This window comes from Ohtaekwangia sp. (assembly GCF_036786105.1).
In the GTDB taxonomy this organism is placed as follows: domain Bacteria; phylum Bacteroidota; class Bacteroidia; order Cytophagales; family Cyclobacteriaceae; genus Ohtaekwangia.
Map to the genome: position 1 here is coordinate 51465 of NZ_DAIQRQ010000012.1, position 54373 is coordinate 105837.

Sequence of the window (54373 nt, forward strand, 5' to 3'; positions counted from 1 at the left end):
TGAAAGACTTTTATCACTATCATTTGCTGGAGATCATCACGCTTAGACAGCAATGATTTACCGTATTCATGTGCACCGCTATAATGGTTGCTACAGAGATTGCTTCACAAACCTAACCTGTAAAGCGAAATTCAAAGGTGTTTATTTTCCTTCAAGCTATACGCTCACAATATGATTGTTCTCACATGAACACGAATAATCCCCAGATGATTGCAGACACTGCAACACCGATGAGGATGCTTACATTTTTTAAATTCCGGTGTATCATAACCTATCATTATCGTGTTGAACATAACGGGTAAGAAAGGTTTGAAAGATATAAGGTAAAGATCGTGCCTGTATAATTTTATTTTCCAGCACAATGTCTGAACGGTTACTTGTACCAGCCATCCACAGAAATGGGTAGAATGCATTTATGGGTGGAAAAATGGCATCGTTCTGTCCGGTAAAATTGGTTCAACGTTTTCAAGTTCAAAGTTTAGGACGAAGATTTACATTTTCCTGCGAACCTTAAACTTTAAACCTTAAACTTTAAACTTTGAAGCCGTTCTATTTCAATTTTAGCTTTATTTACAGCCTGATAATTCCCACCGTATGGCAGAGAAGAAAAACGCAGCGCTTGGTTTCATTTTCGTTACACTTTTAATCGATGTTATTGGTTTTGGTATCATCATTCCGGTTATGCCGCGTTTGATCAGTGAAATGCTCCATGTGGATATTCCGGAAGCATCGGAATATGGAGGATGGCTCCTTGCTGCATTTGCCATCATGCAATTTGCGTTTTCGCCTCTGATGGGAAACCTTAGCGACTGCTTTGGCAGAAGACCCATACTACTTGCATCGCTTTTTGGTTTTGGAGTTGATTATATATTTCTGGTATTTGCTCCCACCATTCAGTGGCTTTTTGTAGGCCGCATCATTGCCGGTATTATGGGAGCAAGCTTCACAACGGCAGCCGCTTATATTGCCGACATCAGCGAACCTGAAAAACGTGCGCAGAACTTTGGAATGATCGGTGCTGCATTCGGTTTAGGATTCATCATCGGCCCGGCATTGGGAGGTATACTTGCCAAATATGGTTTGCGTGTTCCATTTATTGGGGCAGCCGTTCTTACGTTGCTCAATTGGTTGTATGGATTCTTTATTTTGCCAGAGTCACTGAAGCCTGAAAACAGACGTCCATTCGAATGGGCAAGAGCCAACCCTGTAGGGTCATTGATTTTCTTTTTACGCTATAAAGTTATACTGGGACTCGTTGCGTCCATTGTACTCGTTTACATTGCAGGACATGCGGTGCAAAGTACATGGTCTTATTATACCATGGAGAAATTCAATTGGGATGAGGCAGGGGTGGGATATTCGCTTGCCTTTGTCGGACTGTTGGTAGCTATTGTGCAGGGATGGTTGATCCGGTTTATTATTCCGAAGTTGGGGCAGGAGCGAAGCATTTATATAGGATTAGGATTATATGCGATTGGATTTTTTCTGTTCGGTATAGCTACTGAAGGATGGATGATGTATGCCTTTTTGATTCCTTATTGCCTGGGTGGTATAACCGGTCCTTCGCTGCAAGGTGTTATGTCGGCGCAAGTGCCAGCGAATGAACAAGGAGAATTACAAGGGGCGCTTACAAGCCTGATGAGCCTTACTTCTATTTTCGGCCCGGTAATGATGACGGCGATCTTTCATCACTACTCTTCAAAATCAACAGGTGCTACTTATTTTCCGGGAGCCGCTATGATGGCAGGTGCATTCCTCACACTCATCAGCGCATTCCTCGCGCGATTGAGTTTGAAGAAGCACGCGGTTTAAGGACATATAGTAAAGGTTATTGCTTTTTTTGCGTTGAATAATCTTCTGAAGCTCTTCAATATCGGCTTTGTCTTTGGCTCTGTTGCTTAGTTCTACTTTGTCAGGTTTAATCTTGTTCATACCCTGGAACTTGTTACCTTATTCTTTGCGCTTCATGTAGTTTGGTCAAACCCGCGGCAATTTCAACTTACTTTTATAGCAAAAGTGCAGGAGCGAAAGAAAAAACTGAAACCTGTTGTGCCGCTGGCAACACAACAGGTTTCAGTTTTTTAAATCTTTTTTCCGAAGGTTTCGCCAGCGAAACCTTCGGAAAAAAGATTATCTGGGTGCGCCTACTATTTTGTAAAAGGCGTAAGACTCAACTTCGCACCGGCGAGCACAATTATGCAAACAACCACTGTTCAGAAATGAAAGAATCTCCTGTCGTTATAAATCGGGCGGGCCGGAGTTGACAAAGTAGGATTAGTAGTTATTCGCATGCGCGTTAATGAAAATATTCATGCATGATCAAAGTATATTCTGGTTCCTGTCTTTGGAAGAGACTTATAACATCATCACTATATATTTTCGATGCAGTTCCAACACTAGTTCAATCTTTGTTCAGGTGTCAGGCTGAGCCAGTATGCATACATGTGTTGTTCCTGTTCTTCCGGTGAACTCACAACCAATCTTTTTGCAGGCCATGTCCTATAAATACCGGCTGCCTCTTCGGCTTTAGTTGGCTTATCTGTATTCTGCTGGTCTTCCATAATCGTTGAACGGACTTATTACAAGAATTGACCGCACTATAAATGTACTTATAATCCCAATACACTTTTCAGTTTTGTATACCCGCTCTTGCTTAATGGCACGCGCACATTACTTTTAAGCAAGGCTACATGTGTATCTTTTTCCAATGGCTCAATGCGGGTGAGCTGATTTAACTGGATGATATAGGAGCGATGCACGCGTACAAACTGGTTGGCATCGAGCGATTGTTCGTAGAAGCTCATCGTTTTCTTTTTCAGGAACATTTCCTTTTGTGTGTAGATCTTCACGTAATCGTCATACGCTTCTATATACTGGATCTCGTGCACCGGTATAATGCGAATGTTACCGCCTTCTTTTACTACAATGCGATTGCGTTCCTCCGGCTGGCGGATCTCTTCCTGCAGTAATACTTGCGTGCTCTTTTCAGCGGTAGCGCTGCCGCGTTGTTGCAACCATTTTTGAATCGCTTTGTCAAAACGGTCTTTGCTGAAAGGCTTCAGCAGGTAATCGATGGCATGTGCTTCAAAAGCTTTCATGGCATATTCATCGAAGGCGGTAGTAAATATTACGGCCGGTGGCTGCTCCAGCAATTCCAGCATTTCAAAACCGTTGATCTTCGGCATCTGTATGTCGAGGAAAATCAGGTCGGGTTTATGTGTGGTGATAGCCTTTACGCCTTCAAAGCCATCGTTGCATTCCTGCGCAATTTCTATATCGGTATAGGGCTGCAGATATTCGCGGGTAATGCTGCGGGCCAACGGTTCGTCATCGATGAGTATAACTTTAATCATGCCGTTTGAGGGATATGTACTTCGGTTATAAATATAGGTTGTTGTTGCTCTGGCTGCCGGGTAATGAGCAGATCGTTGCGTGCATACAGCAAATAGAGTCTCCGTTGTACGGCCGACAGCCCGAAGCCTGTGCCTTGCCTCGGTTGTGCCGTGGCCGGATCGAAGGGATTCTCCACCGTTAATATCAGTTGATGATCTTTTACAGCGGAGTTGATGCGAATGGTAATTTCACCGGTCGTATCATATAATCCGAATTTGATCGCGTTCTCTACAATAGGCTGCAGTAACAGTGATGGAAGTTTCATGGCCAGCGAAGCTTCTTCTTTGATCACTTCTGTTTTGAGCCGGTGGCCGAAGCGTACCTTTTCAATTTCAAGGTATAGTTGTAAATGTTTCAGCTCTTCTTCCAGTGTTACCAGTTGCTGGTCATCGCGTCTGATTGTTCCACGAAGGAAGTCAGACAGTTGCTGGATCATCATACGAGCCTGTTCCGGTTTCGATCCTGCCAGTGCACTGATAGAGTTAAGACTGTTGAATAAAAAGTGTGGTTGCAGTTGCTGTCGTAACGTAGCGAGCTCGGCTTCGCGCGCTAATCGTGCAGCATCTTCCTCACGCTTCTCGTATGCCTGTTGATCCTGTATTACAAACCACACCCAGCTTAACACCGCCATGAGAGCAATCATGAGCCAGGCTATAACTCCGCGTATCAGGTGCGAACCTTCCAGGTAGCTCATGTATTGCGTGTCGTCCGGAAAAAGGTAGGTAGCCATTAACCAGCGATGCAACACTACACTTAGTACTGCCAATGTTATACTCCATACCAGCAGGTAAAACGCGTTCTTCGGACCCGGCTGATAGAAGCGCAGGGAATTGAACATAAAGTATCCCGCAGTTGCCAGCAGTAAATTCATGTTCAATGCATCGGCCAGCGCCACCATCAGGCGAAGACCGAAAGTTTCTTCAATCGCGTATGTTTCAAGTAGTACCAGTAAAAGCCACCAGGTAATATACGCGATGGTAATTTTACGGTTTGATATGCGGGGTATATTCAAGCGTTAATCAGTTAAGATCAGAACAATGGCATAGCGTTAAGGCGTAATGCCATAGCCTTTTGGTGTATAAAGTTAACGTATGATTTCGCTTCTTCCATCTCGTGAATGCGGGAGTATACTTCTACACCATCTTCCAGCTTCTTGATCGGTACAAGTTCTGATACATTGATGAATTCCCATTTCACCAGGTTGTTCTTGTCGTTTAGAAAAGAATCCTCTTCGCTCAGTCCGATCATGCGCGATTTCAAAAAAGCTTCTTCCTGTGTCTCCGCTTCAATAAGCCGCAGTTGTTCGTCAAATTGTTTGGTGTCTTTGTTCTCAGCCGTGATGCCAAAGACAATTTTTGCGATGTACCAGTTCATAAGTAATGCTTGAAGGGTTATGAGAATGAAATACATATTGTTTTAAGGATAGATTACCAGTGGTCAGCTAGTAGCTCTTGATGTCGATGCCACCGAATACACACGTACCTCTCAGCACGAGTATCTTGTCGGGATCGGGCGTTGTGATATTCTTGCGTTTATCATCAAGCCCGCCAAATACGCTTACCAGTTCTTCAGTTTGTATTTTCCAGTTGGAAGGAACCACGAGTTTTGTTCCGCCAAATACCTGCACCAATTCGAGTTCTGCTTTGCCGTTGATGTCGGCCTGCATCAGGTTGATCTCAACACCACCAAAGAAGGTTGTTGCTTCACCGCCTTTAAAGTCTTTGGAGATTATTACTTTTTTGGCACCGCCAAATACGGTTACGGCATCTATATAGTCTTCTTCTGTGTTTTGTGTATTGACGTCTGTGAACCGATCGTTGTTGAACCGATCACCGCCAAACCGGCGATGACGTCTTTCTTCCCAGCGTCTCCAGGCATGTTCGCGGTTGCGCTTGGGTCTGAAGATCATGGCCAGACCAATTACAATAATGAATAAGGGCCAGAAGTATTGAGCAATTGAAATGTCTACAAATTGTTCACTCAAAAAGATAAAGCCAATGGCTACCGGTATAAGCCAGCCCCAGTGACGAAATCTGTGTTTGGCACCGGCGAAAATACCGAACACGATCGGTATCATAGGCCAGGTAAACAGCCAGGAAGGAAGGTCTGCACCTGCCCGTTTTGCCAGCAACACGCCACCTACCACTACAATCACCAGCCCGGCCCAGGCACGACCTGACGGATTGTTGTGGTAATCGTTGTAAGATTGGTTTGGGTTAGCGGGTGTTGCCGATGTATTTTCTTGCGTATCCATTTTTTCTGTTTTTTATTTCAAATGTACGGGCATCTGCAGCCCACAGCCATCGTGTTTAGGCCGGCAAAGGTGGCCAGTAGGTGAAAAGGGGAAACCAGTAGGTGAAAATGTAAGAAGCGGAAACAAATCCAAGGCAAATGGCTAGCTAAAATCATTCTTTGGAATTTCAGGAGAAAATGACAATTTTGATTTGCAATTCGCGAATCGCGAATTGAGAATTAAAAGATCTTTTTATGAAAAAACACACAGGCATGCGGCCGCAGGATATCCCCATCCTTTTAAAGATCATTTCTTATCAGCGAAGAAAAGAGAAATGGCAGATGAAAACTATTGCTCAACACTTGGGCATAAGTGCATCGGAAGTCAGTGAATCTTTGAACCGGTCTATGGAAGCCGGGTTGATAGATGAGTCCAAAGAAAACATCAACAAGCTGGCTTTGATTGAGTTTCTACTGCATGGAATCAAATATGTATTTCCTCAAAAGCCGGGTGTTATTACCCGTGGATTGAAAACTGCCCACAGTGCGCCTCCGCTTAACAAGATGATTTCATCGGCAGAGTCTGTCTATGTATGGCCTGATGCGAATGGCAGCGATAAAGGTCAAGCTGTTCCACCGCTCTACCCAACGTTGGTTCAGCCTTGCAGAGACGACAATGATCTTTATCAATTACTGGCCCTGGTGGATGTAATAAGAGTTGGAAAAGCCCGTGAGCAGGAATTGGCCAGGCAAGAACTCGAACGTTTAATATCAGAAGATGGAAAATAAGACAATCAATATTGAAGTAGTTAAAAAAATAGCGATTGCTCTGAAACATTTAAGACAGAAGGTTGCTTTTGTGGGTGGCGCGATGATTAGCGTATACGCCGATGATCCTGCTGCAGATGAAGTGCGTCCTACCATGGACATTGATTTAAGTCTGACGTTGGAAGGCTATGCTGCTTGGGCAAAGCTGCAGGACGAGCTCACAACACTGGGTTTCTCACCAGACCAAAGCTCACATGTAATTTGCCGGTTTAAATATGAAGATGTAACAGTTGACATCATGCCTGACGATGAAAATGTGATTGGATTTTCAAACCCGTGGTATAAGCCTGGTTTGCAAAAAATACAACCTCATGCAATCGCTAATGACTTGGATGTTAATATACTTCCGCTGGCGTATTTCTTAGCTACAAAGTTCTCGGCCTTTAACGGAAGAGGAAAGGGAAATTATATTACCAGCCACGATTTTGAAGATATAGTATATCTCACCGATAATGCTATCTCTCTTGTGAAACAGATCAGCGAATCGGAAGCAGATGTAAGAGAATACCTGAAGAAGGAATATCAAACAATATGGAAAAATAGTAACCGCAGAGAGATCATCTCATGTCATCTGCAGCCACTCATTCGATCTGCCAGGCTAAAAGTCATCGAAGAGAAAATCAAACAGATAATCGAATTGTAATCAGTATAGGCATTGTCTTTATCTAGAAAAGAAAGGCCTCACCCCTTACAGGCAAGGCCCCACGCCAATATTATACTTTCCGGCCAGCAGCTTGTAGCCAGCAACTATTTTCTTCTATGTCTCGGACGAAATATCATGTTCAGTCCGATAGCGATTACAAGGATCGGCCACATTACATGGCCCAGTGAGAAGCTGTCATCGAAGCGATCGATCAGGAAGAGTGTGCCCACGGCTACCGGTATCAGCCATCCGAAGTGACGGAAGCTGTGGCGCGCTCCGAAGAATATACCGGCTGTGATCACGATCATCTGCCAGGTAAATATCCACTCCGGAAACACAACGCCCATTTTGCTGGCCAGCAATACGGCACCTACAGCAATGATTACAATACCGCCTAACGCACGGCCTGTTCTGTCGGGTACTTCATGGTTTCTGCATGTTTTATTTTCCATATACTGAGTTGTGTTCATGTGGTATGATGTTTTAGTTAGACGAATATACGGCCCGGGTATAGCGGATGGCCAGGATGGATAGGCGTGTTGTGGAGCAGGGTAGGTGAACATAGGAATGCAGTAGGTAAATAAGGTAAGTGGAAACGGCCGGCAAGCCATGTTATGGAATCGAACTTTTGTTATATCTTGTATAAGTATAATTAACTAAAAGATCCCCCTATGAACAAGACCAAAACCGTTCTGGCCATGGCGTTGTGTGCCCTGGTATTTTTTTCCGGCTGTAGCGATGATGATGTACCTGCCATTGAATACGTTGAGCAGGGATTCGTGAAAGGCACCATCAAAGGAACCGCTTCAGATGACAAGACTGCTATCGATGAGCAATTCAGCTACAACCGCTATCTTCCCAGTTCTTATTACGGACCATACTCTTCGCTGTATTCTGTTAACAGTGATGAAAGTATTAATATTCAGATCATCCGTCAGGATATGCAAACCGGAGGTATCATGTCTTTTCAGCTTACGCTTGCCAATGCACAGGATACTTCTCCATCGTATAGTATAAGCCTGACTTATATCAAAGAGACTGACAAGATATTATACTTCTCTATGTCTACCGGCTCAACCAATGTAGCGCAGATAAGTAACTTTTCATTCAACGCCTCTACGGGACAAGTGAAGGGCGATTACTCTTTATCGGGCGATAAGAACAGTACCGATAACACTGCTACGGTAACAGGGTCTTTTGATGTTGTAGTGAAAAAAGTAATACAATGATGATGCGCCTGAACAAGATAAGCATTGCGTGCCTGCTGGCCGCTGTTGTATTGCTGGCAGGTTGCAAAGATGATGATGTGCCCGCGTTGGAATATCAGCAGCAAGGTCATATAAAAGGAACACTGGTGGGTATAGCTTCCGATAAAAAGACAGCAATCAACCAGTCGTTTGAATATACCCAGTATGCACCGGGTTATTATCCCGAAGGAAGTGCCTATTCATACTATCGTGTAGAATCGGGCGGAGCTGTAGATATACGGATTATGCGACAGAATCTTTCTACGGGAAGTTACTTGTCGATAAATTTCTCATTGTCCAGTGAAACCGACACCTCGCCGGATGGTATCAATTATAGTTTTCAATATATAACCACCAACGATCCGGTGATCCACTTTAGCATGGAGTCAGGCATTAACAACGATGTTACGGTTACTGGTTTTTCATTTGATCGATCTTCCGGTCATGTAAAGGGAAATTTTACATTGAGTGGTGCGGATAACAGCACGGGTAATAATGCTATTATTACCGGTGACATTGATGTGGTGGTGAAGGAAGTGATACAGTAGCCGCTTTATCGTTACAGATAATTCTATTTATCAATTCCTGCCAAGATGATTTACCGGTATATCACCTTCTGGTCAGTTGTTGCTAGCCGGTGCGAAGTTGAGATTTACACTTTCTGCAAAATTGCAGGCGCACCTTGAGAGTCTTTTCCCCGAGGTTTCGCTTGCGAAACCTCGGGGAAAGATTTAACAAGCTCCTGTTGCGCCGCCAGCGGCCCAACAGGTTTTCGGCTTTCTAATTTTTTTATGAAGTTTTCGCCAGCGAAAACTTCATAAAAAAAAATATCAAGGTGCGTCTACAATTTTGCAAGAAAGCATAAACTCAATTTCGCACCGGCTTGCAGAATCGTGAAAAATCATCCGTGATAACCGGACGTCTAACACTACCCGTTGTCAATCCAAGTCAATCATCTTACTGTAAGTTAGCTGCTCTTATGTTTTATGATATATAGTTTCTATCAATGCCAGCTATATTCAAAATGATATACTCCCGAGCCGAGCTTCATCTTCAGGTCTTCACCTTGTTTTTCAGGGGTGATCTTGGCTGCCGAAAGTTCTGCTTTGTGTTCAGTAACATGTTGATCGGCTGCATGGGGCAATATTATGGTTGCCGTTGTGTTGGGCGGCACCTGTGCATCAAGTATAAATATACCATTCTCTATTTTCCATGTGGAACTGAGCAAGCCGTATAAAGTTTGCAGTTCAGCAGTAGCGGTTGTTAATCTTCCCTTCGAAGGTTCAGGAGCAATAAGGCTTTGCTTGTAACCGGGAGCGGCTTCTTGCAGACCCGCCACTGTGCGATACATCCAGTCGCCTATAGCACCGTAAGCATAATGGTTAAATGAGTTCATACCGGGTGTTTGAAAAGTGCTGTCGGGCTTCATACCGTCCCAACGTTCCCATATAGTAGTAGCTCCCATCTTTACGGGGTATAGCCATGACGGATATGTTTCCTGCAGCAGCAAATCGTAAGCAACATCGGTATAGCCGAAGCGTGTCAGCACATGGCAGAGGTATGGGGTGCCGAGAAAACCCGTAGTGAGGTGGTTGTCGTAATCTTTTACGTTCAGTGCTAGGCGCTCTGCTGTTTGTGCACGTTGTGATTCCGGCAGCATGTCGAAATTCAGTGCAAGCACGTATGCTGTCTGGGTTCCTGACACTAACCTGCCGGAGGGTGTTGTATATTCTCTTATGAAAGCGTCTTTGATCTTTTTAAGTTGCGCGCTGTAATGCTGCACATCTTCGGTTTTACCCAATGTCTGCGCAGCATTCAGTAGTAATTGTGTCGAGTGCGCCCAGAAGCATTGTGCTATCAGGTACTTATCGGTTACGGCCGAGCGACCATCGTTATCATCAAAAGGTCGGTAGAAGAGCCAGTCACCAAAGTGGAAGCCGGTGTTCCAGAGATCATTCTTACTATTCTTCTCCATATAGTTTACCCAGGCTTTCATACTCTCATATTGATTCTCGAGAATGCGTTTGTCGCCAAAAGCCTGGTATAGATTCCAGGGTATAATAACGGCCGCATCAGCCCAGCCGGTGGAGGCCACATCCTGATCGCCCAGTACGTTCGGTATAACAAACGGCACAGCACCATCGCTACGCTGATCGGCAGCTACATCTTTCAACCACTTGTGAAAGAACGATGCCACGTTCATGTTATAGGCAGCTGTGCGACTGAACACCTGCGCATCACCTGTCCAGCCGAGGCGCTCATTACGCTGCGGACAATCGGTAGGTACATCTATAAAATTACCTTTCTGACCCCACTGTATATTATGCTGCAATTGGTTGATGAGAGCGTTCGAGCAACTGAAATTGCCCGTTGGCGCCATGTCGGAATAGAGTGCAGTAGCTGAAATGTTATCCGCTGTTAAGGTGCCCGGAAATCCTTCTACCCATGCATATCGGAAACCAAAGAAGCTGAAGTGCGGCTCATACACTTCTTCCTCGCCACCTTTCAAGGTATATACTACTTCAGCTTTAGCTTCTCGCAGGTTATCGAGGTATACGTTTTTATTTTTGTCCAGCACCTCTGCGTGGCGTATCGTGATTTTGTTGCCAGCGTTACCTTTTGCTTTGAGCGTTATCCACCCGACTAAATTTTGACCGAAGTCAACAACAGTTTCGCCCTTTGGGGTTTTAAATATTTTTACCGGTTTGAACGTTTCGTGTTTCCGAACAGGTGGTCCGTAAGAAGCCAGTATATTTTCTTTTCCACCGTTGATTACGCGCACAGCTTGCCAATCGGTATCATTAAAGCCAGGTGCTGCCCATCCTTTCTTTTCCAGGCGTGCATCGTACGCCTCGCCATAATATATACCGGCTTTGCGAATAGCGCTGGCGGATGCTTTCCATTTGTCGTCCGAAGTAATGACATCTTTGGAGCCATCGGTATAATTTATTTCAAGTTGATAGAGCAGCCCGAGCGTTTTGCCATATACATTCTTCAGCCCGCCCCATGCCAGGTATCCGCGATACCATCCATCGCCTAATAATACGCCGGTAGCGTTGTTGCCGCTCTGCACGAGCGCAGTAACATCGTAAGTCTGGTATTGCAGTCTTTTGTTATAGCTAGTCCAGCCGGGTGTGAGGTATTGATCGCCCACACGCTTACCGTTGATGTGCGCTTCGTATAGTCCGTGTGCTGTAATGTATAGTCTTGCAGAAGCAATGGCCTTCTTTGCTTCGAATGTTCTTCGCAGCATGGGTGCCGGTTGTCCGGTGCTATCGCCCGGTAAGGCAGGTTCGATCCAGCTTGCCTGCCAGTCGTCCGGTTTCAATAATCCCATTTCAAAAAACTGCGCTTCACTAAAGGCCGAGGCATTGCCTTTGTTATCCCAGGCACGCACTTGCCAGCGATACCGTTGTTTAGCTTTGAGCGGAGCACCCTGATAAGGAATGAATACCGATTGATCGGATGTTACTTTCCCGCTCTGCCACACCAGCGTTTTGGCTTTATCGTCCTGACTTACGCGAACTTCGTATGCAGTTTGAAGAACATCGCGCAGCGAAGAGCGAAGTTTCCAGCTAAAGCGTGGCGAGGTAACATCTATACCCAGCGGATTGTGTTGATATTCTGTCGTTAGCTCAACGAGCTGAAGTTTCTGCGCATACCCAATGAGTGTGCAGAGAATTAAGAGCAGTGTAGTGACAAAGCGTGGCATAATAAAGTATAATTATGCCTTAAAATAGAAAGTCGGTGCGGATTAACTACCCTGCTCTTTGCTGCTTCAGGAATTAAATAAGTCGTGAAGTTTGGCGTATTGCAGCAGCATAATGGTTTTGGCATCGCGTATCTCACCCGCGGCAATCATGCCGTATGCCTTTTCAAAGTCGTATTCCAGTACTTCAATGTCTTCATCTTCATCCACACCTCCACCTTCGTTTACTTTTTGGTCGTGCGAATATTCGCCGATAAAGAAATACAGTATCTCCGTTACCGATCCGGGTGACATATATACATCGAATATCTTCTTGACATGCGATATGCGATAGCCCGTCTCTTCTTCGGTTTCCCTGCGAATGCAATCCTCCGGATTATCCAGATCGAGTAAACCGGCACAGGCTTCGATGAGCATACCGCTGTCGTTACCGTTCACAAAAGTGGGTAGGCGAAACTGTCGCGTCAGGATTACCGTGCGTTGCTGCTTGTTGTATAGCAGTATGGTGGCACCATTGCCGCGATCGTATGCTTCGCGACTTAGGGTTACTTCTGCACCGTGCTTGTCAGTGATAGAGAATGTGTACTTGTAAAGTTTGTACCAGTTGGCGGAAAGAATTTCTTTCTGCAGGATTTTAACGGATGGGGTCATTTTAATATGCTGGATAGAGTGGAGTGATTGTTGATTTGTGTAGCCCAGGCGTTGTTTGTATGGGCTGCTGGCTTCTGCTGCTAGCGGCTGGAAGTTGGGGAAGTGAGATTGGTGTGTAGCCGATTTGCATTAAATAGGAAAATATGTTTTAACCAGACTTGATGAGGTGCCGGTAAATACAACAAGGTTGAACTTGCTTTGTAAGGTCAAGGTTACAGCACGTGTAATGGCTGTAAATTATTCGGCTGCGATCAGCTTTTTGTAGATCTCGAGGCATACCCAGGCATCGGTGGCAGCATATTCCAGTTGCTTTTCGGTGAGGGTAGGGGCTTCCCAGTTAGAAGTCTGTGCGCTCTTGGATATGCGGAAACCGAGTAGCAATCCCGTCAGTTTTTTTACACTCTCTACTTGCAATCCTTTATCCTTGGAGAGATTGGCGAGCTCTACGAATGACTGCGGATGAAAGCGCTTGAGCTTTTGCAATGCCTTGATGTCGTCACGAATGGCAACGCCTGCCTTGATGATGTTGGTGTTTTCAAAAATTGAAGCCAGTTCATCGGTAACGCCTGTATGATGCAGGCGGATGAGAAATACCTTTTGCGGCAATGCCAGTTGAAGCAATGCCACGCTATAGGATTGTCCTTTTTTAAAGCTGGGCCGTGTCTCGGTATCGAAGCCAACCACCGGATGTTTTTCGATCTCCTTTACAGCTTTTGAGAGCTTTTCAGCATCGGTAATAACACTCACCTTGCCACTGAAAGCCTTCAGAGGCAGAAGGTTAAGTTCTTCCGCAGTGATGTTCGTCTTCGGTACTACGCCCTGATCTGCCGCGTTGTCCGGGTGTTCTTTCGGAGGAGTCATTAAAAAATCCAAATTGACAGCGTTTAAAAAATTCCTTCCACGAGGCCATTAAGTTAAATTAAAAAATCAACTCATCTTTTAATCACCGGAAATTTTAGTGGTTATTCTAAAAACAAACTGTCCGTGCCGGCCCCCGGAGCACCCAACCTGTTTAATTTTTATTTATTTTGAGCCCTCCTTAAACCTGAACTGAATGTCTAACTCCCTATTCCGAAAGAAATCAATCCCGGCAATCCTTAAAGATGTTGAAGATGGAAACGATGATCATGGTTCCGCAAGTCTTAAAAAAGTACTGGGGGTACGCGACCTGACTTCGTTGGGTATAGCAGCCGTAATCGGGGCGGGTATCTTTTCTACCATTGGGCAAGCCGCTTATGATGGCGGCCCGGGGGTAATATTTCTCTTCATCATTACCGCGATTACCTGTGGTTTCACCGCGTTATGTTATGCTGAATTTGCTTCGCGTGTTCCCGTGGCGGGCAGTGCCTACACATACTCGTATGTTACGTTCGGTGAAGTGGCCGCATGGGTTATCGGGTGGGCACTTATTCTGGAATATGGTATCGGCAACGTGGTGGTTTCCATATCGTGGAGCAGTTATTTCGCCAACCTGCTGGAAGGTATAGGTATACATTTGCCGGCGTGGCTCACAACCGATCCGACTACAGCCAGAACTTCGTATGACGCTGCTATAGCGGCCGGAGCTTCTACCGAAGGCATGGCCTGGACAACCGCTCCGCTTCTGGGCAGCTTCAGATTTATATGCAACCTGCCGGCGGCACTGATCATTGCTATTATTACTGTGCTGGCGTATATAGGTATAAAAGAAAGTCGCAGCAGTGCCAACTTCATGGTGGGATTAAAACTGGTTGTGCTCGCCATTATCGTAGCGGTGGGCGTATTCTATATTGATACCAATAACTGGACTCCTTTTCTTCCCAATAATTTTACCGGTGTGCTGAAAGGTGTGTCGGCTGTGTTTTTTGCGTATATAGGATTCGATGCGATATCCACCACAGCAGAAGAATGCGCCAATCCGCAACGAGACCTGCCGCGTGGTATGATGTACTCGCTCATCATTTGTACAATCATCTATGTAGTGGTAACACTGGTAATTACCGGTATGGTAAATTATTCAGAGTTCAACAATGTGTCTGATCCGCTCGCGTATGTATTTGAAAAGATCAACCTCGGCAAAGTCGGGTTTTTTATCTCGGTGAGTGCTGTGCTTGCCGCCACCAGTGTGTTGCTCGTGTTTCAGATCGGGCAGCCGCGCATCTGGATGAGTATGAGCCGTGATGGTTTGCTGCCAAAGAAATTCTCCACTATACATCCCAGGTTTCAGACGCCATCGTTCTCTACGATTGTAACCGGTTTTATTGTTGCTATACCTTCGTTGTTTGTAGAGAGTGCCTTGATGACAGACCTTACCAGTATAGGAACCTTGTTTGCGTTTGTGCTGGTGTGTGGAGGTGTTCTATTGTTGCCCGAAGTGGAGGATAAAGACGCAAAGAAATTTAATCTTCCCAGGATCAATGGGCAATGGATTGTGCCGGTGCTCTTTGCTATATTTCTCTATGGATTTCGAGAGCGCATTGTATCATCGGTGAGCAACATTGGTAATGAATCGCATCAGGAAATATTGTTTATTGTATTCATAGTACTCGCAGCCGCCATTACGATCGCTTCTTTTATGAAGAAGCTTTCGCTTATACCGGTGCTGGGAATGTTGTGCTGTTTATACCTGATGATTGAAATACCAGCCCGCAGTTGGGCCGTATTCTTCGGCTGGATGCTCTTTGGCCTGGTGATCTACTTCAGCTACGGTTACTGGAAAAGTAAACTTTCGGCTGCAAAAAGTAAGGCGTAAAAAATATACTATATCGATATCGCATGTACTCCGTTGAAAAAGTAAGTTATACAGACGCGCTTAGCTTGTTGGATCAGGTAGTGCAGGAAGCTTCGAAGGTCCGGAAACATGTGGCGGTTGCTGTTGCCGGCCCGGAAGGCGAACTCATCGCTTTTCTGCGCATGGATGAAGCGAGTCCTGCAGCATCGGTTATAGCCCAGAATAAAGCATATACTTCGGCCCGCGATCGTAAATCAACGAAGCAGATGGGTGAATTTATGCTGGGCAGTGACAGGCCACCGGCATTCTGGGGCGATAAAGGTATAACCGGCTTTGGCGGTGGTTTACCAATCGTTCAACAGGGAAAAGTTGTGGGTGGCATTGGTATCAGCGGACTGTCGGAAGAAGAGGATGAACGCATCGCCCGTGCCGCTATAGCGGCAGTGTATAAATATTGATTCCGATTGTCCGGAGAAAAAGAGGGGTATATCTATGCCGCTCCGTTTCTAAGGTATATAGTATATATGGTGAACGTTATTTCGATCAGAGGTGAATCGAAATGATAATGCCGTAAAGCAATGCGGCAATGGTAGGAGTCATTAACAACAAGTCGATCAGTTTGAATTTATTCGTTTTCATTTTCGTAAGGGGATAATCCCGATAACATTGTTGATGGGGGAAGTCCTAAAATCATGCCAATCGACTAAAGCGGTAATAACGGTCGCTTTTCAATCCGGGAAATTCCACTAACTTCCCTCGAATTGTTGAAAATTATGCTGGATTCAAATACTGTGATGCAAAAGGCCAAGACATCGGCTTTTTACCGGATGCTTCTCAACTGGTCTTTAAACCGGATGATTCCCTTTAATCGGCCACATGGTTTCCGAATACTGGAAATTGGTGACTATCACCTGAAAACGCTGGTGCCTTACCGTAAAAGAAACTTCAATCACATCCGCGGCATTCATGCCTGTGCACTGGCTACGATCTCCGAATTTACCACCGGCTTTCTCCTGATCGGCAAACTCGATTCAAGAAAATACAGGCTTATTATGCAACGCCTGGAAATGGATTATCACTACCAGGCCAAGATGGATGCAACGGCTACGTTCACGATCTCGGAAGAGTGGATACAGCGTGCTGTTTATGAGCCCTTGAAAACACAGGAAGCTGTGGTGATCATTTGCGAGGTAAAGATCCACGATGCGAACGGAAATCATCTTACCACCGGCAAAATACACTGGCAGATAAAAGACTGGCAGAAAGTAAAAACGAAAGTAGCTGCCTGAGTGCAGCGTTTGAAGATTGAACGGAATGAAGTAAATTTCTTACCCAAAACGAAAGGGCGTATGCGCAGAATAGACCAACTGTTGTCGGAGTATGGCGAAAGCCATCAGAACCATACCAATAAATCCATTCACTGGATCTGTGTGCCGCTGATCTTCTTCAGCATTGTAGGGCTCATTGCATCTATACCTTCGCAACCGGTGCAATCGGTATTGGGCCAGGGAAATGTATATGCAAATTGGGCTACGGTAGTGCTGGTGCTGGTAACGATCTATTATGTTTCCCTATCTATACCGCTTAGCATTGGCATGATGTTGTTTGGCGTTGCCTGCCTGGCGGTAGCCAATGTTATTACGCGCCTCAATATAGCGCCACTCTGGGTGGTATGCATTGCTATATTTGTGCTCGCCTGGATCGGCCAGTTCTACGGGCACAAAGTAGAAGGCAAGAAACCATCGTTTTTGAAAGATGTTCAGTTTCTGCTGATCGGCCCCGCGTGGCTCATGCACTTTGTTTATAAAAAACTAGGAATCCCGTATTGATTGGAAGAGTATAGTTTTCATGAAGGCGTTCTGCCGATCGCATATTCTACAGACCTGGCGATTTCTTTATTCAATAAGTATGAACATATATACCTGCAGTCACCTGAAGGCTGGTATACCTTTTATGCATTGCATGATAAGTATAAATGCGTTGACTGCCTGATGCATGTTCACGTTGATGGTAAAGAGGCTAACAGTCCCCTGCGTGCACCTTTTGGTGGCCTTGAGTGTGCAGACGATGTAGCACCCGCAGTGCTTTACGCCTTTCTCGAATTTGTAACGAATCGTATCCGCGAGAAAGGCGCATCTGTTTTTACCATCAAACATGCTCCGCAAAATTATTGTTACCGGCAAAATGCGCTGACAGAAACGTTTCTGCTAAATATAGGCTTCCAGGTGGTAGATGCGGAAGTAGGAACGATTATAGAAGTGAAGCCTGATTTTATAGCCCATGCCGATACCTGGGAAAAACGAAAGCTGCGACAGGCCCAGGAAGCGCAGCTCTTTTTCCGTACAATAGATAATGAATCGCTGGACGATGTATATCTTTTTATTCTCGCATGTCGCAAACAGAAAGGATATAGCTTGTCGATGACGCTGGCCGATCTGCGCAAAACGGTTCATGAATTTCCGGAGCAGTATTATTTGTTTGGTATATACCATGACGGTAAACTGGTAGCCGCTTCTATCGCTGTTCGCGTGCGTGAAAATATACTTTATAATTTTTACTCCGATCACGACAAAGAATACGATGCCTATAGCCCTGTAGTAATGCTCCTGGAAGGCATGCATCGGTTTTGTGTTGATAATGATATAGCTATGCTTGACCTCGGTACCTCGGCAACAGACGGCAAACCAAATTTTGGTTTACTGGATTTTAAACTTCGCCTGGGTGGCAAGCCGACACCCAAGTTAACGTTTCGTAAAACATGGTAATGCAAGGTCCGCTTGTTTCAGTAATATGCCTGTGTTATAATCATGCGCAGTTCGTGGAGGAGGCGTTGCAATCGGTAATCGATCAGACTTATAAAAACATTCAGATCATTATTGTGGATGATGCCAGTAAAGACAATAGCGCATCGGTAATCAGGAACTTTATAGAACGATCCGGGCGAAGCGATATACACTTTTTACCACTGCAAGCCAACGTTGGTAACTGCAAAGCATTCAACAAAGGTTTTGCATTGGCTACAGGAGACTATATCATCGATTTTGCTACGGACGATATTATGGTGCCCGAGCGGGTGGAAAAGCAGGTTGAGTTTTTCGGAAAGCTGAATCATTCAGTAGGTGTTATATTCTCGGATGCCATTTATGTTACCAGCGATCGTAAATTTCTATACAATCATTTTGACAATCTGATCCGCAGGAAGCTGATACGATCCATACCGGAAGGCGATGTGTTTAAAGATGTACTCACTACTTATTTTATATCATCGCCCACAATGATGATCCGGAAAGAAGTGTTGGATGAGCTTGGTGGATACGATGAGAATCTTGCCTATGAAGATTTTGATTTCTGGGTGCGCTCTGCTCGCAAGTACCGGTATAATTATACCATCGAGAAACTTACCATTGTGCGCAAGACTCCTGAATCTATGTCTACCGGGTGGTATAAAATTGGCGATCGTCAGTTAGATTCTACTTACAGGGTGTGCCGCAAAGCACAAAAGCTCGTTAGAAACGAGTCAGAAGAAAAGGCTTTGATTCAACGCGTGCGTTATGAGTTGAAGCAATCCGCGTTTTCGGAGAACTTCAAAGAAGGCGAATCATTTTATACCTTGTTGAAGGAGCTAACCTCACCAGCATGGGAGGATACTTTTTATTATGCCATTATACAGTTGAAGTTGCCGCTGGCATTCCTGCGCAATGTATATAACAAAATCAAGTTCAATTAATACGATCGTTTCCACAGACGAATCTCAATAGAGATGCGGGTATCATCTTTTGATGAGTTGATGGAACCTCCATGAATCAGATAAGGAGAAAACACCAACACTTCGTTAAGGTTCGGCGATGGCCGCAGCATCGTAAAATTTCCTTTAATAGCGGTAACTGCAGGGACGTTGTATTTGATACCATTGATATCAGCTCCCTTTACGGTTCGTTCAATTTTTGACTCCGGCCATGTATGACTTCCCGGAATCATCATGAGCGATGTAAGTTCGTTGCTGCCGGCAATGGGTATATAGAGATTAATGCAATTGTCGTAATCTTCAAGCCAGATATCACGATGCAGTGGATTATTATCGGTCTTGCTGGGGCGTATTACCCGAAAATGAAATACACGTTGTTGGTCAAATGGATTTTTAGTGATCAGGGAAGTCTTGCAGATTTCGGAAATACGTTCTTCCAACAGATGTACAGCAACCGGAAACTCGCTTATGTTGAGTAGTTTTGTTTTGTCAACGGCTTTGAGGTGTGTTGCGAAATCTTCGGCTACCGTATGATAACGTGAAAGCGTAAAATTATAGTCTACCGGTAATCCTGCTTGTTGCCAGCGACTGATCAACAGACTATATACATTCTTGGCGAACTGAGCGTAAAGAGCATCATCGAAGAGCTTCTCTATCGTAAATCCGGTAGCGTGCCACGGTGTACCGGCTGTAAGATCAATGCTCTCATCCAGCAGTACTTTCTCTTCTCCCCATGTTTTTTCTCCCCGGGAATGGTATGAGAAATGATATTTACCTACAGAATACTCCATAGCCTTACTTTCTGTTATCCTCTCCCAGCACCATGCTAATATAGTTTTGATACCGGCTTCGTGCAATGGTGCCGTTTTGTACGGCTTCGATAATGGCACACTTCGGTTCGTTTATGTGGATACAGCGCGAACCGAACTTGCAGGAGAGCCGCAGGTCGCGCATCTCCGGAAAGTAATCGGAAATTTCCTGTTCGGTCATTTCTACCAATCCCCATTCTTTTACACCGGGTGTATCGATCACAAATGTTTTCTCATCCAGTGCAAACATTTCAGCAAAGGTTGTGGTGTGTGTACCCTTTTCTGAAAAGGCAGATATATCACCAACGCTCTGATTGATGGCGGGTGCGATCTTGTTGAGCAGTGTAGATTTACCTACACCTGAGTGCCCGGCTATCAGCGTAACTTTGTCTTGCAATATTGCACGGATCATCTCCGGGTTGTCTGCCTGTGCTGATATAGAAAAGCAGGTTACGCCAATGCTTTCATATAGTGCTATGAGTTGCTTTACCTGCTCAACTTCTTCTTCGCTTAATAAATCTCTTTTGTTGAATACAATCACTTGCGGGATTCTGAACGCTTCTGCACTTACCAGGAAACGATCTATAAATCCCAGTGAAGTTCTGGGCATAGCCAGTGTTACTACCAGTAAAGCCTGATCGATATTCGCGGCCAGCACATGAGAGTGGCCCGTCTTTTTTACTGACTGTCGTAAGATGTGATTGTCGCGGGGAAGAATAGCAGTGATGGAACCTATATCGTGATCGAGGTCAAACGCAACACGATCGCCCACCGCTACGGGGTTTGTCTCTTTAATGCCTTCCAGGCGGATCTTTCCACGCACGCGACAGGTATATTTCTTTCCGTCTGCGAGAACATCGTAGAACGATCCGGTGGAGCGCATGACTATTCCATTCATTTAAACGTGTTATCTGGTTGATGGCTGTAAATGGCTGCTGGCCTCTGGCCGCAAGCTACTGGTGGTGTGAGTGTTGGTTAGAGTGTGTTTGGTTCCCCACAGAATAACAAAGATTTTTAAATGCATTTTTTTTGTGTAATTCTGTGAGTTCTGTGGGAATATTTATGACTTAACAATACCTCGACAATATTCCATGATCTTTTCAGTGGCACCCAGATTTTCTTCTACATATTGCCGCGTTACTTCGCAGGCGAGCAGGAAGTTCTCGGGTATATTCAGCATCTCGTATTTTGCTTTCAGATCGGTATAGTCTGATACTTCAAACGCCCCGCCCCGATTGATCAGGTCAACTGCTTCCTGGAACTTCTCGAAATTTTTATTCCCGAAAAGTATAGGTACTCCATAGCATGCAGCTTCAAGAATATTATGCAGGCCTTTGCCGAAGGCGCCTCCTATATATGCAAACTCACCATATCTATAAAGGCGCGAAAGCATGCCAATGTTATCGATGATCAACACCTGGAAGTCTTCCGGCTTTACATGCTCGGCTACCGAATAGCGGATCGATTTTACCTGCAATGCTTTTTCAAGATTGGAGATGAATGATTCGGTGATCTCGTGCGGAGCAATGATAAACTTCATCCGGTTCTCGTTAATGAACGGAGCCAGCACATCGAGGTCTTCCGGCCAGCAGCTGCCAATTACCATGGCCTTCTGATCATTCTTGAATGCCCTGGCGATAGCAATCTCTCCGCTTTGCTTTACAATCTGATGAACCCGATCGAAACGTGTATCGCCTACACGTTTGCAATTGGTAATATGGATAGTCTGAAGCAGTTGTCGTGACTCATCGTTTTGTACAAAGAAGTAAGAGAATTGGGTGAGTATCTTCCGGTAAAACCCGCCATAGCGTTGAAAGAACAATTGTTCTTTACGAAAGATAGCCGATATCGATATGAGCGGAATGTTGTGTGTGCGGAGTTCGTGCGCATAATGATACCAGAATTCATACTTTACAAAAATAGCCAGTGTGGGCTTGGCAATCGCTATAAACCTGCGGGCGTTGTGAGCTGTATCCAACGGCAGGTAGTATACATAATCTGCCTGGTCATAATTCTTGCGAACCTCATAGCCGGAAGGAGAAAAGAATGTGAGCAGTATGGAGACGTTAGGAAATTCTTTCTTCAGAGCTTCGATTACCGGGCGCCCTTGCTCAAACTCTCCCAATGAAGCACAGTGAACCCATATCAGGGGCGTTGTGCCCGCACGATCAACATCGGCTGACAGTCGCCTGAATATCTTTTTGCGCCCAGTAACAAATGCCTTTGCTTTGGGATGAAAGATGCTGGCGAGCTTTATCAAGACCCCAAGCAATTGAATTGAAATGCTGTATAGGAACTCCATTCTTACGCAAAAATACAAAGCAAGGTATAAGACCTGCGATTATTTTATGATCTTTACTTAAACAAAGTTTACCAAATCTGATATTTTGGAATGAATAAGCGTTTAATCAAAATTATATGGAATTGATCAAAAGAACAGCAGTTGTACTCAGCCTATTTTTTACTGCATCTATACCAGCTTTGGCCCAGGATGATATAGACAGGTTGTTGAAAAATGATATTAATGATGGAAAGCTATTAATTGGTGGCTACATCGCTCCCTTCATGAAAAGCGTTGCCCTTGGCCTTAATTCCGGCTGGTATAACACCGCAAAAACACACAAGCTTATCGGTATCGATCTTACCATTACCGCCAGCGCAATGACTATTCCAAAAAGCGAGCTGTTCTACGATGTCTCCAAATTAAATTTATCCAGAGTGGAGCTTGTAGCCCCCGGTAGTGTCAGCCATCCGCAGGGGTCTCCCGACTATCCGAATGCTCCTACTATATTCGGGCCAGACAGAGCGCCTGTTTACCAGGAGAAAGGAAATCTTTTACCGAACAATACATACGAAGGCCCCAGCGGTCTTGATCTCAAACACAATGTAGGCAATAACTGGATGCCCGTGCCCATGGTGCATCTGGGTATAGGTCTGCCGAAAGGAACAGATCTGAAGGTGCGGTTTACACCTTCCATTGATATTAATGATAACTCACATTTCAAACTGTTTGGTATAGGTGTTATGCACGATGTAAAGCAATATATACCGGGGCTTCGTTTATTGCCTTTCGATCTTTCGGCTTTTGTAGGATATACACACCTGGCGATCAACTATAAATATACTAATACGGATATCATGACCGACAACGCCAGAGGTGAAATGGCCATGAATGCCACGACTATTCAGGGAGTTATCTCTAAAAAAGTGTCGGTGCTTACCGTATACGGTGGTCTTGGCTACAACATTGTTAAATCTAACCTGAGCATGCTGGGTAAATGGGATGTGAACAATGATGGAACATACCAGTCGCAAGAGGTTAATCCATTAGATTTGCGCTATACAGCATCCGGCCCGCGCATGTCGGCTGGGTTTCGCCTGAAGCTGGCAGTGTTTACCTTACATGCTGACTATACATTACAAAAATACAACGCACTCACCGTTGGTTTCGGTATCAACGTGCGATAAGTTAATCTTTACACTGTAGAATAAAAGCAACGGTATCGGGCCGTTGCTTTTGTTTTTTATAGCAGGTTCCATTGCTTTTTCCTGATAAATGTGTGGCATCGCTTTTTCAAAAGGCATAATAATGAAAGCTTATATACGGAAGTCAGTTGTTATCATGCTTTTTTCGCTGTGTGTATGCAGCGCATTTGCCCAGCGGGATTCAGTATATTATACTTCTTATAAAAAGATCATTACCGGTCGTTTTTATCTTTCGCAGAAATATACTTCGTTGCGTTTCAGAAATCTTACCGATGGCATTCATATCCGCTATCGCCCCAACACAACGTTGAACATGGGCGTTGGTGCCACCTATCAATGGGCAACGCTGAACCTGGCGTATGGGTTTGGTTTTCTGAATAACGATTCTGAAAAAGGCAGAACACGATACCTCGATCTGCAAACACATATTTATGGACGCAAAATATTGGTAGATGGCTTCGGTCAGTTCTACCGCGGCTTTTACCTCGATAACAGCCAGATCAAAGACGGCACCACCGGCTATTACCAACGTGCTGATGTTAAAGTGCATTTTCTGGGTATATCAGGTATGTATCTCTTCAACCATGCGAAGCTTTCTTATCGTGCGTCTACCCTGCAGAGCGAGTGGCAACAGCGATCAGCAGGTTCTCTGCTGGCGGGACTCGAGTTTTTTGCAGGCATAGTCAGGGCAGATAGTGCGCTGGTGCCGGCTGCACTGCTAAAGGAGGACAACGGATCGGCTGTGGGCCGTATTGATTTTGTAGAAGTCGGTCCGAATGTTGGCTATGTGTATACTTTTGTTTACAGGAAGCATTTCTTCATTACCGGTCAGGCAACCGTAAGTTTAGACTACGGCCGGAATACATTGCTGGTTGATAACCAGCGTATCACTTCATCGTCTGTAAGTCCTAATTCATCTTTTAATTTCTTCGCGGGCTATAATTCAAAGACATGGGCTTTCAGTTTTGTATTCGTTAACAAGAACATTAACATCGCCTCGCAGCGCGATAAAAAGATTGAGCTCAACACAGGCAACCTGCGCTTTAATGTAGTGCATCGCTTTGTGCCGCGCGGAAAAACCAGGAGAATACTGAAGAAAGTTATTGATTGAGGAGTCGTTATCCGTTAATCGTTACAGGTTAATAGACAAACGGATAACAGCTAACGATTAACCGATAACGGCTATCTATTTTCCCTTAAACTCCGGCTTGCGTCTCTCTACAAAAGCACGCATGCCTTCTTTCTGATCTTCAGAAGCAAAGGCGAGGTAGAAGTTCTTTCGTTCAAACGAGAGGCCCTCATCGAGGTGTGTTTCAAAAGAACGATTCACGGCTTCTTTGGCAAGCTGTGCTGCTATTGGCGACATCTGCGCTATTTCCCGGGCGAGTTGCACCGCTTCATACAGATACATTTCAACAGGCACTACCTTGTTTACAAGCCCATACGACAATGCTTCTTCTGCGGATATAAATCTGCCTGTTAGCACAAGTTCCATCGCCTTCGCCTTACCGATTGCTTTGGTGAGGCGTTGTGTACCACCAGCACCAGGCATAACGCCGATTTTGATTTCTGGCTGACCAAATTTCGAACTCTCGGAAGCAATGATCATATCGCACATCATGGCGAGTTCACAGCCACCGCCCAAGGCAAATCCGGACACAGCCGCGATGATCGGCTTTTTGATCTTCCGTATCTGGTCCCACGTACTGAACTGATCGATCAACAACATATCGATGGCGCTCTTGTCGGCCATTTGTTTAATGTCGGCTCCCGCTGCAAACGCCTGTTCATTACCGGTAATGATGATGGTGCGCACCGCTTCATTTTTATCCAGTTGTTGCAGGGCATCACGCAGTTCCTGCATAAGCTGGGTGTTGAGTGCATTGAGCTCTTTCGGGCGGTTTAGTCGGATCAGCGCAATGAAAGGTTCGTGCTGTTCGGTAACCTGAATGAATTCCATCGGGATATGTTTTTATAAATGTAGAGAAGAGCACGAAGGATCAAAAGACCATAAAAAAAGAAAAGCCTCCCGGAGGAGGCTTTTCAAACCAAAAGGCAGTACTTAAAAAAGTGTGCTATGCATACGTAAATAAGATTTTGAATGCTTTTGTAACCCTCATCCCGATTATTTTTGCACGGGAAAATGATTGGATAGTTGCAGATTTGGACCTAGAAATCTCATAATGAAGGAGTTTGACGTCCTTTGTGCCGCATTTTGATAAGGAATAAATACATGGAACAAGTAAAAATACTGTTTGTATGCCTGGGCAATATTTGCCGTTCGCCCCTGGCAGAGGCTGTTTTCAAGCATAAAATAAAAGGTACCGCACTCGAAAAAATTGTGAAAGCAGACTCCTGCGGAACGTCCAATTACCACATTGGCGATATTCCGGATAGTCGTACCATTGCCAATGCAAAGAAAAACGGCGTGGAAATCGATCACTACGGCCGCCAGCTTTGCACAAACGATCTGGAGCAGTTCGATTATATTCTGGCAATGGATAACAGTAACTATCAGAATATTCTCCGGCTCGCCCATGCCAGCCATCATTCAGATAAAGTGCAACTGATGCGCAACTTCGATCCGCAGGGCAAAGGCCTGGAAGTACCCGATCCGTATTACGGAGGTGAACGTGGTTTTCAGGAAGTGTTTGATATACTCGATCGGTCTATGGATCAGTTCATCGCACATCTTGAAGAAGTACATCTCTCCGGGGCTAAAGCCTGACGAGTACCTGCAACGTTGATCGCGAAGACTGCTCCAGCAACACGCCAGCATGATTGCGATACTTCTCGGAAGTAGCAGCATCGTAGTTTTTCACCGTAATAAGTGTAAGACCGGTGTTATAGAATACTTCAAACTGCTGCTGCAATTTCTGGATCAGCGACAATACCTTGTGTTCGCGAAAATCGAGGCAGAAAGAGAACGATATGGCAGAGTTCTGCATCACATTCAGGCGAAGATCAAGGGAGGAGAGCGCCTGAAAGATCGTGCTCAGGTGTTCTTCTGTAATAAATGTATAATCAGTCACCTTGCAGGAGATGAGGCACTGGTTGTCTTTAAAAACAATAAGCGGAGGCAGCGAGTCAACAGTACATTCGTGGATCTTCGTTCCGGGTAAAGACGGATCTTCAAAGTTCTTTACAAAAAGCGGTATACCTTTATTGGCGAGCGGCTTGATGGTTTTCGGATGAATAACATTGGCACCGTAATACGTCATTTCTGCGGCCTCACGGAAGGGCAGTTCTTCAAAGACAGTAGCAGCCGGCAATCGCTTGGGATCGGCATTCATTACGCCCGGTACATCTTTCCAGATTGTAACGGAATCGGCCTGCAGGCTGGAAGCAAATATAGCGGCCGAGAAATCGGAACCTTCACGTCCCAGCGTGGTAGTATATCCTGTATCCGTACGGCCTATAAATCCTTGTGTGATGATGATGTTTTTGGCAAGTACTGGCTTTAATGCCTGGATACGGGTGGTTGTTTTCGCCCATTCTACTTTGCCTTCGCGATAACAGGCATCGGTGGCAATGCATGTGCGGGCATCCAGCCAGTGCGAAGATTCTCCCTGTGCGAGCAGGTAATGATGAACAATTACCGATGAGATCAATTCGCCTATCGATACTACCTGATCGTATACTTGATCGAATTCACCGGGTGTAGCCAATTGTGCTTCGAGTTCCTTAAAAAGGGAAGCCACCGCTTGGTATACCGGATGTGATGACGGAAATAATTCGCGGAGTATCTCTTGATGATAGTCGTTGAGTGTGGTAATTTGAGATGAAGCATTTTGACCGGAGGTTGCCAGGCTATGAATTTTCTCCAGGGCATTGGTGGTTTTGCCCATCGCAGAAACCACTACGAATACATTGTATGGGCCATGCTGGCGGATGATGGATACCACGTTCTTTACGCCGGCAGCATTTTTCAGGGAGGCACCTCCGAATTTAAAAACCTTCATTTGAATTGACTAAATCGTTTGCGGAATTAACTTGGGCCAAATTTAAAGCATGCAAAGATCAATCAATAAAGCCAACACACCAAGTATTGAAACATCAAGAATTGCCCAGCCTATCGGTAGTACGCTCGATCGGTTCATAAAGAATAACCAGGATCAGTTTGCCTATGCCAGTGGCGAGCTTTCGCAACTGCTGCGCGATATAGCGCTGGCCTCGAAGGTGGTAAACCGCGAAGTGAACAAGGCAGGTCTGATCGATATCATGGGTGCAGTAGGCTCTCAAAATACTGCCGGTGATGATCAGCAGAAACTGGATGTGCTGGCCAACATTCGCTTTACGCGTGCCCTTGCCAAAGGAGGCGAGGTGTGTGCGCTGGTATCGGAAGAAGCAGAAACTTTCGCTGACCTCAACAACGATGGTAAATATGTAATTGCCATCGATCCGCTGGATGGATCTTCAAACATCGATGTGAATGTTTCTATCGGAACGATCTTTTCAATCTATCGCAGAAAAAGTCCGGTAGGCACACCGATACAACCCGATGATATACTGCAGCGTGGTGCCGACCAGGTAGCGGCAGGCTATGTACTCTATGGTTCCTCCACCATGTTGGTATATACCACAGGCCATGGCGTGAATGGATTTACCTACGAGCCCACACTGGGAGAATACTTTCTCTCGCATCCGGATATGCACATGCCTTACGATGGTAGAATATATTCTATCAATGAAGGCTCTGCCAATTCGTTCAGTCAGCCTGTGAAAGATTATGTACAGTATTGTAAGGATCAGAAATATACTGCGCGCTATATAGGTTCGCTGGTAGCCGATTTTCATCGCAACATGCTGAAAGGTGGTATCTATATATACCCTGCAACAGCCAAAGATCCGCAAGGTAAGTTACGCCTCATCTACGAATGTAATGCGCTTGCTTTTGTAGCAGAGCAGGCGGGGGGAAGCGCCACCAATGGTTCAATGCGTATACTCGATATTAAACCCGATAGTCTGCATCAGCGCACAGCGTTGTACGTGGGTTCGCGAAACATGGTGGAAAAATCAGCGACCTTCGTATAAAGAACCAGCCCTTCGTAAGAATACCGTAGTATTTTTACTCTTTCGCGGGTTATTTCAGCAAACACAAAACAACCATTCATGAACCGTTATATTTTTATTTGTATACTCATGATATCGGCTATAGCCGTGCGGGCGCAAAAAGGTTTTACATTAAACGAGCGCAGCGACAAAAAGAAAGTAGAAGTCTTATATGATGGGAAATTAATCACGGCCTACTGTTATTTTGATTCCACTGAAAAGCCGGTTTTGTTTCCACTCAAAACACTTACAGGTAATGTAGTAACACGCGGATATCCCATTGCTCCACGAGCCGGAGAACGCACCGACCATCCGCATCACGTTGGCTTGTGGCTTAACTACGAAAGTGTAAACGGACTTGATTTCTGGAACAATAGCAACGCTATACCGGCAGAGAAAAAGAATCTGTATGGATCAATCCGTCATATAAAAATACTCAAATCAAAAGCCGGTAAAGATCGTGCTGAATTGCAAACACTCAGTCACTGGGTAGATATCAACGGTAAAGTTCTGTTGGAAGAAACGACAGACTTTATCTTCACTGTAAAAGACGGAAGTTTTATAATCGATCGCGGTTGTGTGTTGAAAGCGATGACTGATGATGTACTATTTAAAGATGTAAAAGATGGTATGATCGCGTTGCGCGTAGCCCGCCCTTTGGAGATGCCATCCAAGCAGGAAGATAAATTTGTAGACGCACATGGCAACGTTACGGCCGTATCCAAGCTTGATAACGGTGGCGTTACCGGGCTCTATGTGAACAAGGAGGGTGTAACCGGCGATGACACATGGGCCAAACGTTCTGTGTGGACTTGCCTGAATGGCGAGAAGGATGGCGAAAAGATTTCCATCGCCATCATCGATCATCCTAAAAATCCAGGGTATCCTACCTATTGGCATGCACGTGGCTATGGATTGTTTGCAGCCAATCCGTTAGGTCAAAAAGTTTTCAGTCAGGGTAAAGAAGAGTTGAATATGAAGCTGAAGAAAGATCAGACAGCAAAATTTCAATACAGAGTCATTATACATTCGGGCGATACGCTTTCATCACAGGCATTGAACGCCATGGCGGATGATTTTGCCAAGGTCAGATAAAAATATACCTGTGAAAGATACAAATGAAAAAGCCGGACAGAAGCCCGGCTTTTCGTTTAAGTATAGGTGTAAAATTATTTCTTCTCTTCTTCGGCAGCGGCTGTAAGGATTTCAGCAGCGTACTTTTGAATCAGTTCATACCATTTCACCAGCTTCTTGATGTCAGATACATATACACGATCTTCGTCATAATCAGGAAGTACAGACTTGAGGAATGCTTTCAACTCAGAACCATCGGAGTTGGAGTCTACACCCAAATCGTTGCCATATTCGGTATGTATCTTTTTTAAAACATTTTCCAGCGCAACAGTACCTTCCTTGGTGGTGGTATAAATTGAAATTTCATTCAACAAGGAAAGACGGTGATTGGCGGTAGCCACAATTTTTGTCCTGGCTTCATCGAGAGATTCCAGTATTACGCCCGACTTTGTAGGAGCCATTACTTTAAAGAGTCCTCCTTTACCGGAGATCGTTGCGAGTTCTGCTAAGGTCATACGTACAATTAATCAATGGCCGCAAAGCTAAGGAAAAACAGGTTTAATGTTACAGGTTCAAGGCTTAAGGTTCAAAGTTTAAAGTTCGGGGTTAAAAGTTCAAAGCTCAGGGTTTGAGTGGCAGGTCTATAGATATTGCAGTTATTCAGATTGTTGATTATATACCTCAAGTGCATCGTCAATGAAGGCAAGCACTTCATCACGTCCCGTTTTTGTTTCCGCAGAAGTGGTAAGACTTGGCGGCAGTTCATCCCATTCCTGCAGCAGCGTTTTGTTGAACTGACTGATGTTTCGCTGCAGCTCGTTGCGACTCAACTTGTCGGCCTTGGTGAAGATAAGAGCCAGCGGTATACCTTTGCTGCCCACCCAGTTGATAAAGCTCAGGTCAATCTTTTGTGGCTCGAGCCGGCAATCGATCAATATAAAAAGGCAGGAAAGGTTTTCGCGTTGCAGTACATACCCTTCTATCATTTTGCCAAAACCTTCCCGTAAACTTTTACTTACACTTGCATAGCCATACCCCGGAAGGTCTACCAGATACCACGCTTTGTTAATGAGGAAGTGGTTGATGGTTTGTGTTTTGCCGGGCTTGGCAGAAGTTTTGGCCAGGTCGCGACTTTGAGTTAACATGTTGATCAGCGATGACTTACCAACATTAGAGCGGCCGATGAAGGCAAATTCGGGCTTATCAGGAAGAGGGCATTTTCGCACATCTGCATAACTGGAAATGAACTCGGCCGAAGTAATCTTCATCTGTTAAAGTAATAATTGAAGCCCAAAATACTAAGTTTGTAATAAATGTGTCTTTATGATTTCAAATTTCTGTTTCTAAATCCACAGTTTTTCCTATCTTGTAGTATAATTGTAAACCTTTTTTATTAATACTTTAGTGTAAAACTTTTTAAGCAATGTCCAGTATCCGAAGTGTACTGATTTTTTTGACTCTACTCGTGCTCTCCCAATCAGTTTTCAGCCAGCAAGATCCGAAAGAACTTGCCCGGGAGTACATGACTCAGGCCGAACTTACCCTGGAAGCAACCAAAGCGATTGACGATGCCCGCGGGCTGGTAGTAACGGCTGCCGACCTCGACACAACGTTCATTAAAGCCAACTACGAAGCGGGCCGCCTGCACCTCATCACGATCGATAAACACCTCGCCGTGAAATTCCTGCTTCGCGTATATCGTCAGGACCCGACATACCGGTTTGATATTGAGTATTCGATCGGAAGAAGTTACCAGTTCGGTGAAAAATTCGACAAGGCCATAGAGTTTTATAATCTATACAAGGAAAAACTTGCCAGGAAAGCCAACTATCAGGGCAAAGACAAAGTAGATGCGGCTGTAGTAGATCGTGCTATATATGAATGTCAGAATGCAAAAGAGTTCTTTGCAAACCCCAAGAACTTCTCTATTGTAAATATAGGTCGCGAGATCAACTCCGAATACGAAGACTACGTGCCCGTACTCAACGAAAATGAAACGGAGCTGTTTTTTACTACTCGCCGCAGAGATGACAACTTGAACCAAAACGTGGCAGACGATAACAAGCCCTGGGAAGATATATTCTTTTCCACCAAGACCGGCAACACGTGGTCGTATGCCAAAAACATTGGCGAGCCGGTAAACACCCCTTACCACAACTCCAACCTCGGTTTGTCTGCCGATGGTAATACCTTGTTCATTTACATGGATGAAGGTGGAGGAGATATATATTATAGCGAGCGTGCCAATGGCACGTGGGGCGAGCCCATTCCAATGCCGGGCATCATCAACTCCAGCTTTGAAGAAAAGTCAGTATCTATATCGGCTGATGAGAAGACACTATATTTTTCCAGTAACCGCCCGGGTGGCTTCGGTGGTCTTGACCTATACCGGGCTACTAAAGACAGTAAAGGCGAATGGTCTAACGTGAAAAACCTAGGGCCAAAAATCAACACTGATCAGGACGATGACGCTCCGTTTATTGACTATGACTTGGTAACACTATATTTCAGTAGCAAAGGTCATAAAGGTATGGGGGGGTTTGATGTGTTTAAAACAACATTCGATCCTGCCACCAACGAATGGACTGAACCTGAAAACCTGGGCTACCCAATTAACACGCCCGATAACGATATATACTTCGTATCTTCTAAAGACAGCAAGCGTGCTTACTACTCTTCTGTTCGTGAAGATGGTATGGGATATACGGATATATATGTGATTACCATTCCGGAAGGCTTGAAAAATGAACAACCTGCAGTGGCTAAAAATCCGGAACCTCCGGTGGATACAGCGCAGACTACCTCAACGGAGCCTGTGGTTACGAAGAACGAACCGAAGACAGATCCTGTAAAGGTTGATCCAACCAAGAACAATCCTCCGGTAAAAGAACCAAAGACAGAGCCGACAAAGACTGAGCCAACAAAGACTCAGCCTGTTAAAGAACCCAAGAAACCTATTGTACCGCTCAAGTATGTAATAGCTGTGGTGGATGCGGCTGATAAATCTCCACTGGATGCAAAAGTAAAACTGGTGGGAGCGAAGGACAATGTGATTGTAGGATCATCTTCACAAGGCAATGGTGTGTATGAATTCCTGATTAAGAATCCGAAGGCCAAAGAATATCGCTTGTCTGTAGATCGCGATGGCTATGCTTACCAGAATCAGAATATAAAAATAGAAGGTGCTACCACCGAAGAGAAAACGGTTAACCGCACCGTTGAGCTTCGCAAGCTGTCGGTAGGTGTTACCGGTATACTGCGCAATATTTACTTTGACTTCGATAAAGCAACATTCGAAACCGAGTCGTACGTTGAACTTAACAAGCTCGAAGCCATGATGCGTACAAATAGCAACATGACCATCGAGCTGGCAGGTCATACCGATGCTATTGGTACAAAAGCATATAACATGTTCCTTTCACAGAAACGCGCTGAAGCTGTAAAAGACTACCTGACCAAGAAAGGTATTGATACCCGCAGAATAAAAGCGGTTGGTTACGGCAAGAGCAAGCCACTCGCCAGCAACGATGACGAATCGGAAGGCCGTGAGCTGAACAGACGCGTGGAGTTTAAGGTATTGTCAAATTAGTTGTGAGCAGCGAGCTTTGAGCTGTGAGAGGCTGCAGGCTGCTGGAACGTATACTATAAGCGAACGTAATTACTATAACCTATACCGAATGTCAGATGGAGCCCATCTGACATTCGTGTTTATAAACGCTCGTAACTTCAGATAAACTTTCCAGTAGCCTGAAGCCAGCAGCTTGCGACCTCATGGCCCGTAGCTCACAGCTCGTAACTGTTCCCTACAGCTATTTCTACACAACGATTTCATTCCTACCGCCAAACCCCATACCTTCGCCTTTGTTAATTATACGTATGACAGTCGTTCCCTACAAAGAAGAGAAAGCAGGTAAGAAGGAGCAGGTGGCGAAGATGTTTGATAACATCAGTCATCGCTATGATTTTTTGAATCACTTTTTGAGTCTGGGTATTGATAAAGGCTGGCGAAAGAAAGCGATCCGCAACCTGGCATCATTGAAGCCGAAGCAATTGCTCGATGTCGCCACAGGTACTGGCGATTTTGCCATTCAGGCACTTATGCTCAACCCTGATAAGATTGTTGGCATTGATATTTCGGAGGGCATGCTGGAAGTTGGAAGGAAAAAACTGGCCGACCGGAAACTGACCGACCGCATTGAGCTGATGAAGGGCGATTCTGAGAACATTCCCTTTGAAGATAACCGGTTCGATGCCGTAACGGTGGCATTTGGCGTACGTAACTTCGAGAACCTGGAACGTGGACTGCGTGAGATACATCGCGTGCTGAAACCTGGAGGCCAGCTGGTGGTGCTGGAATTTTCAAGGCCACGGAAATTTCCTTTCAAGCAGGTATATAATTTTTATTTTAAATTCGTTTTGCCTAGGATAGGCAGGGCTATATCCAGCGACAAAGCTGCATATACCTATCTTCCTGAGTCTGTAGAGGCTTTTCCGGATGGAGATAAATTTCTTCACATCCTTAATAATGTCGGATTTAATCACTCGAAATGCAAAACACTCACTTTTGGAATAAGCTCTATTTACACCGGCTCCAAGTAGTCTTTACTGGTATTTTGCTCCTTAATTGTGTAGCGGGGCACGCACAAGTAAAACATCGGGTGCAGAAAAATAACCCCAACTACGATGACAAGAAATTAACTTATGGTTTCTTGATCGGGCTACATACCTCTACCTATCAGCTCAAGTACTCCGATGCATTTGTAACGAATAAGTTTGATACCGTACACTCCGTTGTACCCAGCTGGTCTGCCGGTTTCTCTCTCGGCTTTATTGTAAACTACCGGTTAGACGACCAGGTGGATGTGCGCATAACTCCGAAGGTTGGTTTTTATGAACATCGCATCAGCTATATCTATACCGATGATACACCCCGCGATGATCAGTTGATTGAAAGTACTATGGTGGAGTTGCCTATCTTGCTCAAGTACAAATCTGAACGGAGGGGTAACGTTCGCATGTATATGATCGGTGGCATTGTTCCGGCTTTTGAAGCTTCCGGTAAAAAGAAAACAGAAGAACGAGTGCTTGAGATTTCCAACACCAACCTGAGCATCGATGCAGGTTTTGGATTCGACTTGTATTATCCCTTATTCAAATTCTCTCCGGAGATCCGGTTTTCAAGAGGTCTGGTAAATATGCTGGGCTCGTCTACCGGCAAGTATGGTGAGCCGCTGAAGCGTATCAACACCAATACCATTACGCTATATTTCCTTTTCCAATAATCGTTATGACGAAACGAATTGCATTGATCACCGGAGCTACTTCCGGTATAGGTGAAGCCACGGCCCGACTGCTGGCGGCTCATAATTTTAAAATTATACTTTGCGGCCGTAGAAAAGACCGTCTTGAAAAACTGCAGAAAGAGTTGTCTGCATCCACGGAAGTGATATCGATTTCATTTGACGTGCGTGAGCAGCTTGAAGTAGCCAGTGCCATCGCCTCGTTGCCCACGGATTGGAAAGCCATTGATGTACTGGTAAACAACGCCGGTAACGCACATGGCCTCGACCCCATACAAACCGGCAGTATAGCGGATTGGGATGCGATGATCGATATCAATGTGAAGGGTCTGTTGTATGTATCGAAAGAAGTAATTCCTTTCATGACTGAAAGGCAATCAGGGCATATTGTTAACCTCGGGTCTATAGCAGGCAAGGAAGTATACCCGAATGGGAATGTATACTGTGCCAGCAAGTTTGCAGTAGATGCGCTAACACGTGGCATGCGTATAGACCTGAATGCCTTCGGAATAAAAGTTACGTCCATTAATCCCGGTATGGTTGAAACCGAGTTTTCGCTCGTGCGCTTTAAAGGTGATAAAGATAAAGCGGAACTCACCTATAAAGGCATGACACCGTTAAGTGGAAAAGATATAGCCGATATTATACTATATGTATTGCAGGCTCCGGCTCACGTTCAACTGGCCGATATCACGGTGTTTCCAACATCGCAGGCAAGCAGCACGGTTGTGAAAAGGGGTTAACTAGATAAACTTTAATAAAGTAGCTTGATCAATATCGTGTTTACCTTCGAAGGTGATCACCCTGGGCATTATGCCAAGCGAAGCAGCGATGGCATTCATTTCTGCGAAGCGGCTATCTTTTAAAAATGGATCAGATTTGCCGTAGACTACATACGTGTCTTTGTCGTGCAACACTTTTTTACTCACATCTATATTCATATCCGGCGGAAATATACCGGCCCATAAGATCAAGCGCTGAAACGCAACATGTCCATCTGCGACCCAACGCGATGCAGTAGCCGATCCTTGCGAGAATCCGAGTATGGTAACGGGAACAGTGCCCGCTGAAGTCATTACTTTTTGATAGAGCGCATTCAGGTATATCACGTAATTCTGAATGTCCATTTCACGGTTTTCTTTAGTCATCCACGTAGCGCCCACGCGATTGTTGCCACTCTGCATACGCGAGGCTACATCCTCCAGGTAAAATCTTGACAATGCTTCGGGAGCTATCACACAGATGTTATGATCCTGCAGCACTTTAAACTTCTGAACGAAGTATTGCGCAAGCTGCCCGTAGCCATGAAGTACAAACCATACCTGCGATGTGTTTGGCGTGATGGTACCTAGCTGAAAGTATCGTGCCTGGCAGGTAAATAATAATGTTTGATGTTCCATGCACGAAAGGTATAAAAATAAAAAAAGCCTCCCCGAAAGAGGAGGCTTTTGTATTTCCTTGTGTGATCTTTTATCGCTTGAAACCGAGGGCGCTACCACCGCAGTAGGAGGTAGAACCATCGAAGGTATACTGAATATAGTAAATACCTGTAGTGTTGCAAGGATATGCTATGGCAGAGATAAACTGTCCGTTTACTTTGCTGGTGGCAACTTTATTCCGGTTTGAATCGAAAAGGCTTACTACAATACCATCGGTAGGTTCCTTGGGTGCACAAATATTGATCATGTACTGTGTGCCCTTGGTAAACACGTAAGAGTATTCCACGAAGTCTTTACCTCCCTTTTCGATCTTATAGCTCTTCAAAAAATTGAAGCCGGCAGCCAGTTTCGGAATACATTGATTGCTCATGGCCTCAGAGTTGCACTGTCCGATAACCTCTAAAGTACTTAGAACGCAAACGGATAGAACAATAAACATTAATTTTTTCATAGGGCAATAAATAGATTATATACTTGGCTTATGATATTATCTTGGTTCTGATAGAAGATGTTGCTGCACGGATGCTGGCTATATCTTCCGGAGTAATTTCGATTGTGCTGGTGCTGTTATCCTTGATAACCATCACACCGTCTACCACCTCGAAAGTAGACTCCTTATACGTATAGGTAATTTTAACCTTATCATAAATCTTCTTCAGTTCTTCCATGTCAGTCAACAATGATGCCATATTCTGATCAGACTCTTTGTAGAATGAAAGAAGCAGGATAATATTTTCCAGAATGATTTTTTGTTCACCGATTGTTTCTTTCAGCTGCTTGTTATCAGGGTTGGCAGTAGCCACTTCGCAGGTGATGTGAAGCGCCTCCAGCCAGCCGCCAGTAAGGAACAATACGCTGAGGTTAGCGCGGCCTTGTGTTTGCAGGTAGCTGTTGATGGTGTTAAAGTTCTGTGTTGTAATGAGCAGCAATGAATCGAGGTTCTTGCTGTTGGTAGCCAGACGTCCTATCGTTTCAATGTCAAAAAACTGACCGATACTGAGGCCGTTAGCCAGTTCCTTAATGGATGCCATGTATTTTACGCCATCCTGGTTCTGCTCATAAATGTTTGTGTAACCTAAGTCGGTACCGTAAATACCCAGGTTCAAAGCCTTTTTGTAGTTGGTGTTGTACTTGGAAGTATTATCGGGAGAGTTGAGGTAGGTTCCGTTGTATTTTTTTCCGGACTCTTTCAAAAGCACAGAAATCTCCAGCGGGCTGGGTATCTGTTGCAGGATGTCACCGATAACGTCAGGAGCAATGGTTGGACCTTCTACTGTCCCTGCTGTGTCTTGCGGGTTGTCGTCAAAAATAGACTGAGGCTCTTTCTTGTTGCCACAGGCCGTTAAGAGTACGAGGACGAGTCCGATAAGTAATATTCTCATAGACTTAAAATTATACGGTTACAAAGTTAAAAATTAAGCATTCCCAGCCAAAAAGTTACGTTGCTGCTTTAATTCTTTTTAGCAGCATCCGCCTTCATCAGGTTTACTTTATTGGGTACGTTGTCAAACACATTGATCAGCTTACGGAGCACCTCAAAATATAGTGTTGTATATAAGATAATGGTCATCAGCCAGATCACCAGTATATCGAAGGTGTAGGTGCTCATGGTCAGGCCAAATATCTTTTTTACCGGTGCAAAGAATGGAGCCCGATAGTCGAGTGGTCCTCTTGCTTTCGGGTCTTGAAATACCGGGTTGATCTGCTGGATCAGTTCGCCGTTATACTCAATGATGCGCTCTTTTTCAGAAACATTCTTCACAAGGTCAGCCAGACTTTCATTGTAATAATCATTCTTCATGTCGTTCAGGTTATAACCTTGCTTTTCAATCTGTACGAAAGATGCTTCGCGCAGAGCTACACCTTTGTTATAAGTGCCCTGATAGAACTTTTTATACTCGGTAAAGAACTCTTCCAGTTTCTTGTTGAAAGCGGGAGTAAAGTCCTTTAGCGTCCAGGGCGTGTGCAGATTTTTTGGAACACCTTTCTGGAAATAGTCATCCAGCAACGTAGCCTGAATAATGCTCAGATCTTTCTGCATTATCTGTTTTACTGAATCGCTTTTCTCTGCAATGTTCTCTGCAATGAACTTACGCTTCTTGTCCAGTTCGTCTATCAGAAATGAAGAATGAAAATCGGACTGCGCTTCAAGCTGGTCGAAAGTATAAAATGGTCGTTCGTATGAATTGTTTTTAAACTGGTATACCGCCATTGCTTCGTAGGCCCAGCGTGATGCCATCAGATCGGCTACAACCGGTACTTTGCCTTTGGTGCTGATCAGGTCGTTCAACTTATCAAAGTTGAAAAGCAGTCCACTCAGAATCATCTGTGGGATCAGCAGCAACGGAATCATAACATATACTGTAACAGCGGAGTTAAAGGCAGACGATATATTCAATCCCAATACACTGGCAAAACACGATGTAGTAAACAGCACGAGCCAGAAGGGAAGGAGCATGCTCCATTCGATCTCCAGGATCAGGTTACCGATCAGCACAAAGCTCAGTGTTTGAATAGCTGAAAGTGTAAACAATATAGCAAGCTTGGATTGCAGGTAGCTGCTCCAGCTCAGGTTCAGGAAAGATTCGCGGCGAAGTATCTTACGATCGCGGATGATTTCCTCCGCACTCACCGTTAATCCCATGAACAAGGCTACAATTATGCTCATGAGCATAAAGGCCGGGAAATTTTCGTTAAAGCGGAATATATATTCTCTTCCGCCCGGAGCGCTTTTATACTTGATGATGAAGGCAAGGATAATGGCAAGCAATGGTGCCTCTAGCAGGTTTATCAACAGGTATTGTTTGTTGCTGAGCTTGGCCAGTGTGTCGCGTGTAGCGAAGATGATGGTCTGTTTTATTTTGCTCGGCAGATTCAGTGAATGAGGCGGCTCTTCGCGGATATCCTCTACCTTGGTTATTTTAAAACGTTCTTTGTAGAGATCATACCACTGCGGAGGTGTAATTTTTCGCTTGTTTGTTGGCTGACCGTATTCATCTACAACCTTCGCTTCAATGATATTGAAGATCTGCTCCGGATTGACATTACCGCAGGTTTCGCACTGACCGCGATTGCTGTCTACCTGGTGCGTTGATTTCTTGAAGTAGGTTACCGCTTCTACCGGAGGGCCATAGTATGCCGGGTAACCACCGGTATCCATAATCACCATCTTATCGAACATCTTGTATATATCGGACGATGGCTGATGAATTACAACAAAAATCAATTTGCCTTTCAAAGACAATTCCTTCAACAAGTCAATAACATTTTCAGAGTCGCGTGAAGAAAGTCCGGAAGTAGGCTCATCGAGGAAGAGTATAGCCGGTTCGCGTATCAACTCCAATGCTATATTCAGACGCTTGCGCTGACCACCGCTGATGGTTTTATCCAGCGGGTTTCCTACGCGCAAATCTTTACGATGATCGAGGCCGAGGTTTTCAAGCACTTCCATCACACGCTTGTGCAGCTGCTCTTCGGTAAACGAAGCAAAGCAAAGCTTGGCGTTATAGTATAAGTTCTGATATACCGTGAGTTCTTCGATCAGCAAATCGTCCTGCGATACATAACCGATTACACCGTGTATCTTATCTTTCTGCGTGTTGATATCAAAGCCGTTGATAAGGATTTCGCCTTTGGTGGGCTCAACAAGGCCGGCCATTACGTTGAGTAATGTGGTTTTACCCGCACCGCTGGCCCCCATAATACCAATGAGTTTACCTGGGCCTTCGGCGATCAGTACATTGCGCAGACCAATGCCTCCATTTGGAAATTTCAGCTCATCAATGGTAACATTAAAAGAAAGCTTGGTAGTTTTTAACTCTTCATTGAAGTTGGCAACCAGATCGCTATAGTATAGTGCATCCCCGGCTTGTGTCTTGATCGTGCTGCCATGCGAGAACAGGTATACACGGTTGCGCTGCATGGTAAAGCCGTTGAGTATATTCAACTCTTCGCCAAGGTATTTGGTAAAATACATATCCACACTTTGCACCCGCATAAAGATGAGGTTGCCTTGAATGTGGCCGTGTACATGTTTATAGCGTTTGCCTTCTTCCGCGCGACTCTCAGAGTTAAGCAGAAGTATATCCGGGAAATCAAGAATGGAAGTATCTTCTGACCGTACAAAACTTTCGATCAGATCGTATTCTTCCTGAACAATATTAAAAACAGTGGAGACTGTGTTGATGATCTCCATCCGCTGAGGACTGAAGTTTTTATCGGTGCTTACTAATTCAAGCAGTTTAATGAGTACAACGACCTTTTGTTTCTGGGCGAGTGTTTTGTTGATCTTTTTACAGATACCCAGTGTTTTTACAGAATCTTTAACCGATGTCAGCTTCTTTTTGCCATCGTCCTCATCCTCTGCTTTTCCATAGCCGGAGAACTGGTCGTACAAGTCCAGGTATTCTTTTACAGAATCCTGATCAAGTTCGGTCTGAAAGAAGTTAATAACGTATTGACGCTCGCGTTCAGAAACTCCGCCATCCTGTTTCGTTATAATTGCAAAAAGTTGTGTGAGGGCTTTGAGTATTTCTTCACTCATAGGTTAAAAAGCAGTTGAAAGCAATTTTATAAAGGTATAAAAAAATATCGGTTACCAGCCATTCCGAACATAGCGACAGATGTCCTTTAATTGACTGATAACCGACTCATTTCTAGGGGATTAACTCCCTAAATGCATCAGTAAGTCTTAAATTCGAATGGTATCTCCACCAGTTCAGAAAATTCCTGGCCGGCTTCTTCCATATCTTCGTCATCTTCATGGAAGTACCAGAGAATCTTCATGCCTTTGATATCTTCCAAAGCAGACAATACATCCAGTATAAGTTTGGATGATGCTGTGTTGAAGTACTCCAGTTTGAAAACAAATTCTGTTGCAGGATTTGCATCACCGCTGTATTTCTCGATCCACTCGAGCACAGGGCGGTAGAATTCGGCTGAGTCTTCAGGTAACGAGCGCCCGGAGATTTCAAAGATTCCGTTCTTCTTGTCGAGGATTATTTTCGGGGTGTCTTCAGTTCCTTCCAGATTCAAAATTTCCATGGTATAAAGCTATTTATAATTTCTAAATCAATTTTATTCGTTATCTCTCGGCACATTTACTTTCAAACAGAAAAAGCAATACTCGCTGCTCATCTCCGGGAATTCAAATTCCAATTTCTCACCTGACTTTCTTGCCATATCAACAAACCCTAATCCTGCACCACCTTTTTCGGATATAGTAGTGTTCTTAATGATCTCTTTATAAAGGTCTTTCAGCCCGTCTTTATCCAGACTGTTGATACGGTCTAACGCACCTTTCAGCTTCTCAACATTCTCCTTACGGATCGGGTTGCCCGTCATAATGCAGTAACGGTTAGCCTCTTTGCCGATCAGGAAGATGGCAGCATGGCTTCTTATCTGTCCGTCTACCAATTCATCGCTATGTTTCACAATGTTTTGGAGCGCCTCAACCATCACGTTAAACACCTTGCGCTTAATGCTCGATTCTTCACCGGAGGAATCAAGGTTTCGCTCGGCCATGGACAGTATTGACTTGGTGCTCTCCTGGGTAAAGTCACCCTGAAACACCAGAATCAGTTTCTGCGACATCATGGTGCGGTGCAGGTCATAAATAAAATTCATGCGTCAGAAGATTAGATTAAAATTGATTGAGATTCACTAAGTTATAATTTATTTTATTTTTAATAACCACCCTTTATACTATAAAAGCAAGGTTTGGACTTTCTTGTTTTAAAATTTTATCCCGATCAGCAGCACATCATCTGTCTGTTTATGATCTCCTCTCCAGCCTTCCCATTCTTCGTCAAATATAGCGACTGCTTCGTTCATGGACGACTTATGCACTCGCTCGATAATATCCCGTACACGCTTCGGACCGAACTTGCGTCCTTCCGGACCGCCAAACTGATCCGGGAATCCGTCTGAGCTGAAGTAGATGGAATCTCCTTCATCCAGCTTCACGTAGGTGTTGGTAAAGTTAGTCTGGTTCTTAAATATACCACCACCGATCGGAAATTTATTGCCCTTCACTTCGTCCATCACGCCATTCTTCATGATGTATAGCGGACGGTGTGCACCGGCATATTCTACTTCGCGTGTGGCCATATTGATCTTACACAACGCGATGTCCATACCGTCTTTCGTTGTAGAGTCTTCGTCCTGACGTAACGTTGTAGTGACACCTTCGTCCAGCAGGTCAAGAATCTTTCCTGGCTCGGTAATTTTACGACTTCTAACGATGTCATTCAACAGGAAGTATCCGATCAGCGACAACAAGGCTCCCGGTACACCGTGACCTGTACAGTCTACGGCCGCGATGAAGATCTCGTCCTTGATCTGTACAAACCATGGAAAGTCACCCGATACCACATCGCGCGGTTTATAGAGTATAAATGAATCTGGCAATGCGCGGTTGATCACCCGGCTGTTCGGAAGAATAGCGGTTTGGATTCGCTTCGCATAGTTTATACTTTCTGTGATCTTCTTGTTCTTGTTCTGTATCTCGAGCTCGATCATCTTACGCTCTGTAATATCGTGCGATACCACCAGCACAGACTCAAGCTTGTTCGATTCGTCAAATTCAGGTATAGCATTTACCTGCATGATGCGCTTACCCATTTCAGAAGGGAAATCCATTTCGGTATCTGCCTTCTCGTTGGTAGCATTTACCTGCTCTACCACTTTCAACCAGCCTTCGAGTACGGCGTTGTCGAGCTCGGCATCTTTTACTTTCTTGTTAAGGAAGAATGCAGGTTCCTTGCCGGTATACTCTTGAATAACGGGGTTGATATACGAAATTGATTCGCCTTCGAGACGCGTAATAAGGTCGAGCGAGTTTTCAGAGAGAGCCTGCATTTTACTGCGCATGCGTTGCTCTTGTTCGGCTCTTCTGCGCTCCGTAATGTCGCGTGAGTTGAGAATGAAACCGTGGATAGCCGGGTTTGCCATGCAGTTGGTTCCCGTAGACTCGATCCAGATAAAGCTTCCGTCTTTTGCACGGTACTCGTATTGGATCGTTACTTTCTCGTCAGGGCTGGCGGTCATCTTCCGGAACAGCTCCTTGAAGTTGGTGCGGTGATCCGGATGTACTTTGTCGATATCGCTCTTGCCGATCATCTCCTTCTGTCCGTAGCCCAAAATGGTTTCTACTGATGGAGATATATAGCGTATACTTTCGTCTTCTTCGTAAATAGTGATAACCTCGGATGCGTTTTCGAGCAGGAGCTGCATACGCTTTTGTGTGCGGTTCACTTCTTCGATCTGCTCTTCCAGTTTCTGGTTCGAACGCTGCAGCTCTTCCTGTGTAGCCTGCATTTCTTCGGCATTCTGGCGTAGTACCTCCTGCTTTTCTTTCAGCTCGTTACTCATCTCCTGCGACTCTGCGAGGAGTATGCGGGTACGTTCGTTTACTTTGATGTTAAAGATGGTACGGGCAAGGATCAGCGAAAGTTCTTGTACGAATTTTACCTGCGATGGATCGAATTTTCTAAAGCCTGCAAATTCCAGTACACCGTATACTTCTTCGTTGGTAATGAGTGGTACGATCAGTACACAGGACGGACGTTGATCGCCTAATATACCGGATGTAATGGTTACATAATCGTCTGGTATCTCGGTGCGCATCACAGCATCTTTTTCTACGGCGGCTTGTCCTACAAGACCTTCTGCAAACTTGAATTTCGCTTTCAGGTACTTTTTACGGTTATAGGCATAGCTTGCGCGCATCTCGATTACAGGCGGAGTGGCTTCATCGTTTACAACATAGAAGGCTCCCTGTATGGCACCGATCTTTTCGAGTATAAATTTGATAACGTCTTCGCCTAATGCATCAATGGAATCGTGCATACGCAGAATCTCACTGATCTCGGCTACACCACGCACAATCCAGTTACGTTCCTTGTCACGTCTTTCGTTTTCGATCAGGTTATTGCGCATGTCGATGAGCGAAAGACCCAGTATATCATTTTCACTGGCAGGCTTGAACTCTGTATCGTATTTGCCTTCACCAATGCGCTTGGCAAATTCTGCGTTGCCGCGAAGTGTCTGTACGAGTTCGTTTACTTTAGCGCCCATTTGTCCAAACTCATCGCTGCTATTGTGTTCCGAGTTTTCAGGCAATACCCCCTGTGCCACAAGGCTTACTGTGTTGCGCATGGCATAGAGCGGCCGTGTGAGTGAACGAGAGAAGAGCATTGCCAGAAATACGGCCAGCGCTACAATGCAAAGTCCTGCGTATAAGAAGGTACTAACCAGACCTTCTGCATTTCCATTCGCCTCATCGAGATCCATTTTGGCAATCAATGCCATGTTGGTGTTCGTGCCTATTTTACGGCCTGTTTGCATTACGGGCGTGCCGTCAAGGTCTTTGCCGGTAGCACTGATGGCTTTACCCTCTATTAAATCAGCAAAGTTATGTACAAACTGATCGGTTGGATTGTATAAAATGATGGCGGATGATGTATCGCTGCGAAGCGGACTTACTATGGCGATTTTCTTTGATATAGGATCTACACGGCCCAGTAATAATTCTCCAGTTTGCCCCAGACCCTGGTATGATTTGAGGACTTTATAGGCCGCTGTTAGATCAAGTTTGATGATGATGAGTTCCTGGCTGCCGCTGTTGGTAGTGAGTGAACCTGCTACATAAGAGTAATAATTCTTTTTGACTTTGTCGCGGAGAACAGACGTGAAGTGTACACCGCTTTTGGCACGTTCGAATGTGATACCATCCGGATCGATAAAGTTACCCTTGACATCGGCATTGGAAGAAGCGATAATGGCACCGGTAGGAGAGGTGATGATGATATCGTCTACTTCAAATATAAATTTTTGATCGCCGAGGAAAGCGGGAAGTCCGCCTGCTTCAGCACCGGTATCGCTGCTGCCTACCAGTGAATCAGCCGGAGCGCCCATTATGGCCATAAGGTCTGCTCCACCACTGGCTGCCGCTTCTCCCTTTTTGAGGGTTTCTGAATTCTTCAGCACATCAATCGCCATAGCGGCTTTGTTGAAGAATGTGGTGAAATAGGCTGCCCGGTTATCGGCCAATGCATTGAGTGTAACAGAGAATTTCTCCCGGTTTGCTTTCAGGTGATAATCATAGCTGAAAAAACTGATCGCGGTTACCGCCACGAGCGACACCGCGAGTATCAGAATGGTAATCTTGGTGCTGACGTTTATGCTTTTTATCATACGCGTTGGACGCTAGTAATTATGCTCTGTTTGAAATTTTATTCGCTATTAGCTCGGCCGATTCTTCTACAAATTTCCGCTGGTCTTCTGTCAGGTTCGTAAAGGAAGCGATCTCCAGAACACCCAGTACCTGATCGTTTTTGATCGGCACAATGAGCAGGTAGCGTGGCGATGCGCTGCCCAGACCAGAGATGATTTTTATATAGCCTTGCGGTACATCGTCTACATACAGCGTGCGGCCGCTGGCGGCACTCTGGCCAATAAGGCCTTCGCCATACTCATAGCTGATAACTGTACTTTCGCCAATGGTAAGGGCATAGCCACTTTTCAGTTCAATCTTGCGCTTGCCATTTTCTTCTTTTACTGCATATACTGCGCCCTGGCCGGCATCGAGTTGCTTACACACAGCCTGCAGCCCTGCCTGGAATATATCTTTTGCAGCTGATACCTGGCTCAAATTGTTCTTTACCGTATCGAGGCTGATGGTTGTTTTGCCGGCTTGTTCGGCAGCTTCGCGCTCGGCTGCAGCGGCATCCAGAATGCGATCGCGCATTACCACCACTTCTTTTTTATAGCGCAGGGCCATCGTCAACGTCAGTGCACCTAATGCAAAGGTTAACACCAGCGCAAGATAGATGTTAAAGAAGTCGGGCTGATATCCGTCTGCCAGGTTAAGGTTGGCGGGAAGCGAATAAATGAGATAAAGCGAAACACCGATACCTGCTGTGAAGAGTACAGCCAGGATCAGGTTCAGGTAATAGCGATCGTTAAATAGACCAGTCATCGGTATTGTTTATCTAGTTCCTTTAAAAACTCCACAATTTGGTCAACCTTTAGCACATGATCAATTTTTGTTGCTGCCAACGCAGCTCGCGGCATGGTATCGATCATACACTCGGAAGGTTCCTGTACAATGGTTAATCCCCCACGATCATGTATATTCTTCATTCCTAGCGCCCCGTCTTTATTGGCACCAGAGAGCAATATACCGATCAGTTTATCTTTATAAACAAAGGCACTTGTACCCAGCGTAATGTCTATTGCAGGCCGCGAATTATTGACCATTTCTTCCGTAGAGAGCGCGAAATATAGTCCGAGTTCTACAGACATGTGATAATTGGCCGGTGCCAGGTATACATTTCCTTTCTTAATGTTCTCTTTATCATGTGGTTCTGTAACCTGCACTACGCTTTTAATGGAAAGTGCTTCCACGAAACCATTGCGCACATGCTTGAGTCTGTGCAAGCACATGATGATGGGCAACGGAAAGCCTTTTGGCAACTGTGACAGGATCTTTACTACACCCTGGAAGCTGCCTGCTGACCCACCGATAACAACGGCTTTATAGCTGTTATTTAGGTTGAACTTACTCATTCGTAAAAGGCAAACTTCACTTAATCTTTTATTTTCTTGTAAATTTTCTCTTCGTTATTGACCACGATGAAACGGCTGGCATAGTCGCACCAGATCAATGATTCTTTCGATCCAATAGCGAGGTATCCATATTTGAACAAGCTCTCGTGGAACTTCTTCAATACTTCGTTCTGCAGGGCCTGGTTGAAATAGATCATTACGTTCCGGCAGAGCACGAGATCAAATTTGTTGAAAATGTCGCCTGTTACCAGGTCGTGCCTGCGGAAAGACACATTCATCAGCAGATCTTTATTGAATACGGCATTGCCGTTTTCTTCACGATAGTAGTCTTTGAAACTTCTGGTTCCCTGAAAGCGGATATAGTTCTTCTCATTCAGTTCCATGTTTTTGATCGGGTACGTGGCCATCTTGGCCCTCTCCAGAATGTTTACATCCAGGTCGGTAGCAATGAGCGTTACGTCATGAAGTACCCCCATTTCTTTCAGCATGATGCACATGGAAACTACTTCTTCGCCCGAGGAACATCCGGCATGCCATATCTTGAATTGCTTGTGGTTAAGCATGATGGCAGGAATGATCTCTTCGCGCATGATCCTCCAGAAGCTCGGATCACGGAACATTTCAGTTACATTCACCGTGAGCTCGTCCAGAAACTCGTTGATGAAGGAGGGTTGTTCGGTTAGCTTCTTCAGAAGGGCATCTACGGAAAGCTTCTTCAATTCCATGATGCGGAGTACGCGCCTTTTGAAAGAAGACATGGCATAATTCCGGAAGTCGTAGTTATACTTCTGGTAAATCAGCTCCGAAATTCTCTTAAGGTCAGCAATGTCGATATCGAGCATGAAAAGGTCTTTATAAAAAGGAACCCAAAATTAATTTCTCTGGTAAACTGTCGAATGGATTTGGCCATTAAATCTTACATGTGTTCAAAACCCATTCCAGCACACATTTTTTCTAAGTAAATGAAATTAACGAAATCGTCCTAATTCCTTGAAAAAAGGATTAAAAAGTTTGAATGCATCTGCAAGTTACCATCGGTATAGAACCAGTCTGAAACAAAGAAGGTCTATCATCGATAGACCTTCTTTCACACTGTTATAGGGGTAATATTGCACTTATATTTACCCTTATTTGCGATTGAGTTCTTGTTGCGTGATCTCTAATGCTTCGAGACTTATTTTTAAATTTCTTGCTACTTCTTCTGCCACTTGCCAATCATCTGCCTGCGTAGATTTCTGCGCCAGCTGTGTTTCGAGAGACTGAATTTTTTCTTGTTGCTCACGTTCCTTGCGTGCGAAATTCGCGGTAGCTTCTTCCCAACGGGAAGCAGGTATATTCTTGCCCGATTCCTGTTCCAACTCCTGAATGCGCTCGATGTAGCTGCGTTCCTTGCGGGCTACTTCTTCCTGCGTGGCCTGAAGTTCCTCCATATTCTGTCGCATCTCTTCTTCCTGTGCACGCATTTGTTCAGTCTGCTCCTGGAATTGCTCTATGAGCTGACGGTTCTTTTGTGCTGCCCGCACCGAGCTAATGGTAGAAGCGATAGTTTCGCCAAGTTTCTCTACAAAGGCAATCTCATGCGACTGATACTCCTGGAACGAGGCAAGCTCTACAATGCCGTATACATCGGTATCAACTTTAAGCGGTACGATGAGTATGGAGCGCGGATTGGCATCGCCAAGTCCGGAAGTTATGCGCACATATTCATCCGGAAAATTAGTATAGTAGTTTGTTTCGCGTTCCAGAAAAGTTTGTCCTAAAAGGCCTTCTCCCAGTTTTATCCTGCGTGTTTCATATTTCTTGATGTCGAAAGCAAACAGCGAGATCAGTTCGAGGTATCGGTTGTTTTCATCTTCATCATTAAGAATATATAGCGCTCCCTGGTTTGATCTGGTGTATTGCACCAGGCTTGAAATAATTTTATCGCCCAGCTTGTTGATGTCGTCATTGGAGGAACGAAGTATATCTACAAACCTGGTAAGACCTTCGTTGGCCCATTGGCGTTTGCGCTCTTCTTCATTTAATGTCTTCAGCTTGCTTTGCATCTCGATCAGGGAATCGGCAAGCTTGTTTTTGCCGAGATTGTATCCATTGTCGAGCGTGGTTTTATAGTCTATATCGAGGTTGCCCTGCCCGATAGCGGTAACAAAATCGGTCGCATCTTTCAGGTTCTCCAGCGTATCGTTGATCACCGTAGAGAGTTGACTAATCTCATGCGGAAAAGAGTCACGGGTCTGCTGATGAGCGGCAGCATTGGTGCGCAATTTTTTCAATGGAGTCAATACATACTTGTCAAACATGAAGAAGATCAGGGTGAGAAGACCTATATCGAAAACGATGATGGTAATTACCCATCCATGTACTGAAGACTTTTGTTGATGTACCTCATTTTCAAGGTCGTTAAAAAGATTGTCGTACCACTGGGATAAGGTTAAGGCCAGGCTTTCTGCCCTCACAATGGCTCCGGTGGAAACGGCAGCCTGTGTCTGTTGTATAGGAGCAGGTGTTGTGGCTATCGCTGTGCTATCCACATGCGTACTGTCTCCGGTGATGGGTACTGTTGCAGTTGGCAGAGTTTGTACTGGAGATAAAGAGAGTGTTTCTCTTACTGCTTCTTTGTAGGCGGTCCAGTACTCCATCAGGTTATCGTATGATATGCGGGGAAGACGCGAGAGGGGCTTAAGCAGTACATCGGTACGATCGACACGACCTCCTTTGCCGAGTACCTGGAGTATGTGATCCTGCTGCACAATGCGGGCCTCAATATCTACACTGAAGTCACCCTTTCTGGAAGTTTGCCGCTGCACCAGCAACGCTATTTGCTGGCTGGCCAATTGGGCGCTCCTGGTAAAGTCCAGTCGCTGTTCGGCTTCGTCCAATACATTGATGCGGTGTTGAATAATATAAAATTCTGCAAAGTATATTAAGAACATTACAACAAGCAGATAAATACTGATCAGTCGCAGAGATGTATCGCGCAGAAATTTCATAAACCCCAAGTAAAGTAAAATACCCCTAAACCCCAAAAACGCGGTATGGAAAAAGCTGAAAGTGGGTATTCATGTTATCTATACTGTTGCAGGAATGTGTGTGCGACTTTGTCATTCGTTGATCGATATTCCTTGTTCGGTATTTTGAGATGCTGGTGACTTGGAGCTTTGGCCTCATTCCTTCCCTTCCGCAAATGGAGAAGGAATTGCTATAGTTACGATGCTACAAGCTGGCGTTACTAAAAGCGAACGGAAGCAATGAGCTTGCAGAAGGCGCCTTAACCCACTTGCCGTCCTGGCTTTGCATTACAATTTCGATAGGAGCTTGTTGACGGTTTTCAAATTCCAGCAATACTTGCCGGCACTCACCACAGCAGGTAGCGGGCGTGAGATCAGGTTCGTTTCGCTTTTGTGCCGTTACGGCTATCTTCAAGATTTTAACATGGGGGTAAAGTGCGTATGCCGAAAACAGTGCTACACGCTCTGCGCATAGGCCTGAAGGATAGGCGGCATTCTCCTGGTTCATGCCGGTAATCACCGAACCATCGTCCAGCAAGGCTGCGGCACCTACCATAAAGTTGGAGTAGGGAGCGTATGCATGCGCGAGCGCATCTTTTGCTTTTTGTACCAGTTCTTTCGATACGGTATCAAGGTCGTTCAGTGAGTCTGCTATAATAAATTGTGACATAGGCTATCTAGCTTAGAACATGAAAAGTTAGTGAAAAAGCTGTATGCACAAAGCAACTGTTGAAAAGGTGAAGCGTGTTGTTTCCTTTCTCACTTTTACGGTTAGTTTTACGACCCGATAGTAACAGTATAAACATGAAAACTATTCTTGCCCTCGGAGCCGGCCGATCATCTTCTGTGTTGATTGCTTATCTGCTACAGGAAGCCAGTGTGCATCGATGGAAAATTATTGTAGGCGATCTCTCAGAAGAAGCAGCCCGTGAGCGGATTGGAAACTCTCCTTACGGTGAGGCTATCCGCTTTGATGTGCTGGATGAAGCAGGCAGCAGGAAAACGATAGCCGGTGCCGATGTAGTGATCTCATTGATGCCGGCACACTTTCATCCTATTGTAGCTACCTATTGCCTGGCATTGAATAAACATTTACTCACGGCCAGCTATGTATCGGATGAGATGAAGGCACTGGATTACGAAGCGCGACAAAAAGGATTGTTGCTGCTGAATGAATGCGGACTTGATCCGGGCATTGATCACATGAGTGCCATGCAGGTGATAGACCGCATCAAGCAGGAGGGTGGCAAACTTGTTTCATTCGAATCATTTACAGGCGGGTTGATTGCCCCGGAAACAGATCCTGCTAATCCCTGGCGCTATAAATTTACCTGGAACCCGCGCAATGTAGTGATGGCCGGACAAAGCACCGCTAAATATATACAGGAAGGTAAGTATAAATATATACCGTATCAGCAATTGTTTAGTCGTATTACACCCGTGCATGTTACCGGATATGGCGATTATGAAGGATATGCGAACCGTGATTCGTTGAAGTATATCGATACCTATCAACTGCAAGGTATAGGAACAATGTTGCGAGGCACGTTGCGTAATAAAGGATTTTGCGCTGCCTGGAATATACTGGTGCAGTTAGGATGCTGTGAAGATACCTACAGAATGGAAGGCGTTGATACGATGACGCACCGGAGTTTTATAGAAGCCTTTGTAGAAGCCAATGCAACACTTACGCTGGAACAAAAACTGATGCAGCACTTTAGTATAGAAAACGATGGACCAGAGATGACGCGTTTGCGCTGGTCAGGTTTGTTTGACGAAGAACCTGTCGGTATTACCAGTGGCACACCGGCACAAATACTGGAGCATATACTCAATAAGAAATGGAAGCTGCAGGAAGGTGACAATGACTTTATCGTAATGTGGCACCGCTTTGTATACGAACGTGGAGGTAAACATCATGAAATACAGGCATCGCTGATTGCAAGAGGCGAAGATGCTATACACACGGCTATGGCAAAAACGGTGGGCCTTCCGTTAGGCATCTCCGCCAAACTTTTATTGCAAGGTAAAATTGCCAGCCGCGGCGTAACGATACCGGTAACACCGGAATTTTATATACCAGTTTTACAAGAGTTGAAAACGCTGGGCGTGGAGTTAACGGAGGTGGAGAAGTAAAATCGATTCGATCTATTTCCGCTCGTAAGCTTCATCGATCAGAAGCCGCGAACCGCGAGCCGCTTGAACAGCCAGTTCATCGCACCGCTCGTTTTCGGGGTGGCCTGCGTGGCCTTTTACCCACGTGAATCGTGGTTGAAATTTCTGATGCAGGGGTATGTATTGTTGCCACAGATCAGCATTGGCTTTGTCTTTAAAATTTTTCTTTTGCCAGTTCCAAAGCCAGCCTTTTTCTACCGCGTTGATAACGTATTCCGAGTCGGAGAAGATAGCCACCGGTATACCTTCTTTCTTAATAGCTTGCAGTCCTTTGATCACCGCCAAAAGTTCCATGCGGTTATTGGTAGTAAGACGGAAGCCTTCTGATAATTCTTTTACAGCATCTTTAAATTTGAGAATAACGCCATAGCCACCCGGGCCGGGATTTCCCTGCGCTGCACCATCGGTATAGATTCGGATCATAATGCGTGAGTCTTGAAAATTTTAACAGCAATCGCCAGCAGAATAACACCGAAGACCCGGCGGAGTACAGCAAAGCCCGACTTGCCTATAACACGCTCAAGCCACACGGACGAGCGGAGCACGAGGTAAACAAACATGAGGTTGAGTAATATACCTACAAGGATATTAACCTCTTCGTAAACAGCACGCAGTGAAAGTATAGTAGTCATGGTACCGGCACCGGCAATGAGCGGGAATGCCAGTGGCACAATGGAGCCGGAGCCCTTTGCATCCGGATCGTCTTTGATCAATGTAATGCCAAGGATCATTTCCATGGCAACAATGAAAATTACGATAGCACCGGCTACGGCAAAAGAGGCAACATCTAATCCGAATAACGTAAGTATAGACTGACCGAGAAACAGAAATCCTACCATGAGTGCTGCCGAGATGATGGTAGCTTTCTCTGCATGGATGCGTCCTTCACGTTTACGGATGATAATGATAAACGGGATCGATCCGAGTATATCGATAACAGAAAACAGGATAAGGGTTACAGAAAATATTTCCTTGAAATTGAACATAGCGCAAAACTAACGAAAAAAGCCAGATATGAATCTGGCTTTCAGGGAAGGTCTTTATCCATTATTTAATTGAACTGACAGGCACGCTCACTCACTATCGTAAAATTGAATCTTGCTTTTGTGGGAGACGAAAAAAGAAGGCCGCCCTTTTTTGAGGGCGGCCTTTCCATACATTCACTAATAGAATTTATTGAAGGCTGATGGGTACGCCTACCGTAAATTGGAAACCACCGTTTTTAGCTTTGACGTCATCTGTAAATTTTGTCAAGCCCAAGCCATAGCGAACATCCACCATAACTTTGCCGGCAATCAAAACACCACCGCCGAATTGTACTCCGAAGTCAATCTGGTTGCTGAAATATACAATTCCATCATCATCGCCGTCTCCAAATTTTACTTTGGAGCTGTATTTCATGTTGCCTTCTTCGTAGGAGACTTTACCGCCAAGACCGTATGCTACTGAAGGACCTGCATTAACATAAAACTTTGTAACATCGCCGAAGGAAGCCTTCACCAGAACCGGAAGCTCAAGGTAATTCAAGTTCAATTTTGCGGTTCCTCCGTCTTCGCTTGCTTTAAATCCTTTTTGGATATAGTTCAATTCAGGTTGAATGGAGAACGCTCCTTTGCCTAGGGGCAGATTGAATCCAGCACCCAGGGTAAGGCCTGCTTTTGAATCAGTGCCGCTGGCGTCACTTCCATGAATGTTTGACAAAGACAGACCAGCTTTCGGAATAATTGACTGTGCATAAGACGCACCTACTGCAACGATCAATGCAACAACTAGTAACAGTTTTTTCATAAGGTATAATTGTGTTTAAAAATGAGGCGCAATCTTACATGATTCGTTGTTATGCATACAGTTAATATGCTGATTAAAGGCACTTGAAAAAAATATACCACGAATAGCGATGTGTATTAGGATTATATGTAGCTATAAATGAGGTAATTATATTGAATTCTATTTATTGCCAATGGTTTTATAGCGGATAAAAATGAAAATGCGGAACCTCAACGAGTATTTTGTCTGCCCAAATCTTAATCTAAACTTAGTTAAAGCACCGGATGACTGCAGGTATCGACCGGGTATTTTATACTATATTTCTTCTAAAAAATATCTGGTATTGTAATACGACCTGCCTTTGTTACCTGCCTTGTTGCTATTGGTATAGGTTGGTCTATCCTGGTAATCCAAAGATATCTTGCTGCCATAACCTTTTGATCAACCTGATAATACATCGAATCATTCATTTCTCATCAACTGATGTTCTGCATGATTATGCTAGCCAGTGCGAAGTTGAGTTTTGTGTTTTTGGG

Annotated in this window: 51 protein-coding genes; 21 read left to right on the forward strand and 30 right to left on the reverse strand. The window is 44.9% G+C overall.

Going from position 1 to position 54373, the window contains the following annotated elements; translation table 11 throughout:
* Positions 1–594: 594 nt before the first annotated feature.
* Complete coding sequence (locus tag V7Q33_RS08105; RefSeq protein ID WP_331975808.1) at positions 595–1812, forward strand: TCR/Tet family MFS transporter; 1218 nt, start codon at positions 595–597, stop codon at positions 1810–1812.
* A gap of 797 nt (positions 1813–2609) precedes the next feature.
* On the opposite strand, the gene V7Q33_RS08110 is transcribed toward V7Q33_RS08105, so the two are convergent.
* The 4 genes from V7Q33_RS08110 to V7Q33_RS08125 form a co-directional block, all read right to left on the reverse strand.
* Positions 2610–3353 (reverse strand): LytR/AlgR family response regulator transcription factor, encoded by a 744-nt coding sequence (locus V7Q33_RS08110; protein WP_331975806.1) that lies wholly within the window; start codon positions 3351–3353, stop codon positions 2610–2612.
* A complete protein-coding gene (locus V7Q33_RS08115) occupies positions 3350–4405 on the reverse strand; it encodes a sensor histidine kinase (protein ID WP_331975804.1) in 1056 nt (351 codons plus the stop codon). Before V7Q33_RS08115 ends, V7Q33_RS08110 begins: the two co-directional genes overlap by 4 nt.
* A gap of 17 nt (positions 4406–4422) precedes the next feature.
* The gene (locus tag V7Q33_RS08120) at positions 4423–4767 is read right to left on the reverse strand and encodes a DUF4288 domain-containing protein (RefSeq protein ID WP_331975802.1); all 345 of its coding nucleotides are present in this window, start codon (positions 4765–4767) and stop codon (positions 4423–4425) included.
* Positions 4768–4834: 67 nt separating this feature from the next.
* Complete coding sequence (locus V7Q33_RS08125) at positions 4835–5647, reverse strand: LiaF transmembrane domain-containing protein (RefSeq protein WP_333819509.1); 813 nt, start codon at positions 5645–5647, stop codon at positions 4835–4837.
* A gap of 233 nt (positions 5648–5880) precedes the next feature.
* On the opposite strand from V7Q33_RS08125, the gene V7Q33_RS08130 reads away from it, so the two are divergent.
* Both V7Q33_RS08130 and V7Q33_RS08135 read left to right on the forward strand, forming a co-directional pair.
* Positions 5881–6414 (forward strand): hypothetical protein, encoded by a 534-nt coding sequence (locus tag V7Q33_RS08130; protein ID WP_333819510.1) that lies wholly within the window; start codon positions 5881–5883, stop codon positions 6412–6414.
* Positions 6404–7096, forward strand: coding sequence for a nucleotidyl transferase AbiEii/AbiGii toxin family protein (locus V7Q33_RS08135; RefSeq protein WP_331975797.1), 693 nt, complete (start codon positions 6404–6406; stop codon positions 7094–7096). The genes V7Q33_RS08130 and V7Q33_RS08135 overlap by 11 nt, the downstream gene beginning before the upstream one ends.
* A 104-nt stretch (positions 7097–7200) precedes the next feature.
* On the opposite strand, the gene V7Q33_RS08140 is transcribed toward V7Q33_RS08135, so the two are convergent.
* A complete protein-coding gene (locus V7Q33_RS08140) occupies positions 7201–7566 on the reverse strand; it encodes a LiaF transmembrane domain-containing protein (protein WP_331975795.1) in 366 nt (121 codons plus the stop codon).
* 201 nt (positions 7567–7767) lie between these two features.
* On the opposite strand from V7Q33_RS08140, the gene V7Q33_RS08145 reads away from it, so the two are divergent.
* Positions 7768–8325 (forward strand): hypothetical protein, encoded by a 558-nt coding sequence (locus tag V7Q33_RS08145; RefSeq protein ID WP_331975793.1) that lies wholly within the window; start codon positions 7768–7770, stop codon positions 8323–8325.
* Positions 8322–8891: a hypothetical protein gene (locus V7Q33_RS08150; protein ID WP_331975791.1), complete on the forward strand. Its 570-nt coding sequence runs from the start codon at positions 8322–8324 to the stop codon at positions 8889–8891. Before V7Q33_RS08145 ends, V7Q33_RS08150 begins: the two co-directional genes overlap by 4 nt.
* 455 nt (positions 8892–9346) lie before the next feature.
* On the opposite strand, the gene V7Q33_RS08155 is transcribed toward V7Q33_RS08150, so the two are convergent.
* From V7Q33_RS08155 to V7Q33_RS08165, 3 genes are all read right to left on the reverse strand, one after another.
* Entirely contained in the window at positions 9347–12055 is a 2709-nt protein-coding gene (locus tag V7Q33_RS08155; protein ID WP_333819513.1) for a family 78 glycoside hydrolase catalytic domain, read from the reverse strand.
* A 66-nt stretch (positions 12056–12121) separates the two neighbouring features.
* Positions 12122–12703, reverse strand: a complete 582-nt coding sequence (gene nudK, locus V7Q33_RS08160) for a GDP-mannose pyrophosphatase NudK (protein WP_331978239.1) — start codon at positions 12701–12703, stop codon at positions 12122–12124.
* Between the two features lie 237 nt (positions 12704–12940).
* Entirely contained in the window at positions 12941–13576 is a 636-nt protein-coding gene (locus V7Q33_RS08165; RefSeq protein WP_331978237.1) for a 3'-5' exonuclease, read from the reverse strand.
* A 181-nt stretch (positions 13577–13757) separates the two neighbouring features.
* Here V7Q33_RS08165 and V7Q33_RS08170 point away from each other — a divergent pair, with 181 nt between their 5' ends.
* The 6 genes from V7Q33_RS08170 to V7Q33_RS08195 all read left to right on the forward strand — a co-directional run bounded on the left by V7Q33_RS08170 (position 13758) and on the right by V7Q33_RS08195 (position 19140).
* On the forward strand, positions 13758–15434 hold the full coding sequence (locus V7Q33_RS08170; protein ID WP_333819514.1) for an amino acid permease: 1677 nt from the start codon (positions 13758–13760) through the stop codon (positions 15432–15434).
* A gap of 23 nt (positions 15435–15457) precedes the next feature.
* Entirely contained in the window at positions 15458–15871 is a 414-nt protein-coding gene (locus tag V7Q33_RS08175; RefSeq protein ID WP_333819516.1) for a GlcG/HbpS family heme-binding protein, read from the forward strand.
* Positions 15872–16186: 315 nt separating this feature from the next.
* Positions 16187–16702 (forward strand): DUF4442 domain-containing protein, encoded by a 516-nt coding sequence (locus tag V7Q33_RS08180; protein ID WP_331978231.1) that lies wholly within the window; start codon positions 16187–16189, stop codon positions 16700–16702.
* A gap of 60 nt (positions 16703–16762) precedes the next feature.
* Positions 16763–17242: an Mpo1 family 2-hydroxy fatty acid dioxygenase gene (locus V7Q33_RS08185; RefSeq protein ID WP_331978229.1), complete on the forward strand. Its 480-nt coding sequence runs from the start codon at positions 16763–16765 to the stop codon at positions 17240–17242.
* Entirely contained in the window at positions 17243–18178 is a 936-nt protein-coding gene (locus V7Q33_RS08190) for a GNAT family N-acetyltransferase (protein ID WP_331978227.1), read from the forward strand.
* Positions 18172–19140, forward strand: coding sequence for a glycosyltransferase (locus tag V7Q33_RS08195; protein ID WP_333819519.1), 969 nt, complete (start codon positions 18172–18174; stop codon positions 19138–19140). Before V7Q33_RS08190 ends, V7Q33_RS08195 begins: the two co-directional genes overlap by 7 nt.
* On the opposite strand, the gene V7Q33_RS08200 is transcribed toward V7Q33_RS08195, so the two are convergent.
* From V7Q33_RS08200 to V7Q33_RS08210, 3 genes are all read right to left on the reverse strand, one after another.
* Positions 19137–19949 carry a phytanoyl-CoA dioxygenase family protein gene (locus V7Q33_RS08200; protein ID WP_333819520.1) on the reverse strand — a complete coding sequence of 271 codons (813 nt, stop codon included), beginning with the start codon at positions 19947–19949 and terminating at the stop codon, positions 19137–19139. The two genes, V7Q33_RS08195 and V7Q33_RS08200, sit on opposite strands and share 4 nt — an antisense overlap.
* 4 nt (positions 19950–19953) lie before the next feature.
* Positions 19954–20865, reverse strand: a complete 912-nt coding sequence (gene rsgA / locus V7Q33_RS08205) for a ribosome small subunit-dependent GTPase A (protein ID WP_331978221.1) — start codon at positions 20863–20865, stop codon at positions 19954–19956.
* A gap of 162 nt (positions 20866–21027) precedes the next feature.
* On the reverse strand, positions 21028–22227 hold the full coding sequence (locus tag V7Q33_RS08210; protein ID WP_333819521.1) for a 3-deoxy-D-manno-octulosonic acid transferase: 1200 nt from the start codon (positions 22225–22227) through the stop codon (positions 21028–21030).
* A 158-nt stretch (positions 22228–22385) separates the two neighbouring features.
* On the opposite strand from V7Q33_RS08210, the gene V7Q33_RS08215 reads away from it, so the two are divergent.
* Positions 22386–23435: a DUF6588 family protein gene (locus tag V7Q33_RS08215; RefSeq protein WP_333819522.1), complete on the forward strand. Its 1050-nt coding sequence runs from the start codon at positions 22386–22388 to the stop codon at positions 23433–23435.
* Positions 23436–23556: 121 nt separating this feature from the next.
* Complete coding sequence (locus V7Q33_RS08220) at positions 23557–24564, forward strand: DUF4421 domain-containing protein (protein WP_331978217.1); 1008 nt, start codon at positions 23557–23559, stop codon at positions 24562–24564.
* Between the two features lie 75 nt (positions 24565–24639).
* Here the strand turns inward: V7Q33_RS08220 and V7Q33_RS08225 are convergent, their stop codons facing one another.
* Positions 24640–25413: an enoyl-CoA hydratase-related protein gene (locus tag V7Q33_RS08225; protein ID WP_333819523.1), complete on the reverse strand. Its 774-nt coding sequence runs from the start codon at positions 25411–25413 to the stop codon at positions 24640–24642.
* Between the two features lie 273 nt (positions 25414–25686).
* Between V7Q33_RS08225 and V7Q33_RS08230 the strand changes: the two genes are divergently transcribed.
* Positions 25687–26181, forward strand: coding sequence for a low molecular weight protein-tyrosine-phosphatase (locus tag V7Q33_RS08230; protein WP_333819525.1), 495 nt, complete (start codon positions 25687–25689; stop codon positions 26179–26181).
* Here the strand turns inward: V7Q33_RS08230 and V7Q33_RS08235 are convergent.
* A complete protein-coding gene (locus tag V7Q33_RS08235) occupies positions 26171–27415 on the reverse strand; it encodes an aspartate kinase (protein ID WP_333819527.1) in 1245 nt (414 codons plus the stop codon). The genes V7Q33_RS08230 and V7Q33_RS08235 overlap by 11 nt on opposite strands.
* Before the next feature lie 49 nt (positions 27416–27464).
* On the opposite strand from V7Q33_RS08235, the gene fbp reads away from it, so the two are divergent.
* On the forward strand, positions 27465–28487 hold the full coding sequence (gene fbp, locus V7Q33_RS08240; RefSeq protein ID WP_333819528.1) for a class 1 fructose-bisphosphatase: 1023 nt from the start codon (positions 27465–27467) through the stop codon (positions 28485–28487).
* Positions 28488–28565: 78 nt separating this feature from the next.
* Positions 28566–29600, forward strand: coding sequence for a PmoA family protein (locus tag V7Q33_RS08245; RefSeq protein WP_331977913.1), 1035 nt, complete (start codon positions 28566–28568; stop codon positions 29598–29600).
* 74 nt (positions 29601–29674) lie between these two features.
* Here the strand turns inward: V7Q33_RS08245 and V7Q33_RS08250 are convergent, their stop codons facing one another.
* Together V7Q33_RS08250 and yihA are read right to left on the reverse strand one after the other, a co-directional pair.
* On the reverse strand, positions 29675–30094 hold the full coding sequence (locus V7Q33_RS08250; protein ID WP_331977915.1) for a DUF5606 family protein: 420 nt from the start codon (positions 30092–30094) through the stop codon (positions 29675–29677).
* Between the two features lie 141 nt (positions 30095–30235).
* Complete coding sequence (gene yihA, locus V7Q33_RS08255; RefSeq protein WP_331977917.1) at positions 30236–30847, reverse strand: ribosome biogenesis GTP-binding protein YihA/YsxC; 612 nt, start codon at positions 30845–30847, stop codon at positions 30236–30238.
* Between the two features lie 155 nt (positions 30848–31002).
* Here yihA and V7Q33_RS08260 point away from each other — a divergent pair, with 155 nt between their 5' ends.
* The 4 genes from V7Q33_RS08260 (at position 31003) to V7Q33_RS08275 (ending at position 35622) form a co-directional block, all read left to right on the forward strand.
* Positions 31003–33168 carry an OmpA family protein gene (locus V7Q33_RS08260; RefSeq protein WP_331977919.1) on the forward strand — a complete coding sequence of 722 codons (2166 nt, stop codon included), beginning with the start codon at positions 31003–31005 and terminating at the stop codon, positions 33166–33168.
* A 287-nt stretch (positions 33169–33455) separates the two neighbouring features.
* A complete protein-coding gene (gene ubiE / locus V7Q33_RS08265; protein WP_331977921.1) occupies positions 33456–34178 on the forward strand; it encodes a bifunctional demethylmenaquinone methyltransferase/2-methoxy-6-polyprenyl-1,4-benzoquinol methylase UbiE in 723 nt (240 codons plus the stop codon).
* Entirely contained in the window at positions 34127–34861 is a 735-nt protein-coding gene (gene porT, locus V7Q33_RS08270; RefSeq protein ID WP_442945923.1) for a type IX secretion/gliding motility protein PorT/SprT, read from the forward strand. Before ubiE ends, porT begins: the two co-directional genes overlap by 52 nt.
* 5 nt (positions 34862–34866) lie before the next feature.
* A complete protein-coding gene (locus V7Q33_RS08275) occupies positions 34867–35622 on the forward strand; it encodes an SDR family NAD(P)-dependent oxidoreductase (RefSeq protein ID WP_331977925.1) in 756 nt (251 codons plus the stop codon).
* On the opposite strand, the gene V7Q33_RS08280 is transcribed toward V7Q33_RS08275, so the two are convergent.
* The 12 genes from V7Q33_RS08280 to cdd all read right to left on the reverse strand — a co-directional run bounded on the left by V7Q33_RS08280 (position 35623) and on the right by cdd (position 50565).
* Positions 35623–36279: an alpha/beta hydrolase gene (locus V7Q33_RS08280; protein ID WP_333819530.1), complete on the reverse strand. Its 657-nt coding sequence runs from the start codon at positions 36277–36279 to the stop codon at positions 35623–35625.
* Positions 36280–36349: 70 nt separating this feature from the next.
* A complete protein-coding gene (locus tag V7Q33_RS08285) occupies positions 36350–36688 on the reverse strand; it encodes a hypothetical protein (RefSeq protein ID WP_331977928.1) in 339 nt (112 codons plus the stop codon).
* 109 nt (positions 36689–36797) lie between these two features.
* Positions 36798–37700, reverse strand: coding sequence for a hypothetical protein (locus tag V7Q33_RS08290; protein WP_331977930.1), 903 nt, complete (start codon positions 37698–37700; stop codon positions 36798–36800).
* Positions 37701–37768: 68 nt separating this feature from the next.
* A complete protein-coding gene (locus tag V7Q33_RS08295; protein ID WP_333819531.1) occupies positions 37769–40861 on the reverse strand; it encodes an ATP-binding cassette domain-containing protein in 3093 nt (1030 codons plus the stop codon).
* A gap of 137 nt (positions 40862–40998) precedes the next feature.
* Positions 40999–41361: a DUF1987 domain-containing protein gene (locus tag V7Q33_RS08300; RefSeq protein ID WP_331977934.1), complete on the reverse strand. Its 363-nt coding sequence runs from the start codon at positions 41359–41361 to the stop codon at positions 40999–41001.
* Between the two features lie 33 nt (positions 41362–41394).
* The gene (locus V7Q33_RS08305; RefSeq protein WP_331977936.1) at positions 41395–41943 is read right to left on the reverse strand and encodes a SiaB family protein kinase; all 549 of its coding nucleotides are present in this window, start codon (positions 41941–41943) and stop codon (positions 41395–41397) included.
* A 108-nt stretch (positions 41944–42051) separates the two neighbouring features.
* Positions 42052–45513: a PAS domain S-box protein gene (locus V7Q33_RS08310; protein ID WP_331977938.1), complete on the reverse strand. Its 3462-nt coding sequence runs from the start codon at positions 45511–45513 to the stop codon at positions 42052–42054.
* A 19-nt stretch (positions 45514–45532) separates the two neighbouring features.
* Complete coding sequence (locus tag V7Q33_RS08315; protein ID WP_331977940.1) at positions 45533–46297, reverse strand: GAF domain-containing protein; 765 nt, start codon at positions 46295–46297, stop codon at positions 45533–45535.
* The gene (locus V7Q33_RS08320) at positions 46294–46887 is read right to left on the reverse strand and encodes a chemotaxis protein CheB (RefSeq protein ID WP_331977942.1); all 594 of its coding nucleotides are present in this window, start codon (positions 46885–46887) and stop codon (positions 46294–46296) included. Before V7Q33_RS08320 ends, V7Q33_RS08315 begins: the two co-directional genes overlap by 4 nt.
* A 20-nt stretch (positions 46888–46907) precedes the next feature.
* Positions 46908–47729, reverse strand: coding sequence for a CheR family methyltransferase (locus V7Q33_RS08325; protein WP_331977944.1), 822 nt, complete (start codon positions 47727–47729; stop codon positions 46908–46910).
* A 285-nt stretch (positions 47730–48014) separates the two neighbouring features.
* Positions 48015–49877 carry a GAF domain-containing protein gene (locus tag V7Q33_RS08330; protein WP_333819532.1) on the reverse strand — a complete coding sequence of 621 codons (1863 nt, stop codon included), beginning with the start codon at positions 49875–49877 and terminating at the stop codon, positions 48015–48017.
* A gap of 223 nt (positions 49878–50100) precedes the next feature.
* Entirely contained in the window at positions 50101–50565 is a 465-nt protein-coding gene (cdd, locus tag V7Q33_RS08335; RefSeq protein ID WP_331977948.1) for a cytidine deaminase, read from the reverse strand.
* Between the two features lie 134 nt (positions 50566–50699).
* Between cdd and V7Q33_RS08340 the strand changes: the two genes are divergently transcribed.
* On the forward strand, positions 50700–52031 hold the full coding sequence (locus tag V7Q33_RS08340) for a saccharopine dehydrogenase family protein (protein ID WP_333819534.1): 1332 nt from the start codon (positions 50700–50702) through the stop codon (positions 52029–52031).
* 12 nt (positions 52032–52043) lie between these two features.
* On the opposite strand, the gene rnhA is transcribed toward V7Q33_RS08340, so the two are convergent.
* From rnhA to V7Q33_RS08355, 3 genes are all read right to left on the reverse strand, one after another.
* Positions 52044–52493 carry a ribonuclease HI gene (rnhA, locus tag V7Q33_RS08345; RefSeq protein ID WP_331977952.1) on the reverse strand — a complete coding sequence of 150 codons (450 nt, stop codon included), beginning with the start codon at positions 52491–52493 and terminating at the stop codon, positions 52044–52046.
* Complete coding sequence (locus V7Q33_RS08350) at positions 52490–53056, reverse strand: MarC family protein (protein WP_331977954.1); 567 nt, start codon at positions 53054–53056, stop codon at positions 52490–52492. Before V7Q33_RS08350 ends, rnhA begins: the two co-directional genes overlap by 4 nt.
* 187 nt (positions 53057–53243) lie before the next feature.
* Complete coding sequence (locus V7Q33_RS08355; RefSeq protein WP_333819535.1) at positions 53244–53858, reverse strand: porin family protein; 615 nt, start codon at positions 53856–53858, stop codon at positions 53244–53246.
* Positions 53859–54373: the final 515 nt, after the last annotated feature.

Coding starts and splice junctions, on each gene's coding strand:
- V7Q33_RS08225 (WP_333819523.1), bottom strand. CDS start 25,413: ATGGAATTCATTCAGGTTACCGAACAGCACGAACCTTTCATTGCGCTG.
- rnhA (WP_331977952.1), bottom strand. CDS start 52,493: ATGATCCGAATCTATACCGATGGTGCAGCGCAGGGAAATCCCGGCCCG.
- V7Q33_RS08175 (WP_333819516.1), top strand. CDS start 15,458: ATGTACTCCGTTGAAAAAGTAAGTTATACAGACGCGCTTAGCTTGTTG.
- V7Q33_RS08195 (WP_333819519.1), top strand. CDS start 18,172: ATGGTAATGCAAGGTCCGCTTGTTTCAGTAATATGCCTGTGTTATAAT.
- V7Q33_RS08200 (WP_333819520.1), bottom strand. CDS start 19,949: ATGGAGTATTCTGTAGGTAAATATCATTTCTCATACCATTCCCGGGGA.
- V7Q33_RS08300 (WP_331977934.1), bottom strand. CDS start 41,361: ATGGAAATTTTGAATCTGGAAGGAACTGAAGACACCCCGAAAATAATC.
- cdd (WP_331977948.1), bottom strand. CDS start 50,565: ATGTCACAATTTATTATAGCAGACTCACTGAACGACCTTGATACCGTA.
- V7Q33_RS08105 (WP_331975808.1), top strand. CDS start 595: ATGGCAGAGAAGAAAAACGCAGCGCTTGGTTTCATTTTCGTTACACTT.
- rsgA (WP_331978221.1), bottom strand. CDS start 20,865: ATGAATGGAATAGTCATGCGCTCCACCGGATCGTTCTACGATGTTCTC.
- V7Q33_RS08315 (WP_331977940.1), bottom strand. CDS start 46,297: ATGACTGGTCTATTTAACGATCGCTATTACCTGAACCTGATCCTGGCT.
- V7Q33_RS08150 (WP_331975791.1), top strand. CDS start 8,322: ATGATGATGCGCCTGAACAAGATAAGCATTGCGTGCCTGCTGGCCGCT.
- V7Q33_RS08230 (WP_333819525.1), top strand. CDS start 25,687: ATGGAACAAGTAAAAATACTGTTTGTATGCCTGGGCAATATTTGCCGT.
- V7Q33_RS08340 (WP_333819534.1), top strand. CDS start 50,700: ATGAAAACTATTCTTGCCCTCGGAGCCGGCCGATCATCTTCTGTGTTG.
- V7Q33_RS08330 (WP_333819532.1), bottom strand. CDS start 49,877: ATGAAATTTCTGCGCGATACATCTCTGCGACTGATCAGTATTTATCTG.
- V7Q33_RS08110 (WP_331975806.1), bottom strand. CDS start 3,353: ATGATTAAAGTTATACTCATCGATGACGAACCGTTGGCCCGCAGCATT.
- V7Q33_RS08120 (WP_331975802.1), bottom strand. CDS start 4,767: ATGAACTGGTACATCGCAAAAATTGTCTTTGGCATCACGGCTGAGAAC.
- V7Q33_RS08235 (WP_333819527.1), bottom strand. CDS start 27,415: ATGAAGGTTTTTAAATTCGGAGGTGCCTCCCTGAAAAATGCTGCCGGC.
- V7Q33_RS08170 (WP_333819514.1), top strand. CDS start 13,758: ATGTCTAACTCCCTATTCCGAAAGAAATCAATCCCGGCAATCCTTAAA.
- V7Q33_RS08125 (WP_333819509.1), bottom strand. CDS start 5,647: ATGGATACGCAAGAAAATACATCGGCAACACCCGCTAACCCAAACCAA.
- V7Q33_RS08285 (WP_331977928.1), bottom strand. CDS start 36,688: ATGAGCAATCAATGTATTCCGAAACTGGCTGCCGGCTTCAATTTTTTG.
- V7Q33_RS08145 (WP_331975793.1), top strand. CDS start 7,768: ATGAACAAGACCAAAACCGTTCTGGCCATGGCGTTGTGTGCCCTGGTA.
- V7Q33_RS08185 (WP_331978229.1), top strand. CDS start 16,763: ATGCGCAGAATAGACCAACTGTTGTCGGAGTATGGCGAAAGCCATCAG.
- V7Q33_RS08275 (WP_331977925.1), top strand. CDS start 34,867: ATGACGAAACGAATTGCATTGATCACCGGAGCTACTTCCGGTATAGGT.
- V7Q33_RS08220 (WP_331978217.1), top strand. CDS start 23,557: ATGAAAGCTTATATACGGAAGTCAGTTGTTATCATGCTTTTTTCGCTG.
- V7Q33_RS08180 (WP_331978231.1), top strand. CDS start 16,187: ATGCTGGATTCAAATACTGTGATGCAAAAGGCCAAGACATCGGCTTTT.
- V7Q33_RS08320 (WP_331977942.1), bottom strand. CDS start 46,887: ATGAGTAAGTTCAACCTAAATAACAGCTATAAAGCCGTTGTTATCGGT.
- V7Q33_RS08325 (WP_331977944.1), bottom strand. CDS start 47,729: ATGCTCGATATCGACATTGCTGACCTTAAGAGAATTTCGGAGCTGATT.
- nudK (WP_331978239.1), bottom strand. CDS start 12,703: ATGACCCCATCCGTTAAAATCCTGCAGAAAGAAATTCTTTCCGCCAAC.
- V7Q33_RS08250 (WP_331977915.1), bottom strand. CDS start 30,094: ATGACCTTAGCAGAACTCGCAACGATCTCCGGTAAAGGAGGACTCTTT.
- V7Q33_RS08135 (WP_331975797.1), top strand. CDS start 6,404: ATGGAAAATAAGACAATCAATATTGAAGTAGTTAAAAAAATAGCGATT.
- V7Q33_RS08155 (WP_333819513.1), bottom strand. CDS start 12,055: ATGCCACGCTTTGTCACTACACTGCTCTTAATTCTCTGCACACTCATT.
- V7Q33_RS08260 (WP_331977919.1), top strand. CDS start 31,003: ATGTCCAGTATCCGAAGTGTACTGATTTTTTTGACTCTACTCGTGCTC.
- fbp (WP_333819528.1), top strand. CDS start 27,465: ATGCAAAGATCAATCAATAAAGCCAACACACCAAGTATTGAAACATCA.
- V7Q33_RS08305 (WP_331977936.1), bottom strand. CDS start 41,943: ATGAATTTTATTTATGACCTGCACCGCACCATGATGTCGCAGAAACTG.
- V7Q33_RS08310 (WP_331977938.1), bottom strand. CDS start 45,513: ATGATAAAAAGCATAAACGTCAGCACCAAGATTACCATTCTGATACTC.
- porT (WP_442945923.1), top strand. CDS start 34,127: ATGCAAAACACTCACTTTTGGAATAAGCTCTATTTACACCGGCTCCAA.
- V7Q33_RS08295 (WP_333819531.1), bottom strand. CDS start 40,861: ATGAGTGAAGAAATACTCAAAGCCCTCACACAACTTTTTGCAATTATA.
- yihA (WP_331977917.1), bottom strand. CDS start 30,847: ATGAAGATTACTTCGGCCGAGTTCATTTCCAGTTATGCAGATGTGCGA.
- V7Q33_RS08245 (WP_331977913.1), top strand. CDS start 28,566: ATGAACCGTTATATTTTTATTTGTATACTCATGATATCGGCTATAGCC.
- ubiE (WP_331977921.1), top strand. CDS start 33,456: ATGACAGTCGTTCCCTACAAAGAAGAGAAAGCAGGTAAGAAGGAGCAG.
- V7Q33_RS08215 (WP_333819522.1), top strand. CDS start 22,386: ATGGAATTGATCAAAAGAACAGCAGTTGTACTCAGCCTATTTTTTACT.
- V7Q33_RS08290 (WP_331977930.1), bottom strand. CDS start 37,700: ATGAGAATATTACTTATCGGACTCGTCCTCGTACTCTTAACGGCCTGT.
- V7Q33_RS08280 (WP_333819530.1), bottom strand. CDS start 36,279: ATGGAACATCAAACATTATTATTTACCTGCCAGGCACGATACTTTCAG.
- V7Q33_RS08140 (WP_331975795.1), bottom strand. CDS start 7,566: ATGAACACAACTCAGTATATGGAAAATAAAACATGCAGAAACCATGAA.
- V7Q33_RS08130 (WP_333819510.1), top strand. CDS start 5,881: ATGAAAAAACACACAGGCATGCGGCCGCAGGATATCCCCATCCTTTTA.
- V7Q33_RS08355 (WP_333819535.1), bottom strand. CDS start 53,858: ATGAAAAAACTGTTACTAGTTGTTGCATTGATCGTTGCAGTAGGTGCG.
- V7Q33_RS08350 (WP_331977954.1), bottom strand. CDS start 53,056: ATGTTCAATTTCAAGGAAATATTTTCTGTAACCCTTATCCTGTTTTCT.